Source organism: Peribacillus sp. P4_D6 (assembly GCF_056401795.1).
Genome location: NZ_JBFUIQ010000019.1, coordinates 1 through 56,626, shown reverse-complemented (window position 1 = coordinate 56,626; position 56,626 = coordinate 1). Strand labels below are relative to the sequence as shown.

Genomic DNA, 56,626 nt, shown 5'->3' with positions numbered 1-56,626 from the left:
CGGACGTTATGCCTCCCTCCATTTCAAGCTGACGATGATATGGCAATTTTCTTCTCCTGCTTTAGGATAGAAATCAAAACGGATCCCATCGGGGTTATACGTGATATCAGGTTCGTTCTTAATTCCTATCTTTCGGATCATATCGATCACGACATTTTTTTGCGATGCTTGGGCAGCAGTCATCAACCGGTTCGAGAAAGGCTTGGATGTGGCTATGGTATCCATGACCTTTTTTACATCAAGCATCAAAGATTGCGAGGTATTTGCCGATTTGACTAGCAGATCTGGATTGGTTGCCAAGTAGGGACGCAATGCCCGATTCCTGGCGTGAGGCGGAAATAGGATGGGATCATATAAAAAATAAGGGAAATCCTCCAAAAGGTTTCCTTCCTTTCATTAGGTCTGTCTATAGACACGTTTTCGTTATACGTTAAAATATGTATAAAGGCCAGCCGATATGATAGAGGTTTGTGAATGACCTTTTTCTGCAAAAAAACTTCTTGAAAATTATGATCAAAGACACACTATTATTTGTAAACTGCTTCATTGACAGGTATAGTGTATAGTAATATACTTACTTACCTAAAGTAAGGAGAAGGCACACTATAAATTATAAAATAGGTGATGTTAACATGAAAATAACCCAGGAAACAAAAGACCTTTTAATAGATAAAATGAATATCATCCAAACCCCCGGTAAAGCTGATATATGCCTTGTGGGACCTGTGAACCTGCCGGTTGAACAAGGAGATTTCTCGACGGTTTTCCAATGGTATACATGGCTTCAGCTTGACGGTTCGGATAATGACAAGGATACGGTGCTTGATTCGCTTTCGGAAGCGAACCTCGCTTTTGGACAGCAATCCTCCGTATTGGTTTATGGTGATTTTGAAAAGTCGGAGGATGCACTTGTCCGGATGCATAGCATCTGCCACACAGGTGATATCTTCGGCAGTAAACGCTGTGATTGCGGCTACCAGCTCCACCAATCGATGAAGATGATAGCCGAGCATGGGTGCGGGGCCATTTTTTACCTTGCGGACCATGAAGGAAGAGGGATTGGCCTGTTTTCCAAATCTCTTGCCTATTTGCTACAGCAGGAAGGTTATGACACGGTCGAGGCGAATGAGGCTTTAGGATTCGAAGACGATACGCGATCTTACGAGGGAGCCATTCGCGTGTTGAGGGAACTTCGTAAGGATCCGGTTACTTTAATCACGAACAACCCCAAAAAGCTGGATGCCCTCATGAAGCATGGACTTGCGGCAAAGGACCATATTCCGCTATGGGGCGGTTTGACGGAAGATAATAGTTTCTATCTCGATACAAAGGTCAAGAAGTCTGGACATATACCCACAAAGAAGCCAACTTTGATTGTATAAAGGAGAGCTATAGAATGAATGATGATCAATATTACATGAAGCTGGCACTGGATTTGGCAGCCAGTGCTAAAGGAAAGACGAATCCAAATCCAGTGGTCGGGGCAGTCATAGTGAAAGACGGTGTGATAGCCGGGACAGGGATTCACCGTAAAGCGGGTGAACCGCATGCGGAAGTACATGCTTTTAAAATGGCGGGTGAGTATGCAGAAGGTGCAACGCTTTATGTGACTCTTGAGCCTTGTTCCCATTATGGAAAGACACCTCCTTGTGCAAATTTGGTGAAAGAATCAGGTGTCCGGCGAGTCGTGGTTGCGACTCAAGATCCGAATCCGGAAGTGGCCGGCAGAGGAATATCGATCATAAAGGATGCAGGCATTGAAGTTGAAGTCGGCGTCCTGGAAAAGGAAGCTCAAAGGCTGAATGAGCGTTTTATTCACAATATGCTGACGGATCGTCCATTTGTCATATCGAAGTATGCGATGACGCTCGATGGAAAACTTGCAACCCACACAGGCCATTCAAAGTGGATAACAGGGGAAGAGTCACGTCATTCCGTTCATTTGCTTCGTAATGAGGTGGATGCCATCCTAGTTGGTATCGGGACTGTGTTGGCCGATGATCCATCACTGACGACCAGACTTCCGGAGGGCGGAGGGAAAAATCCGATCCGGATCATTTTAGACAGTGAATTACGGGTTCCATTGGATGCCAAAGTTGTAGAGGTATCAGATGCGAAGACCTTGATCGTAACGCAGGAAAATGCACCTGCGGATAAAATGGACCTTTTACGTGAAAAAGGGATCGAATTCATTTTCGTCCCCAAAAACGAGACGGGACTGAATCTAACGGCATTAATGGAAGAGCTGTATAAAAAGGGGATTACGGATGTCTTGCTGGAAGGCGGAAGCGAAGTGAATGCCTCATTCCTTAGGGAAGGGCTCATCGATAAATACTTGATTTATATAGCCCCTAAACTATTGGGCGGCAGAAACTCACTGACACCGTATACTGGCATGAATGTGGATACGATGGATGAAGCGATGGATGTTTCCTTTTCTGGCGTGGAAACGTTTGGTGAGGACATACGCATCACGGCTTATCCTAAATAAAAATAGACAACAGGTGAAGAGGCATGATGGTTAAATCAGATGTATGCATAGTCGGTTCAGGTCCTGGAGGTGCCCTGCTGGCTTACCTATTGGCCAAGCAGGACATTTCAGTCGTATTGCTTGAAAGGCATTCTGAAGTTTCAAGGGAGTTCAGGGGCGAGTTCTTGAACGATGAAGGAGAGGGCATTCTTAAAAAGCACGGTTTATTCAATAGTGTGGAAAAACTTGGCTTGCTTAGGATGGAACAAATTGAATATTGGCATGACGGCCAAATATTCAAAAGCATTATCCCGGAATGGCCTGTCAATCATGTTGGGATACATGTCCCTCAAAACCATCTGCTTAAAGCCATATTGAATGAAGCCGAAAAGCTGGACTCCTTTCAATTGATGATGAATACGAGGGTTACCGACTTGATGCAGAATGAAATGGGCCGTTTTACGGGTGTCAAGGCCCGTAATGACGGAAATGACCTTGAAGTGCAAAGTCCATTGATAATCGGAGCGGACGGCAGGTTTTCCATCGTTCGAAAAAAAGCGGGAATACCAGTCGAGATTAAAGGTCATGGCTATGATTTACTGTGGGCAAAAATTCCTGCTCCGGAGGGGTGGAAGCCTTCGATCAAGATGGCATTGGTCAATGGCTCCCAGGTTGCCCTCTTCACCCAGGCCGGAGGTTTCATCCAAATTGGATGGAATATAGAGCATGGTTCATTTCCCCATTTGCGAAAACAGCATTTTGAACCATTCATTGAAGATTTGCTTCTTGCCTTTCCTGAATTAAAAAAGGTTGTATGTGAAAATATCCGCTCTTGGCAGGACTTCATTTTATTGGATGTTTACAGCAGCTATTGTGAGACGTGGACAAAGGATGGCGTAGCTTTATTAGGTGATGCAGCCCATACGATGACGCCTACGGGTGCGTTCGGACTCAATTGTGCCATGAAGGATGCCGATATATTGGCCGAGCTTATTTCTGGATGCATCCTGCAGGGGGATACTGGCTTCCTTGGACTTAAAATGGCTGAGCCAAAAAGAAAAGCCGAGATTGAAAGATTACAGGCCATTCAGGTGGACAAGGAGATGTCCTTCGCATCACAGTTTGCTGCCGCTTATGTTTGAATAGGAGTGAAGGATATGAAATTCGGTTTTGATATTGACGATACCCTTATTAACTTGAGGGAGTTCGCGTTCCATCTTTATAATGAAAAGCTTAATACGAACATAGAGTTAACGAAATTCAGGGCTTTAAAGACGTTGGAGATCCATGAAGCTTTCGGGCTTGATAAAGAGGCTGGGGGCAAGATGTGGAACAGCCTGGCCGATGAAGTGTATTATTCATCCTGTCCAGCCTTCGAGGGCGCAGTGGAAACGCTGCAGGAGCTTGAACGCGATGGCCACGAAATCTATTACATCACCGCCAGAAAAGCGGAGCATGGTGAACGGACGAAAAAATGGCTGATCGAAAACGGCTTTCCGGTTAAGGATGACCATTTTTACTGCGGGATGAAGGATCATGAAAAAATTGATACGATCCGCAAATTGGAATTGGATTATTATTTTGATGATAAACCGGCAGTGCTGGAAACGTTATTGGATATTCCAACGAAAGTGTATGCAATGGATAACTCCTATAACAGGGAATTGGATATTCCGAGACTGACAAGCTGGTTTGAATTAAAAGAAATCCTCTCCAAATAATACATTTACATTATTGAAGGATGACTTGATAGACTTGAGTCATCCTTTTTTTGTATACTAATATGAATAACGGTTCATTTTTTTGCTAAAAAAACAAGAGAGTCGGGGGTAATGGGATGGAGAGAAATATTGAAAATTCATTGATAGGCACGCTTGGGATTGAAATGAAAGAAGTGGGCGAGGGGAAAGTCATTGCGACGATGCCTGTGGATGAACGCACTAGGCAGCCGTATGGTTTATTGCATGGGGGAGCGTCCGTTGCGCTTGCGGAATCCGTTGCAAGCTTTGGAGGGATGATGCTGGTAGATAGTACAAAACAAGCTGTCGTCGGCCTTGAAATCAATGCCAATCATGTTAGGGGCGTCCGTTCAGGTGTTGTTACCGCAGAGGGGAACATCATCCATCGCGGGAAGACGACGATGGTGTGGGACGTGAAGATCCGTGATGAAGAGGATCATCTTATCTGCATTTCACGCTGTACATTGGCAGTTATCGACTTACCGAAGTCAAAGTAAATCAAAAGAACAATCGCAATTTGGCGCAATGATTCTATCCGGTTTACGTATAAGATGGCAGTAGACTATTGTATGAAAAGAGGTTTTTCTATGCTGGTGGGTCATATACAAGAAATCACCCGTCATCCTGTAAAATCATTCACTGGTGAACAGGTACAGAAAACGAAGGTGATGGACTATGGACTTTATGGAGATCGCAGCCATGCCTTTAAAGGAAAAAATGGGAAGTTCCTGACCATAACTCAAGTCCCGGAAATGGTCCGATATCAAGCTGCTTTTTCTGGTGAGGAAGCACTTGACCAATATCCGGAAATCCAAGTGAAGACACCTTCTGGAAACGTTTTGACATGGGGAGAGCAAGCCTTTCAGGAGGAAATGGAAAGGTTGTTGAAACAGGAGGCAGCACCAGTTGTTTATCATCCTTCCCATATTCCGTTAGGTGCGATTGAAGAAGAAAACATCCTGCTTGTCAGTGATGCCTCGATTGGCGAATTGACAAAGCTTTGGGGAAAAGAACTGGATGGCAGGAGATTCAGGCAAAATTTAGTGCTATCTCTAGTGAACAAAACGCCCTTTTTAGAAGAGCAATGGTTCGGAAAAAGGATTCTTATTGGAAATGAAGTGGAATTGGAGATCAAAAGGCATTGTGAGCGCTGTATGATCATAACTGTCGATCCGAGCGATTCACATAGAGATCCATCACTGCTTAAAACTGTCGTCAAGGAAAGGGAAAATCATTTTGGCGTATATGCCTCGGTCATGCAAACAGGTGAAATCAGAGTGGGCGATGAGGTATTTTTAAAAGATTGAAACAGAAAAGAGCTGCTCCTGTAACAGGGCAGCTCTTTTTCAATAGCAGGGATCACCGGGTTTTCTTTAAATCATCCTGGACACTCCGATCCCACATTTTTACACCAGAATGATAAGCCGAGCGCATGATTAAATGTCCGGCAACAGGACTGGTCATGAAGATGAAGATAATCGCGAGCACGACCCGGAAATCGAAATGGCTATGTTTATAATAAAAATATAACAAGGTGCCGATCAGGATGAACATGATTCCAAGTGTCGAGCTTTTTGAGGCAGCGTGATTTCTTGTATAGACATCGGGCAGCCGGATGATGCCGAAAGCCGAGACTAAAAAGAGAAAGACTCMCATTAATAGGAATAGGGCCGATAGGGTTTCAACGATTGCGGTCATCTTCGATTATCTCCCCTTTCTCAAGGAATTTGGCGAAAGCGACCGTTCCGATGAAAGATAGGATTCCGAGCAGAAGAATGGCTTCCAGATATGCGCTTGTATCCATGACGATGGAGGCAAGTGCAACGATTGCAATAAGATTGATTCCCATTGCATCGAGTGCGATGACCCGATCCGGTACGGAAGGCCCTTTGATTAAACGGTATAAGAATCCAATCATGGAAAGCGAAACACCGAGCAACGCGATTTTAAGCATTAGATCGAACATTATTTGCCCACCTCCATAATCGCCTTTTCAAATGTATTTTTAATGCTGTCCACAGCCTCTTCCTTGTCGGCAATATCCATCGCGTGGATATAAAGAATCCGATTATCTTCCGATACTTCAACGACAAGTGTTCCTGGTGTAAGTGTAATTAAATTCGATAGTATCGTAATTTCCCAATCCTTGGTCAGCACGGTTTCAAATGCGAATATGCCAGGCTTCATATCCAGGCTCGGTTTAAGCACGGCCTTAAGGACGCTAATGTTGGAAAGTATGAGTTCCCTTGCGAATATGAGCAGCAATAGAACGACGGCATTCACCCTTTTCAAGTAAAAACGATCATTGAAAAAATGACGGAAGACGAACATGATGCCGAGCCCCAATATATATCCGATGATAAAAGTGCTCCCGTTAAACTCATTTTTTAAAAACATCCAGATAAACGCAAGGAACACATTCAGTAAAATTTGGAATGACATCAGGCACTACTCCTTTAAAACCGCTTTGTTATAGATTTCGGGATTCATTAATGAATCTACAGCTTGTGTAATGTATGGGTAAACCGATTCTGTCCCTATTCCGAATAAAATGGAAATGATGACGAGGAGGACTGCCGGAACCAGCATTTTATTGACCTTTCCATTAGTTAAGGCATAATCAGCTTTTGGAGTTCCCCAAAAGCCATTCATGAATATTTTCATGACGGAATAGAGGACCATCAAGCTTGAAATTAAGACAACGGCCATTCCCAAGTAGGCCCCTTTTTCTGCAGCTCCCTGAAGAATAAGGAGCTTGCCGGCAAAACCGCTGAACGGCGGGATTCCCGCCAATGATATGGCCGCTATGAAGAAGGTCCATGCAACGGTCGGGTATTGCTTGATCAAGCCGCCCATGTCCCGTAAATCATCCGATCCGCTGATTTTGATCATGATGCCTACCAGCAGGAAGAGTGCAGCCTTGATCAGCATGTCATGAATGATATATAGAATGGAACCCGATAAGGCCTGTTCATTCATGACGGAGATGCCGAATAGAATAACCCCGACGGCGATGATGATATTGTAAATGATGATTTTTTTTACATCCCAATAAGCTATCGCACCAATGACACCGATGATGATGGTCAAGATTGCAAGTATCGCCAGGAATGTATGGGTGAAATCCTGGTCATGATAAAACATCAGTGTATAGGTCCGGAAAATGGAATAGATCCCGACCTTTGTCAGCAATGCCCCGAATAGAGCCATCACTGGAATGGGCGGAGCATAATAAGAACCAGGCAGCCATTGGAAAAGCGGGAAAATGGCTCCCTTCAAACCGAAGACGATCAGAAAGCCAATCGCTATCACCGARATGATTCCAGGCTGGTTGACCTCCGTTATCCTTTGACTGATGTCCGCCATGTTCAATGTTCCTACGACTGAATAAAGATAAGCCACCATGATGACGAAAAAGGAAGAGGATAGTACATTGACGATGATATACTTCAATGATTCCCTCAGCTGGATTTTCGTCCCTCCGAGTACAAGCAGCACATAGGAAGCCATCAGCATGACTTCGAAGAATACGAATAGATTGAAAAGATCCCCCGTAAGGAAGGCGCCGTTCACCCCGATCAGCAAAAATTGGAATACAGGATAGTAATAATGTCTTTCCCGTTCTTCCCCTATGGAGTAAAACGAGTAAAGCAGTATGGCCAATCCAATGATATTCGTGGTCAGTACGAGCAGCGAAGATAGCATATCTGCGACGATCACGATCCCGAATGGTGCATCCCAGCTGCCGACGCCTAAAGTCAAGATGCCTTGATTATGGACCGTAATCACTAGGTAAAAGGAAATTACAATTCCGATAAGAGAGGAAAAAAGCGATATCCCTCTTTGCAGCTTGATCTTTTTTGCAAAGAATATGAGCAGGATGCCTGTGAAAAGCGGCCATAAAACAGGCATGAAAGTAAGATTATTCATTCGTTTCCGTACCTCTCATTTCTTCCATGTCATCCGTACCGAGTTCCTGGTAGGTCCGATAAGCAAGTACCAGCAGAAATGATGTGACTCCGAAACTGATGACGATTGCCGTCAAGATAAGCGCTTGCGGAAGCGGGTCGACATAGGATGCAGCTTCATCACTCAGCAATGGAACGGAACCGCCTTTCAAACCGCCCATCGTCAAAATCAAAAGGTGGGCGCCGTGACTGAGCAGCCCGGTACCGATTATGATTCTTAAAATGCTTTTGGAAAGCATTAAATAGGTCGCACACATAAATAGTATTCCAATGACAATGGCCATTAAAAGTTCCATTATTCACTCTCCCCTATCGTTTGAATAATGGTCATCGTTACACCAACAACCACAAGATAAACACCCAGATCAAAAAGTACCGCAGTATGAAGCGAGATGTGCCCAAGAAGCGGTAAATCAACGTATTGATATACATGTGTCATGAGGGGCACCCCGAACACCAGCCCACCGGCCACGGTCAGGCTTGATATGAACAGGCCTGAACCGATCATTAACTTATAGTCAATCGGCAAAATGCCGGTGACGGTTTTAATGTCGAAAGCGAGCAACAGCAGGACTATGGCAGCTGAAGTCATTAAACCGCCGACAAACCCGCCGCCTGGCGAATAATGCCCGCCTAAAAAGATGGCTACCGCAAACAGCAAGATAACAAAGGCGGCGACTTTCGTAACCGTTTGGAGAATCAGGTCATTTTGCTTCATGATTTATCTTTCCCCCCTGTCAAACGCAATTTGATCATCGCGAATATTCCGAGCGCAGCGATGGAAAGGACAGTGATTTCAAACATCGTATCAAGTCCGCGGAAGTCAACGAGAATGACATTTACGACGTTTTTCCCGCCTGCCTCCTTATAAGCATTTTCAAGATAGTAACTGGATATGGAATCAAACAGTTTATTGCTATGTGCCGATAAGGCGATCAATGTGACGATGACTCCTACACCAATGGATATCATGGCATTATTCAACTTGAACGTCATCCGTTCTTCCTTTCTGCTTGCCATTAACGGGAGGTGAAAGAAACAGAGCAAAAACAGCGATACCGAAATCGTTTCGATGACTAGTTGAGTCAAGGCTAAATCCGGTGCCCGCAGCAAAACGAAAAATAGGGAAATCGTATAACCGACGGCTCCTAAGATGATAATGGAAGTTAAACGGGATCTTGCAAACAGAATGGCGACCGAGCCAATCACGATGATTCCAGCTAATACCAATTCATATATGCCGATCGGGGCAAAATTCCCTGTATCCAATTTAAATGCATCCTTCCAATAGAGCGTAAAGCCCAAGGAAAATATGAAGAAAAGGAAGATTGAAAGCAGATACGTCCGAATCGAACCTGTCATTAATACTTTCATGACGAAGGAAGCTGAACGTTCGAGCCCTCTTACCACGTTATCATACAAAGCATTCAGGGAGATGCGTTCAGGAATCCACTGAGTGACTTTCTGCCACTTCGGAAGCGTTTTGTATAATAGAATACCAAATGCTATGATGCCGATGGTCATCCATACTTCAGGTTCGAATCCATGCCAGAAGGCGATATGGACTTGGAAATCCGGTCCCGCCAAGCTCGGCTGTATGCCGGCTACAGCAGGTTTAATGATGGATGAAGACAGCAAGTTTGGAAAAATACCGAAAATGATGACCAATGAAGCAAGGATGATCGGGGATATTAGCATCCCGGCCGGTGCCTCGTGGGGCTTCCTTTCCAAAAGTTGTAACTGAAGTTTGCCAGTAAAGGGTTTGAGCACGACAATCATGCTATAAATAAAAGTGAATACACTGGCTACCCATGCAACCACAGGGAACAGGACCCCCCATGTCTCCATATTGAAGATATCCAATTGCAATACATTCACCATGCTGGCCAGGAACATTTCCTTGCTCAAAAAACCATTGAAGGGCGGAAGTCCAGCCATTGAAAAAGCACCTATCAGAGCGACAGTGAAAGTGATCGGCATCAACTGCATCAATCCGCCAAGCTTTCTGATATCACGCGTACCGGTTTCATGATCAATGATGCCTGCAACCATGAATAGGCTCCCTTTAAAGGTCGCATGATTAATCAAGTGGAATACTGCTGCAACCGTGGCTGCCAAGTATATATTTTCCCCCAACGTTTCATAGTGGAGTGCCGCAGCTCCAAGCCCCAAAAGCGACATGATCAATCCGAGCTGACTGATGGTGGAAAAAGCAAGAATCCCCTTCAAATCAGTCTGCTTGATTGCAAAGAATGAGCCCCAGAACAGGGTGATCAATCCGGCGATCGAAACGAGCCAGAACCATAATCCTGATTCTGCAAAAACAGGGCTTAATCGGGCAACCAAATAAATGCCAGCCTTGACCATTGTGGCGGAATGAAGGTAAGCACTGACCGGAGTAGGGGCTTCCATCGCGTCAGGAAGCCAAATATGGAACGGGAACTGTGCGGATTTAGTGAACGCGCCAAGCAGCACAAGCAAAAGTGCAGGAACGAAGAGCGAGTGGTCCATAAGTTCCCCGCTTTGGGCAATCAATTCACGTATGCTGAATGTGTTCCCCATAATGGAAAGGAGAATGATGCCTCCAAGCATGCTTAAGCCTCCAAGTACAGTGATCAGCAGCGATTTCTGCGCCCCGTAACGTGAACGCTCCCTCTCATTCCAATATCCTATCAATAGAAAAGATGATAAACTCGTGAATTCCCAAAACGAATAAAGGATTATTAGATTATCGGAAAGGACGACACCAAGCATCGCCCCCATGAAAAGCAAAAGGAAGACGTAAAATTGGTTAAGCTTTTCTTTCTCCTTCGATAAATAGAAAATTGAATAAAGAACGACGAGTGAACCAATACCTGTAATGAGCAAGGCAAACAAAAGCCCTAGTCCATCGACATAGAAATCAACATCTATTCCGAGAGAAGGAATCCATGTTGCGCTTTCCATAACGATATCCCCTTGTTTGGTCAAGGAAATGAACCTTGAAAAATAGGTGAAAAGGAGAATCGGTAAAATCAATACAAACCAACCTGTATGTATTTGACGAAATAGTTTGTACAATATTGGTACAATAAGTGCTAATAGAAACGGTGATAATACCGCCCAATGAAGTAAAGACATAAACTCCCCCCTTTTTTAAAAAACGAAGTCAGTCGTCTTATTATGCTTTTTTCACGCAATCCTAGACGTTAGGAAATCTTCGTTGAATATGTATTTTTTTATCGAATGCTTGCCTCGCTTAAAAGTATAACGCAATTTATGAGGGTTTGCATGGCTTTAAAAACGGTGAAGGTCAACTAGAATGATGTTTTATATATAGGTAGAAAAGGAGGGGGAACCGTCCTGAAAAATATATTAAAAAAAGTTTTTCAACGGTGAATGAGCAGAGTATCCATTGTGAAATCGTGGATTATCTTGCGTAATATAGGATAAAAGACACATTGATAGAGAAATCATGTAAAACACTTATTTATTTAGCTATTTGCCAATCATCAATCCTGTTATTCAGCCTCTCCTTTGCCATTTATGGGGAAATGCAAATGCTCAAGTTATTTGGAAATTTGGGAATCTATCAAGGGATGCTGGAATTCTTTTCTGAAGCCGGCATCAAGCTGGCGCTGCTGATCGTATTGCTCCTTTTATTCTTCATGGTTTTTGCTGCATTGAAGCTGATCTCCGATACGATATTGGAGCTGTCTTTATTATTCTTTTCCAAGGATTCGGAGGGTAAAGCCCTGAACAGTGTAAGAAAGGGGTCTGTCATTTATATGATTGGCGGTGCCTGTTCATTGTTCAGCGTTCAATTCATCTTCGGGCTTGGGTCGATCTTTATCGCGACGAATGTCGTGGCTAGTGGGATTGGTCTTCTTTCCGATCTTCGTTTGGACGGCATTGATTTCAATAGTCGCTTATGCGGGATTGAAGCTTTATAACAGCGTCATTGCAAGTCTTCCCATATAGCGAAAAAGAAGGTGCCATAGCGGCACCTTCTTTTTTCACTCGGCAGTCTGGCTGATATCTTTCCAAATCAATAGATGGGGTGAATGTGAATAAATGGATTGTAGATTGGGATGGCTTGTCCCTTCCAATCCAAACCCCTGTTGTATAGTTTGCTGTCAGACCGACAAACCACATGTCTTTGACATCATTGGTCGTACCGGTTTTACCGCCGACATAATCTGTAGGAAAGTAGTGTTTTCGGGCTGTCCCGGAAAGCGTTGTTTCATGGAGCAGCTGCCGCATCTTGGCTACGGTGCGTTTGTTCCATATCTCCTTGGAGCGGTCTTTCCATTTATAAAGGACTTTACCTTCTTGGTCGGTGACTTTTGTAATGGCTCGTGCTGGCTGATAGTTTCCGTCATGGAAAGAAGTATAAGCATTTGTGAGTTCAAGGGGACTCATGCCATATTCGAATCCGCCTATGGCCGAACACGTATGGTGGTCTTTTTTGCTGACTTTTCTAAAGCCAAAAGCATCCAGGTACTTGAAACTCGTTTCCACCCCCATCTTTTCAAAGAGTCTTATGGCGGGTGTGTTATACGACTGAGCAAAGGCAGTTCTTAGTGTGACCATCCCATAGCTGTCTCCGCTATAATTTTTTGGCCAATAGCTATTGCTGCAATAGCTTGCTCCGCTAACGAGCTGATTAATGTCAGCATCCGTTTCTTCTAAATAGGGAGCATAATCAAGAAGCGGCTTAATCGCAGACCCTGGCTGCCTATAGCTTTGGTATGCCTGATTGAAAGAATTTTTTTTTTAATCTTTTCCCCCAATCAAAGAGACAAGCTCGTGCGTATGATGCTGTATAACCACTAAAGCTCCCTCGATATCATTGACACCGATTTTTGATTGTACAGCAGTCTTTGATTGTGTTTGCAGTTTAGTATCGAGTGCGGTATGGATGGTTACACCGGAATTCAAAAGCTTTTTGACCTTTTTATCCAACTCGGCTTCCGCGTTCTTACGTATAGTGACATCAGTGCTTTGCAGAGATTTGTCGAGACCCTCGGAGGATGCCACCAGGTTTTTCAATTCCTGATGAACATATGTCACGTAATCGGGATATAAGTCGACCGGGATGGACAAGTCTAATTTAATCGTACTTTTAATTAAGACTTTCATACTCGGCCTGTTCTAATGCACCATTGGCAACCATTTGTTCCAGCATTCTCTCCTGACGCTTTTTCGTCGCATCGAAATGTTCAAGGGGATTATAGTATTCCGGATTATTAGGGATTGCGGCAAGGAAGGCAAGTTCCGCCTTGGTTAACTCTCCAGTCGGTTTACTTTAAATAATATTGGGAAGCAGCTTCGATTCCATAAGCTCCATTACTGAAATAGATGGCATTCAAATATAGCTCCATGATTTCCGGTTTTGCTTTTTTTCGCTCTATCTGATAGGCATAAATGAGTTCACATAGTTTTCGGTTATATGTCCTATCATGTGATAGATAAACATTCCTGGCCAGTTGCTGGGTAATGGTACTGCCGCCTTGTTCGATTGTTTTATTTTGTGAATTGATAAGAAGCGCCCTGCTTATGCCGGAGAGGTCGACTCCTGCATGATCATGAAATTTCTGGTCCTCTGTAACGATGAACAGATTTTCCAGGAAAAGGGGGATGTCTTCAAGTTTTAAGTAAGTCCGTTTCTCACCAGTGGAAATTTCACTGATGACCTTTCCATTTGTTGCCTTCATGTAACTATTCTGAGCCAGTTCTATCGATTCAACAGGAATTCGCTCGTCGTGTACATGATAGGGAGATTGCGCTAAGGACCACTCCTGATGGGAAAGGAAAATGAAAAGGATCAATACCGGAACTAAGAGGGAAATCGTGATATAGCCAGATACGTGCGCATAGTTCAACTTCCTAACTAATATATTTTTAGTATGTCCTTGGAATGAAGGAATGAAAAAACGGTACTTTTGGTTCATTCATCCATCGTGATCCAAAAAAGGTAGACAATAAAGGGTTTTGGGTAAATTAGGTAATGACGGCGAGCGCGGTATCCGAATGGCAAAGAAATAACTTTCTAAATCTTCTGTTATAATAATCTCGTGAGAAAAAACCATGTTTGTTTATATGTTGATGTCAGGAATATGAAGGGGGTCATAAAAATGGAGGAACAACAGCAATATGTATTCATAGATTTTGAATTTACGATGCCGGAAGGAAAAGCCAATCCAACGGGGTTTTATCCGGAAATCATTGAGGTTGGTTTAGTCACCGTCATTAATGAGACCATTGAGGAACAATTCTCATCTTTTGTTAACCCATTGAAATTTCCAGTTTTAACGGGAAGATGCAAGAAGTTCTTGAACATTACCCAGGATCAGGTGGACCGGGGGATTTCATTTGAAGAGCTGGTTGCGTTATTGAAGAAAATAGATGAACAGCACCCGACGACGATTGTTACTTGGGGAAATATGGACATGAAGGTGCTTCGCCAGAATTGTCAGAAGGCAGGATTGGATTTCCCTTTTTCAGGGAAGGAAAATGATCTATGCCTGGAGTATAAACGCTTTTTCGGGGATCAAAATCAAACCGGACTTTGGAAAGCTGTACAGGCCTATGGCAAAGAGGGGACAGGCAAGCATCATAGGGCGCTGGATGATGCGATTACGACATATAATATCTTTAAGTTAGTGGAGAAAGATAAAAGTTATATGAAAAATCATGAACCGACGACAATTGGCGACCGCATTGATTTATCAAAGGTATTGAATCATTTAGCGTTATAAAAGCCAAATCATATACTACTGATTTGGCTTTTAAGCTTTATTTGAAATAATCCGCCGCTAGATCTTCAAGCAACTGTAAGCTTTTATCATTCCACTCTGTTTGGGCTTCGCTTAAAGTGCCTTTCATTTTATCAACAGCTTCTCTTAAGGATTCCTTATACTCCGGAATCTCCTCATCGAAAGTCCTTACCATATTCTTTGGTACATTGGTTTGTTCCCGGAATGCAAGAGCACGCCGCTGATGGAACATGGACACTTCCGTTTGCTTCGGGTTATGAAGATCTCCCTGCATGGGATGCTTCAAAACAGCCAACACTCTAACAAGATATGCAGCAGGTCTGATATCGGTGACTTCCCCGATGTATTTTCCAGTTTTATATATGGCGGTAACCTTATCGCCGATTTTAAAATCCTGTTCTGACATTTCCCTACCACCTTTCTTTTAACTTCCTTCATGATACATAAGAACAACGATTTTTCACAGCGAATTTGTTCAATTTCGTAAAGATGCTTTTTTTTTGAAAATCGTGTAAAGTGTACAAATGAAGATGAAAAATGGTGTTTCATGCCATTTTATTTTAAAAAGAAAGAGGTTATGTACAATGACAAACTTTCCGCAATTAACAAGTGAAGTTTTGGAAAATGAAAAAGCGGTCATCATGCAAACGACGATGGGCGATATTAAAATTAAACTATTCCCTGAACTGGCTCCAAAGACAGTGGAGAATTTCTTGACACATGCTGAAAACGGTTATTATGAAGGAATCATCTTCCACCGTGTCATCAAGGATTTCATGCTTCAAGGCGGAGATCCGACAGGGACTGGAATGGGTGGAGAAAGTATTTGGGGAGCTCCATTTGAGGACGAGTTTTCCATGCAATTATTCAATTTGCGCGGAGCTCTTTCCATGGCTAATGCAGGCCCGGGAACAAACGGCAGCCAATTCTTCGTCGTACAAGCCCAGCATGTGGACAGCAGGATGGGTGAGCAAATGAAGCAAGCCGGTTATCCGGAAGAAATCATCAGTGCTTATATGGAACAAGGAGGCACACCTTGGCTGGATCATAAACACTCTGTTTTTGGACAAGTGGTCGAAGGCATGGACGTTGTTGATACGATTGCTAACGTAGAGACAGTTACGGGAGACAAGCCAGCAGTTGACGTTGTCATTAAAGGGATCACCATTCTATAAATAAAGGCTGTTTTCACATACTTTGTTGCTATTTACCAGGTAGTGAGTTGTGGTTGATTTCCCCTCCAGATGCTCGCTTTCCGCAGGGCGGGMGGTGAGCCTCCTCGGCGTAAACGCTTGTCGGGTCTCGCACTTCCGCTCCAATCACCCTTAAATCGTTTCGTTTTAAAAACAACAATCTTTACGAAAAGAGCCTAAATAGAAGATAAGCGAGGGGCTCAGTGCCTCTCGTTTTTTATGTTTTAGTGGATTAGGCCCACTAGTGGATTGTTCTGGTAATTGATATAATGAGAGAATGCAGTTTAATTCCCTATCAGGAAGGATGTAACGGATGGACTTTCTCAATCATGCTTTACTAGGTTTGTTTCTTTACTTTCCGGAAGACAAGACTGAATATATCTCGGCTGGTATAACTTGCTTCATTTTTTTAGTGGCGGCGGTTTTTACGATGAGGGCAATTATAAGATATTCAAAGAAGGAAGAATTGAAAACGAAGCAATTCGAAGATGAGGTCACCAGAAGGAACCAGCGTATAAAGGATGATACCATTTCCTGATCCCGGAAGATGCCTGCATCTCGAGCCCCTTTTTTTTGATATTGATTATCTGAATATGAATGGTATTATGTTTTGTTAGAAGGTCGTAAAGAATTAAATGTTCCCTTCTCAGCATAAGCATTTTATACTATAAGCATAGAGATAGAAATTTTGGGGGCGTAATTGGTTATGCAAATCGTAGCTAAAAGAATGATTGCGGCAGATACGGTCAAGGATTTTTTCATTCAGCACTGGGAGACGACTCAAGTCGTTTTTTCAAGAGGCTTGTTTCATTATGCGGAACTTGAGGGTGTTGGGGTGATGGACGAGAATGGAAAAATCACAGGGTTGGGAACATACAAACTATCCGACCATGTATGTCAGATCATCTCTTTGAACAGTGAGCATGAGAATCAAGGTGTGGGCTCATCATTGCTTTATGTGATGGAAAATATCGCTAAGGAAAAAAATTGCCATACTATTAAAGCGATTACAACGAACGATAATCTACAGGCGTTGAAGTTTTTTCAAAAGCGTGGTTATGTCATTTCGGAAATCGTTAAAAATGCCGTGGAAGAATCACGGAAAATCAAGCCGGAAATACCATTCTACAGTTTTGATGGAATTCCGATCCGAGACGAGATCATACTGGAGAAATGCTTATAATAAGGTGAAATTCACCTGGATATTGATAGGGGGAATGGTTATGTTTAAGAAAATGGCGGCTGATGCCCTTGGTCTTAGTGATATTGGAAGTGTGATTAGTCCTGCAGATTATGACAAGGTGGATGCAGATGATTATATCATGCATGAAGATGGGGAAAAAATTTATTTCCTGATTAAATCGAAAACCGATGAGTACTGTTTCACGAATCAAGCGTTCATACATTTGGATGGCACAAGTGCAATCAGCAAAAAGCGAACACTTACGAGATATAGCTACAGCCAGTATACGATTTCCAATGCCACGCTTGAAACCGCAGGGACAGTGGATTTGGATGCGGAAATTAAATTTTCGATCGGTGCAAAGACTTTCTCCATTGATGTCCATAAGAAATTCATTGAAGAATTAAAGGACTTGTTCAAATCACTCGTGAAAATATCGGAAATTAGCCATGAGAATGAGTTTGCCCTTCAATATGCCCAGCAAAGCGTAAACCTTGCTTCTTCCACTTTGAACCAGGTTCGCACTGATGGAAGCCAAATGGCGGCAAGTTTCAAGGAAATTAATTCGGCCGCTTTCGATTGGTTGATGGACAGCCGGAAAAAGTACCATGTGAAAGATTTTGGCTTTGTTTTTGAGAAATATATCAATAATTAAAAAAGAAGGCGAACACAGAATAATGTGTCCGCCTTCTTTTTTAATTATTCAAATCACTCAATCCCGGGCTATGTTCATTTGGCATATCCGGCATTTCAGGCACAGGGAATCCTTTTGGCGGCTCGGTAACAGCAAGGTTTCCGCCATTTCGGCTCGGTGTCTCCCCTTGGAAAATCTCGCTGATCCGTGTTTGATCCATCCTGAAATTGAATTGGGCATTATGGTAGCCTAAATCCACATATTTGCGGCATTCAGGATATTTGTTCAAATCATAATTAGGTACAGGGAAGATTTTCCCCCAGTCGACGCCAAGCGTTTCCAATGCCTTGGCAAATGCATTTTGGTGGGCATTGTCGCGAACCATTAAAAATGCCAATGTTTCGCGCATTGATTTATTGGAACTCATTTCATAAATCCTGGACTTTTGCAGGACTCCCGTAGATTCAAGCATGACATTATTCAAAAGGTTCGCCACGAGAGTACCGTGATCATAAACCCATGATCCGTTCCATGGATTGCCGCCAGCATCGACGGGCAGGGATGCTTTCGCACCGATGATGAAATGGTGAGGGTTCGCGCCGCCTTTGATGACTTCATCCAATGGAGCGCCATCGGTACCGGAATCTCCAGGCATATCCCCGCCAGCACCATTCAGCAGCTGATTGATGGTAGATTGGACAAGTTCAACGTGGCTCAGTTCCTCCAAGAAAACTCCGCGAATTAAATCACGATATTGTTTAGCCTTGCCGCGAAAGTTGGCGCTTTGGAAAGAATATTGCATCATCGTCCGCATTTCACCGAATTGCCCACCAAGCGTTTCCTGGAGCACTTTTGCTGCATTTGGATCAGGCTTATCGGGAACGATCATATTGATTAAGTCTTCTTTATAGAAGTACAAATGGAAGCCCTCCTTAAAATAAATATTTCTAAGTTAGCTTCTGTTATCTGAATTAATTTATTCCTAAGGTAAAAAGTACCTTTATGGAATGACGGGAAGAGAGAAATACTAGAGGGAAGAACGATTTTGAAAGGATGTTGCACATGCTATCCAATCAGCAGCTAAAAGAATTTCAACAGCAATTGCAGCAAACGAAGCAAGAGTTGGAAGAACGATTAAGTGATTCAGGCAACTACGATTTAAGAAGAAGCATGGAGGATTCGACTGGTGAGTTATCGAGTTACGATAATCATCCCGGAGATGAAGGAACCGAGTTATATGAACGGGAAAAGGATTTGGCACTTACCGAGCATGATCAGGATGAAATAAGGGATATTGAACGAGCGCTTTCTGCCATCGAGGCAGGTGAGTATGGAAAATGCGAGGTTTGTTCAAAGGAAATACCTCTTGAACGTTTGAAAGCGATCCCTACTACGACTTATTGCGTTGAGCATACCCCCTCACAGGAAACTTCGGACAATCGGCCGGTGGAAGAGGAAGTGCTCGGACCCCCATTTGGGAGGTTTGATTATGATGACCGGCATGAATCGGTTGCGTACGATGCGGAAGATTCTTGGCAGGATGTTGCCAGTTATGGAACATCTGAATCGCCTTCCGATTTCGTAAATCCGCCAAACGATTACGAAGATATGTATGTCGAGTCCGAAGAAAATGTCGGCTATGTCGAAAATTATGAAAATTTCGTTGGTGTGGATATATACGGTAAAGAGGTAACGGTTTATCCGAACTCCCAATATGAAGAATTGAAGGAAGAACTTTTTGAAGAAAATATTCAAACCCCGTTTGGGGATTTGCCCCGATATGAGCATGATCCATATGTGGATGAAGAAAAAGATTGAAAAAGAAGAACCAGGATGCTAGGCCTGGTTCTTTTTTTAAGTAAAAGCCAATTTCAACCGGTTTAGCCCATCCATCATGACGCTGCGTGAACAACCGAGATTCATTCGTACGAAACCTTCTCCGCCAGGTCCGTATTTAGAACCAGGCTCCAATGCGAGCTTCCCTTGATGGATCAGTCGATCCTTTATTTCCTTGTCGGTCAATCCAAGGTCACGGCAGTCAATCCATAAAAGATAAGATGCTTCCGGATGCATGACATGCAGTGAAGGGATTTCGGCTGCAATGAATTCCTCAGCCACTTTTATATTCTCCTCAATGTAGCCAATCATGTCTTCAAGCCATTCCAAGCCCTCCCGATACGCGGCTTCCATTGCTGTTAAGGCAAAGATGTTAAGGCCATGGAAGGCTAGTTTCGTTTGCGCCATTTGCAGTTTCTTCTGCAATCTTTCACTACTGGTGATCAGGAAAGAAGCCTGAAGGCCGGCAATATTGAATGTTTTGCTTGGCGCCATCAATGTAACGGTCCTATCCGCTAATTTTCCTGAAAGGGAGCCGATCGGGTAATGCTTGGATGTTGTATGGAATAAGTCAGCATGTATCTCATCACTGACGATGACTACATCATATTTTTCACATAGCTCCCCGATCCGTAGGAGTTCATCCTTTGTCCAAACGCGTCCGCCAGGGTTATGGGGACTGCAAAAAAGGAATAGTTTCACTCCGCTTTTCAGCTTGTCCTCAAAATCGTTGAAATCAATCTCGAAGCGGTCCTTTTCTATGATAAGGGGACTGTTGACCACCTCCCGGTCATTATTTTTGATCATATCAAAAAATGGGGTATAGACGGGAGATTGTAACAGTATTTTATCGCCCGGGTTCGTGAATGCCTGGATTGTTGTACCGATTGCGGAAACGACGCCGGAGCTGAATGAAATCCACTTCTTATCGATTTGCCAGGAGTGCCGGTCTTTAAGCCAGCTTTGAATTTCAGTGAAAACCGTTTCAGAAGGGACGGTATAGCCGAAAATCGGATGATTCAAGCGTTCCATCAATGCCTTTTGAATGCCCTCAGGAGATGGGAAGTCCATATCGGCAACCCACATTGGCAGAATATCCTCGCGCCCATATAAGGATGTGAGGGAGTTTTTATCCCATTTTGCAGACCCTGAATTTTCCCTGTTGATTTGTTCTTCAAATATTGATTTATTCAAAATATCCACCACCGAATAAAAATTTGTCGTCTTCGCGAAAAGCCTGTTGTTATGATACTATGATATCATGTTCTTTGAAAATATTGAGCAGGTGATAAATTAGATGGATACACAGCAAATGAATTTAGCATTGGTTGCCGTTTTACAAGAATGGGACCCTTTCAAGATAGGTTGGGATCTATATGAGCCGGAAATTGCAGATACGGTCGTAGCAATCCGGGATATAGATGACCCGAAGGAACTGGCGGAAAAAATAAAATCCATTTACGAGTTCGCATTCGATGAATCCATTCAGATGGAAAAGTGCCTGGACGTTRCACGAAAGCTGCTCATCATAAAAAATGATGCCAGCTGTTCGATATAAAGGTGAAAAAGGTGTACCCGGAAATCAGGGGCACCCTTTTTTACGTTGTTTTTTTGCTCTATACCCATAGTTTGTTCAGTTAACTGATGGTTTGTGCAGTATACTCGTGAATTTCAGTGATTTACCCGTGAGTTTCGGCGATTTATTGGTGAATTGTGCTTTTACTCGTGAGTTTGTGCAGTATACTCGTGAGTTTTGGCTATTTACTCGTGAATTACAGCCATTTACTCGTGAATTACAGCGATTTACTCGTGAATTTACGTTGGGGTGGCTACTCCAATAAACCCCTTAATTAGTTGATACACTTCTTCAGGTTTTTCCTCTGGAAGAAGGTGCCCGGAATCCTCAATGACAACAAGCTCGGAATTAGGCAGGTCTTCATGGAGCCTTTCGCCGATACTCAATGGCACCACTCGATCATGTCTTCCCCAAATAAGCAGGCATGGTGTATGTATATCACTAAGGTCCTCCTTCAGCAAATCGATTTCCTTATCTCGAAGCATCCTTCCCAATGCCCGGAAAATATCATGCTTCTTTATGAATGGCCCTAGATATCCCTGCCGCATTTCATCGTCAATCATCGCCGGGTCATGGACGACATTTTTCAAGTTCTTTTCGATACCTGATTTTTGCAGATACCGTTTTATCCCGTATGAAAAGAAAGGCAGGTAACTGACCATCTTCATTTTTTCCGAATAGCCGGGCTGATAGCCTGAGCCGGCAAGTAGAATGGCATGGTCGACAAGATCAGGATATGACTTGATGAGCTGCAGGGAAATCTGCCCGCCCATGGAATGGCCGATGATACTGAATTTCCTGATTCCTTTTCCCTCCAGGAACATAACGACGGATTTAGCAATGTTTCGGAATGAATATGTATATCGATAATCTTTTCCGCTTTGCCCGAATGGCGGGAGGTCTATGGAGATCACATTGTATTCCTTGATTAAATGGGGGACTAATTTACGGAAACTGAAGCTCGATGACAAAAATCCGTGAAGCAGGACAAGGGTGGGGAGAGAATCATCGATTCGGTCATATTCAAAATAGATTTCGATATTCCCTACCCGTTCGAGACCTTTGATTGTATGACTTTCCATATAAACTCCTCCTCCGTTATTGTTCCATGATAAAAACCTATGTTACCCTGAATATTCCAAAAAAGGTCCTATAATACTGTTGCATAACAGTAATTGTAATAATAACGATGAAAAAAGACAATTACTATAACAGGTCACCAGCCAATTTTGATATAATAGTGTAAGTTTATCCTGACAGCATAGGACTTATTAAATTATATTGTCATATAGGTTTTTAAAAAAGTCTAATAAGGTAATTCGTGAGACTATCTGCCAGCCAAACCATCACAGCTAAATTAGTGAATTCCAAAAGGGGGGTTTTCCAATGCACTTGAATGAAGAGGAATTGGAAGTCTTGAGAATCATTGAAAATAACAGCCGGATTGATCTGAAGGATTTGGCTAAAATGACCGATCAATCAGATTCGGACATTGAAATAACATTGAAGAAATTGGAAGATATGCGGGTCATTGTACGTTACTTAACAGTCATTAACTGGGCTAAAGTGGATGAATACCATGGTGTCACAGCGATGATCGATGTAAAGGTCACTCCAAAACGCGGCGTGGGTTTCGATGATGTTGCAAAAAGGATTTACAAGTTCAAAGAAGTCGAGTCCGTTTATTTAATGTCTGGGGCATATGATCTTTCAGTCATTGTCGAAGGGCGTTCGATGAACGAAGTGGCAAGCTTCGTTTCGGAAAAACTTTCGACACTGGATTCCGTCATTTCTACGACGACTCACTTCATAATGAAAAAATACAAGCATGATGGCACCATTTTTGATCAAACTGAAGAAGATAAGCGGATAGTGGTGTCACCATGATTAAAACGAGTTATGTTTCAAAAACGATTGCAGAGCTTAAGCCATCAGGCATCCGCCGCTTTTTCGACTTGGCAGCCAATTTGGAAGGGGTCGTCTCGCTTGGTGTAGGTGAACCGGATTTCGTTACATCTTGGGCGGTAAGGGAAGCGGCGATCAACTCCCTGGAGGAAGGATATACCTCATATACGGCCAATGCCGGATTATTTGAATTAAGGTCGGAAATCAGCCGGTATATGGAGAAGCAGTTCCATGTTTCGTATAGACCGGATGATCAAATCATTGTCACGGTCGGAGCAAGCCAGGCCCTCGATATTGCCCTGAGGACCATCTTGAATCCAGGTGAAGAAGTCATTGTCGTCGAACCTTGTTTCGTCGCCTATGCACCGCTTGTGACCATGGCAGGGGGAATACCGGTCACGGTCCAAACATCCAAGGAAGAAGACTTTAAGTTGACTCCCCAACAACTCGAAGCGGCGATCACGCCTAAAACGAAGGCCGTTTTAATCTGTTCACCGAATAACCCGACGGGAACCCAGCTTGGGCAGGAAGAATTAGTGATGCTTGCTGACATCGTTAAAAAGCATGACTTGCTGGTGATTTCCGATGAAATCTATGCTGAACTTGCTTATGATGAGGAATTCACTTCTTTTGCTGCCGTTGACGGCATGCTTGAGCGGACGATTGTCATCAATGGGTTTTCGAAAGGGTTTGCGATGACAGGGTGGCGTCTTGGGTTCGTTTGTGCACCTAAGGAAATTTCCGAAGCGATGCTTAAGCTTCACCAATATGCGATGATGTGCGCGCCGACCGTTGCGCAGCATGCTGCATTGGAAGCTTTAAAGAACGGAATGCAGGATGTGGAAGAAATGCGTCGGAGTTATCGGAGAAGACGAAATTATATCGTGAAATCATTTAACGATATGGGGCTGGATTGCCATAATCCCGGCGGGGCTTTTTATGCTTTTCCATCAATCGAGAGAACGGGGATGACTTCGATGGAATTTGCTGAAAAACTTCTGACGGAAGAACTTGTTGCGGTTGTACCGGGAGATGTGTTCGGGGAAAGCGGTGAAGGCCATATCCGCTGTTCTTATGCATCCTCCATGGAACAGCTTCAGGAGGCGCTCAGAAGAATGGAACGTTTCATGAAGAATCATTGCCAATAAAAGCAAAAAAATAGGGATCCGGCCATTAGCAGCCGGATCCCTTTCCATAGGGGGAATTAGAAAAAAGAGTTAATCTAATGGATTAACATAGAAAGTGTTAATCATAGTATATCCAGTACCCAGAAAAAAAATACACATACTACGACCCATTTTTTGAATTAAGCTTGTGTTTTATATAAAGTATGCATAACTTTCAGAATTTTTTCTTCGCTAAAGTCCTTGGCTGTCCTTAGAATGAGCTCAGCTTTTTTGGTTCCGATTTCTTCAATCAATTTTTTTAAGTCCTCGTCGATACCAGCAGCGTTACCGGTCTGGGCATCCTTCAGGAATTCTGAAGCCGGAATGTCAAGAACGGTGGAAAGACGTGAAATGGTTTGCGTATCAGGAACGGATTCACCCGATTCATACTTTTCGATTTTCTTTGTGCCGATTCGTAATTTCAAAGCCAGTTCCTGTTGAGTTAGGTTGTGATCTTCTCGGTATTGACGGATATTCTTCGCGATATTTGACATGGTCAGACACTCCTTTTTCAGGAAATATATTTTTATTATGTAATTATTTTACCATATTATTACTTAAGTGAAGGGACGGAATATGTAGGTTTTGTGAAAAAAATGCCGCATCGAGAAATATCGAAACGGCATGTTGAATGTTAAATGAGATTAGTTGACTTAAGGAATACGAGTATGATCATGATCGGCACGATGTAGCGAATCAGGAAGTACCAAAGTTTAAAAAGTGATCGGCCGGGATCAGCGCCAGTTTCGAACTCCTTTTGTACCTCGATCCTTTTCATTTGATAACCGATGAAAAGGGATATGAACAAGGCGCCGACTGGCAGCGCGATATTGCTTGTCAGATAATCAGCGAAATCGAATATGGATAAATTGAAAATCTTCACATCCGAAAGCACCCCAAAGGACAATGCGCTAGGAATCCCAATCAGGAAAACGGTGATACCAGCTATCCAAGAGGCCTTCTTCCGTTTTGCGGAATCCCCCTTGATCATGGCTGCAACGACGATTTCGAGAATGGAGAATGCCGTCGTAAGGGTGGCAAATAATAATAATATGAAGAAAATGAACATGAAGATTCCGCCAAGCGCCATTTCATTGAAGACGGCAGGCAACACGACAAATACCAGTCCAGGCCCGCTTGAAGGGCTGAAACCCAGTGCGAAAACAGCCGGGAAGATGACCAAACCTGCCAGCAAGGAAATGAAGATATTCAGTCCAACTACCGAAAAGGCCGATTTTGTAATATCTTCTTTTTTACTTAAATAGGATGCGTAGGTTACCATCACGGAAACACCGACACTTAGTGCAAAGAAGGATTGGCCGAGTGCCAATAGGATCGTTTCCCCTGTTAATGCGGAAAAGTCCGGTTTCAAGAAGAATTTAACACCTTCCATTGCTCCATCCAGAGTCAAGGATCGGATAAGAAGGATGATGAAAAGAATGAACAATGAAGGCATCATATATTTATTAGCCTTTTCAATTCCCTTGGAAACGCCGCCTTGCACGACCCAAATGGTAAAGACCATGAATAATAACTGAGCGATGACCGTTTCATAAGGATTACTGATTATCGTATTGAAAAAGTTCCCATATTCCTCTTGCGTCAAGTTTGAGAGGGAACCTGTAAAGCTCCTTGCTAAATAGGAGATGATCCAGCCTCCAACAACACTGAAGAAGGAAAGAAGGATGATTGAAGCGACGACACCGCCATATCCAATCAATGCCCAAGGCTTTCCAGGGGCGATATGTTTATATGCGCTAATGGCATCTTTCTGTGCATTGCGGCCAATCGTGAATTCCGCTATTAATATCGGTGCCCCGATAAGCAGGGTGAATATAATGAAGAGCAGGAAAAAGACCCCACCGCCATTTTCCCCAGTCATATACGGGAGCTTCCAGATGGCGCCCAATCCAATAGCGGATCCCGCGGCTGCCAGGATGAACCCAAGTTTTGAAGTCCATTGATCTTGTTTTGACATGATGGAAAAACTCCTTTAGATGTAAAGAATATCTAGCTGTATATTATTTTTTTTAAAACATTTTCTCATCTTACTATGATTAGGGGCAATTGGATAGGTTTAATATTACAATCTTTAGAAAAATGAGTAAATATCTTAAGGGAAATAGGGGTTATTTGCAAATTTTTAGGTTAAGTTATATACAAAGATCTTATAATATTTATTATTTCCAAAAAACAAACATTTTTAATGAGTAAAATCCCAAAAAGTATGGTATACTTAACTTTGATTATTTTCCAATTATGTGATATAATTTTTTATTGCGTGAAAAGACGAAAAAATATATATAAAATAGGAGTGTTACCATGTCTGAAAAATTCGAAATTGGTGCGGTAGTTGCTGGTAAAGTTACTGGTATTCAACCATACGGTGCATTTGTTGCTTTAGATGAATCAACTCAAGGTTTAGTTCATATTTCTGAAATCACTCACGGCTTCGTTAAAGATATTAACGAACATTTAAAAGTGGGCGATGAAGTGAAAGTTAAAGTTCTTTCCATCGATTCAGCTGCTGGAAAAATCGGCTTATCGATCCGCGCTACAGAAGAAGCTCCTGAGCGTACTGAAGCTCCGAAAAAAGCTCCGAAAAAACGCCAAGCATCTGTTAAAGCGACATCTCACATCGAATCTACTGAAGGTTTCAACACATTGAAAGACAAACTTCAAGAGTGGATTGAACAATCTCAACGCGAAGACTTAATCAAAAAATAATTTTTTAGAACCGGCAGATCCTCGATCAGCCGGTTTTTTTTGTCCTGGTGCACATGAATGAAATAAAGCCGGGTCATGTGTTTATCCATGGTCCGGCTTTATTTTATAGAACATAACATTGTCGATGATCAAGATCTCAGCGAGTCGGTTTGGTTTCAGGCTCCCTGGAAATTTCAGGACTTGGTTTAAAGAGAAGACCAAGATTAATGAGACCGGCAATTCCAACCAATCCATAAACGATACGGGCCATTCCAGCATCTTGCCCCCCGAAAATCGAAGCGACCAAGTCAAATTGGAAAAACCCTATTAATCCCCAGTTGATTGCCCCGATTATAGTAAGAACAAGTGCAATTCTTTGTATTCCACTCATTGTGCAGCCTCCTTTTTTTGAAAAAATCAGTTCTTTACTTATCATGCATTTTCAGCATGTAAATATACATCCACTCAAAAGTTACGGGCGGATGTTTTGTATTTAAATGGAACATTGGTCATAATAAATAAAAAGAAAAACTAGCCTTGGCCCTGTCGTTCATTCGAAAACGGAGTCAATGTGGCATTAAAGGAGAGATACCATTGGAGAATTTCACATATAAAAATCCTACAAAAGTAATTTTCGGAAAAGGTCAGCTTGAAAGCTTAAAAACTGAAATTCCCGCCTATGGCGATAGAATTTTACTTGTATATGGCGGGGGAAGCATAAAGAAAAATGGCTTATATGAAAAAGTGATCAATGCCTTGAAAGAGATCGATGCAGAGGTGCACGAACTTTCCGGAGTTGAACCGAATCCACGCATCTCAACAGTCCGGAAGGGTGTTGACCTTTGTAAAGAACATGGGATTGACTTTGTCCTTGCGGTTGGAGGGGGAAGCGTTATAGACGCTACAAAGGCCATCGTTGCAGGTGCTAAATATGAGGGTGATCCATGGGATCTTGTCATTAAGAAGGCACCAGTCGAAGAGGCCCTTCCATTCGGAACGGTGCTGACTTTAGCTGCAACAGGCTCTGAGGCGAATTCCGGATCTGTCATAACAAACTGGGAAACGAAAGAGAAATATGGATGGGGAAGTCCATTGGTATTTCCGCAATTCTCCATTTTGGACCCTGAAAATACTTTTTCAGTACCAAAAGACCAGACGGTATACGGAATGGTCGATATGATGTCACATGTATTCGAAACGTACTTCCACCCGGAAACGCATGCACCGCTGCAAGATCGTTTTTGTGAATCGCTGTTAACGACGGTGATTGAAACGGCACCTAAACTATTGGAAGACCTGGAGGATTATGAGCATCGGGCCACTATCCTGTATGCCGGAAACCTAGCCTTGAATGGGTCGCTTGGGGTTGGTTACAGCGGTGATTGGGCAACGCATAACATTGAACATGCCGTTTCAGCTGTTTATGACATCCCGCATGCAGGAGGATTGGCCATCTTATTCCCGAATTGGATGAAGCATGTGCTCCATGAAAATGTCGCACGCTTTAAACAAGTTGCAGTCCGTGTTTTCCATGTAGATCCGGAAGGTAAAACGGATGAGGAAGCTGCCCTTGAAGGCATTGAAAGACTTAGGTCATTTTGGAGCAGCTTAGGGGCGCCGACCAATCTTTCGGATTATGGCATCGATGACTCACAATTGGAAGTCATGGCTGATAAAGCGATGAGCAGAGGGGAATTTGGACGATTCAAAGTCCTGAACCGTGAAGATGTCCTTGCCATTTTACGGGCTTCCTTATAAACAAGTGATATGATCCGATCTCCCTCCTTGCCAGGTGGGAGATTGCTTTATATGCATAATTCGTTATTTACTTGATCGATTTCTTGATTATGAGAATTACATCAGATAAAGTGAAAGGGAAACTAAAGAATTCAAGGAGGAATTTGAATGGCCCATATTCGTTTCGATTATTCAAAAGCCCTGCCGTTTTTCGGGGAGCATGAAATTACCTATCTACAGGATGCTGTAAAAGTGGCACACCATTCCCTGCATGAGCAGACAGGGGCAGGCAATGAATATCTTGGCTGGCTTGATTTACCCGCCAATTATGATAAAGAAGAATTCTCAAGAATCAAAAAAGCGGCCGCGAAAATAAAAGAAGATTCAGAAGTGCTGCTGGTTATCGGAATCGGTGGATCATATCTGGGAGCACGGGCAGCAGTTGAGATGCTTCAACATAGTTTTTATAACATTCTACCTTCGGATAAAAGGAAAGCACCGCAAATTTTATTTGTCGGTAATAATATAAGCTCTACATATATGCAGGACGTGATGGACCTATTGGAAAATAGGGATTTCTCGATCAACGTCATCTCTAAATCCGGTACGACCACGGAGCCTGCACTGGCCTTCAGGATTTTCAGGAAACTGCTTGAACAAAAATACGGCGTTGAAGAAGCTAAGAGCCGCATTTATGCTACGACTGATAAAGAGAAGGGCGCATTAAAAACGGTAGCAACGGAGGAAGGTTTCCAAACATTCGTCATTCCTGATGATGTTGGCGGACGTTACTCGGTCTTAACGGCTGTAGGGCTGCTTCCGATTGCTGTCAGCGGGGCGGATATCGATCAAATCATGGAGGGAGCCGAGCGTGCCAGGGCCGACTTCAGTTCTTCCGAGCTAGGGGAGAATCAGGCATACCAATATGCGGCGGTTCGGAATATCCTTTACAATAAAGGGAAAACGATTGAAATGCTGATAAACTATGAGCCTGGACTTCAATACTTCTCTGAGTGGTGGAAACAGTTATTTGGAGAAAGTGAAGGAAAGGATCAAAAAGGGATATTCCCTTCATCGGCTAACTTCTCGACCGACCTGCATTCATTAGGGCAGTATGTCCAGGAAGGACGGCGTGATCTTTTTGAAACGGTCATCAAAGTCGATAAGGCCCGTCATGAAATCGTGATTGAAGAAGCGGCCAATGACTTGGACGGCCTGAATTACCTAGCAGGTGAAACGGTGCAATTCGTGAATAATAAAGCATTTGAGGGTACGCTGTTAGCCCATACGGACGGTGGCGTTCCCAACCTGATCGTAACGGTTCCTCAGCTCGATGCTTATACTTTTGGCTACCTTGTATATTTCTTCGAGAAAGCTTGTGCAATGAGCGGTTACTTACTGGGAGTAAATCCATTTGATCAGCCTGGAGTGGAAGCCTATAAGGTGAACATGTTTGCTCTTTTAGGCAAGCCGGGTTATGAAAAGAAAAAAGCGGAGCTTGAACAGCGCTTATAATATAAAAGGCAACAAGCCGGAATAACATCCGGCTTGTTGCCTTTTTTTTGGTTCAACGCCAAAGGGTAAGAATAAACATATTCGATACTGGTATCGAAAATGAAAGTGGGGGGGTAATTAGTATCGAGGAGCTAGAGAAACTGAGAACGGTTCCCCGGTCCGCAAGAAGCCTGCCTGCCGGATGGAAAGAAGATGTAAGATGTTAAAACAAGAGAAAATCAAAACTGGAATCATATTGGGAGACTTAAATATTTTTATATCTTTTGGTGCTGGGGTTTTATCCTTTATCTCTCCTTGCTGTTTGCCCTTATATCCTGCTTTTTTATCTTATATTACAGGATTATCAGTTAACAAATTAAATAGCAGGCCAATTTTATTTACGATCTCTTTTATGAATACATTGATTTAATTAGACAAGTAGGTGCTATTTTGATAATTGTTTTTGGTTTAATGATTATTGGGGTTTTTCAACCAAAATTCTTAATGATGGAAAAGAAAATAACTTTTAAAAATCGCCCATCCGTTAGATAGGTTCTATTTTAATTGGGATAGGATATGCTGCTGGTTGGACTCCTTGCATAGGACCCATATTAGGGGCCGTTGTAACCCTTGGTTTGTCTACAGGTCAGATGTTAATAATACAAAAAGTGAACCTGACTAAAAAAGAAGGCAAAGAATTATTTAAAAAAATCCTAGTTCATTCAGAGAAAAAAGGAATTCCCACTTTTCCCAAAAAGAAAAAAGCCTAAAGCGGTTTTTCTGCTCAGGCTCTTTTTTTAGCTTTTGGTCTTCATATAAATTTGAAACAAAGTTTGATCAAAACACGCAATAAATATATTTAGTTTAGCATTGAACTAAAGAATTTAATACCAACGAGTATACAAATATCCCCACAAATGACCACGACCATATACACCTTGAAAGAGAACATTAGCAGTAGCGCGTGCAAAATTTAGTGAAAATAGATTTAAAATGACCTAAGATACTTGACTGCAGTCTCAGCATATATCTCGGCAGATTCTACTAAGTTCTCCACTGAAACCCGCTCATCGTACCCATGGATAGTGTGTTCCAGCCCAGGACCGTAAAGGACGGTTTCAATGCCATGGCGCCGGAAGTGACTGGCATCACTTGAACCAAGCAAAAGTACGCTGAAGACGGGTTCCTCCATTCCAAGGACACGCTGGATTCCCAGTTCTATGGCCCTCACAATTGGACGATCCTCTAAGGTCCAGTTCGGGTTAGTACAGGGTACCATTGGCTCTACAACCGCACCTGGCGCTACAGCACTAACAAGATTCCTAGCGATATCAAGTACAAACTCGGGCTTCATACCGAATGGAACCCGGGTATCCACTTTAATGATACACTTGTCTGCGACGACGTTCACATTTGTTCCTCCCTGGATTATACCTGGATTGTAAGAGGGACGATAAAGTAACTGTGACAGTAAGGGATTTCCTAGACTCTGAGATAGGAGCCACTCAGTATTGTACAAAAGTTGACAAGGCTCTGGCGGAGGCGTTGCCTTGAGCTCCCATAGCTTGGTTAGTGCTTCGACCGCGGCTGCCCCTCTTCGTACGGCGGAGATTCCATAAAGCGGTTGTAGGCTGCCATGATCTGTCTGACCTGGTATGATCACCTGCATCCATGCCTTGCCCTTTTCACCGGCATTCGGATGGTAGCGGTCCGTTGGTTCACCAATCAGACAAGCATCACCCTTAATCAATCCTTGATCCAGGAGCGAGGCCACCTCAATGCCGCCAGTCTCTTCATCCGGAGAGGCAATAACTCCTAGGCTACCTTTCAAATTAAGAGTGGGGGCGAACTCCTGAAGTAGTCCAGCCACAAAAATCAGTGATGCCAAGCCTCCTTTCATATCGGAGGCTCCCCTACCCAAAAGCATACCTGCTCTGACTTCTCCTGAGAAAGGATCGAAGGTCCAATGTGAACAATCGCCTGCAGGTACGACATCTGTATGTCCACAAAATAGGAGCCGTGGACCAGGTACCCTGGTTAAGGGAGCATCACAGGCCACGGTAACCAGCGCATTTTCGCTACGGCGGTGCTCGGTAATCAAGAACCCTTTTGCTGCTAGGTATCGGCTAATATGGCGTCCCATTTCTGCTGACCGCTTCTTAAACTCGGGCGATGGATTTTCAGATGGAATTCGAATAAATGAAGCAGCAAGTTCGACTAATTCCTGTTGCCTTGACCTTATCAGTTGCCGGATCATTCTGGTACTCATATAAATACATCCCCTCCATGTCCAGCATTAGCCGCAAGTATTTCTATACTATTCTATGGGCTGTTCCTAGTTCATATTTCTGAGGTTAAAAGTGGGGAATTTAAAGTCTCGTTCAATGCTATAGTTAAACTTAATGAGCCAAAGAGCCAAAGTAATATATGGGCAGCGTCAGGAAAATTGTGCTTAACGTTGTAAAACCGCATTTTTCCTGACGCTACCAGCAGAAGATCCAGTAATTACGAATGGAGGAGGAGGAGGGAGCGACGAAGCTGAAATAAAAGCGTAAGGAAAGCTTGGAAATCAGTGAGGAAGCCAATCTTCCTTTATGCCTGATCAAGGGGACAATAGAGTCATTCCAGGTTTTTTTTAGGCGCTTTGGTTAAGCTAATAGAAAATTAGCGAAAGAGGTTTTATACAATGATTAAAATTTCTTCTCAGTTGGAAGGGAAAACATTCGGGTTGTTCGATTTGGAGACAAAATTAAAACCGGAAGGATATGCGATAGGCGGAGGATGGGATTATGACCACGGGTCTTTTGATTATAAGATTGATGACAGTGATGGCTACCAATTCTTGCGGGTCCCTTTCAAGGCTGTTGATGGTTCACTCGATCAGGACGGGGTAATGGTCGAACTCTTACAACCGTTCTTGTTATCTCATAAGTACGAGGACGGGAATGACGATGAAGGAAATATCGGAAACCTTTCCGCCTCCTTCAATCAGTTTGCCGAGCCTGAAAATCCGGATGCCGAATTTCCGGAAAACTATATCTCTTTAGGAAAAGCGCTTGTCCGTAATCTGGAAAAGCTTTTATTACATTAATCATCAATGATGATTAGAGTGTCATCACGATGGATGATTACATCTCCGGGGGGCTTGATTAAGGTCTTGCCTCCTGAAATGATGCCAACCAATAAAATGTTTTGATCGAATAGCTTAACGTTCAGCTGTTTGAACGTCAATTCCGCCCAGTCATCCTGGATGGGCAGCTGTTTGAGGCTCAATCCATCCAGCTCATTTTGTTCTCTGGCTTCCGTTATGATCCCCTTCGATAAGCAATCCTGCATATATTCACTCGCGAATTTATTCGTTTCGACTATACCGTCCGCCCCAGCCCGTAAAGCATTTTCCTTTTGTTCATGCGTCAATATTTCCACAAGACAATATACATGCGGATTCAGCCCTTTGACGGCCAGTAACGTTAAAATCGAGAACATATCCGTTTGCAGTTCGTCTTGTTTAAGGTCAGCCGTGATCAGGACGCGTATGGCTTGTTTAATATTGGCTTTCTGCAAAATGGAATCCAATGTAGCTTTTCCTTGGATAAAGTGGATATTCGTTCGTGGAAGCGGGTGCTTTTGCAGTGTATCATCGATAAGGACAATGGATTGATGGTGCTTGCGATCATGGATGTTTTGGATGATTCTCTTGGAACGGCCATTCCAGCCCACAATGATAATATGTCCGCCGCCGCCGAATACTTTCTTTCCTGTTAGAAATTGCTGTTCATTTGAAATGGAAATTTTTGCAATGTACGCAAAGTAAGAGGTAATCAGGCCGGCGCCTGACAAAATGAGGACCATCCCAATGATTTTGCCAAGATTGGTCACGGGAGTGAAATCTCCATAACCCACCGTTGACATCGTCACGATTGCCCACCAGATGCCATCAAGTAAGGTGGGGAATCTCTTCGGCTCCACAATGTGGATCAAGACCCCGAATGAAAGTAAAAATAATGCGATGATGGAAAGCAATCTGATGAAACGCGGAAATCTGGGAACGGTGCTGATGAATGGACCGAATCGAATCATTATTTTCACACCCTTTGAGCTGATCCTTATAGTATGGTCAAAAAAGGCATGGCTCATAAGGGTCCGGACAGACAAACTTTGAATGATGAATATCGGCATATTGCCTGATCGAATTACGGTAAATGATAAAAGCCCTCCGGAAGATGTCGGAAGGCTTTTAGTGCTGAGTCACGTATCCTGAATGGACTTCATGCTCGATGGTTGATTATATGCCCATTTCAGCTTCGGTATTCCTAAATCTTTTGTTAAACCCTTCTCCGGACGTTAAAGTTATCACTGATGAGCAGCCAGTTTTGAGGGAAGGCTAAGCCGAGCTTCCAATAACTCATTCCCCTTAGATTCAGTTCTTTGATTAAATCGAATTTTGCCTGAATCGATCTGGCATCTTCAAACCACACCTCATGCTGCCTATCCTCTATATCGGTATAGTTGAAGTGCGGGGCCTGTGCGGTTTCATCATACTCGATGGCAACATTATTGGCCGCCGCAATCTGGATGGCCTGCTGCGGACTCACAGCCTTGGCAGTGGATCCCTGTACAAAAGGCAGGGTCCAATCATAGCCATATAGGTTTTGCCCCATCAGGATCTTGTTGGAAGGAATATCGGTGACGGCATATTCGAGAACTTCCCGAACAGGTCCAATAGGAGACACAGCCATTGCCGGTCCGCCGCTATATCCCCATTCATAAGTCATGATGATGACGAAGTCGACGATTTCACCATGTGCTTTATAGTCATGTGCCTCATACCAACGGCCTTTTTGCTCAGCACTTGTTTTAGGGGCCAGTGCCGTGGAAATGAACCATCCTTCCTTCTTGAAGCGATCCCTTGCTTTTCGGAGAAATTGATTATAGGCTTCTCTATCGGCCGGCCGTAAATACTCAAAGTCAAAGTGGATATCCCGGAAACCGTATTTCTTTGCCGTTGTAACGATATTGTTCAGGAACTTATTCTGAACGGAAGTATTCGTTAAGATGATTCGCCCGAGCTCATCGCTGAACTGGTCATTCTCCTGATTTGTAATCACCATCATCAGGACATTTTTATTTTCCCTGGCGATGGCAGGGAAGTCATCGAGCAATGGCTCTTTTAAGGAGCCGTCTCGCAGCGCCTGGAAGCTGAAAGGGGCTAAGTAGGTTAAATATGGCCCAGCTTCCCTGGCGGCCGTCTCAAGGGCCGGTGCAACCGTCGTACCCCTCGGCTCGACATAGCCGTTGAATTCGGCGGTCCTTTTCCTCCGTGCCGGAATATAAAGCCGGTATCCAACGGATAGGATTTGATTTTCGGAAATGCCATTTATATTTGCCAATTCTTGAACAGGGACATCAACCCTTTGGGAAATGGAATAAAGACTATCACCCGGTTGAACGAAATAATAACTGCCGACGATTGGAATGACAAGGGCCTGCCCCGAAACAAGATTATTTGGGTTAGGGATCTTATTTGATTCAACGAGCCTGTCAACGGTTACGCTGTACGTCTGGGCGATGCCATATAACGTCTGGCCTGGCCTAACCACATGTATTTGCAATTCTTTTCCCTCCTACTGAAAGTTTCCTAACAGTTTATGAGCATAAAAAGAAATTCATGATAAAGAGCTCAGGATTGGGAGAAACGCAAACGAAAAAAATTCAATAAATTGGCAATAATAATTTAAGCTTAAAATGCTAATTAATATTAGTAGGAGGTGAAAAACACATGGCAAACAACAATAACAGCAATCAACTTTTAGTATCTGGTGCAGAACAAGCCCTACAACAAATGAAGAATGAAATCGCTAGTGAATTTGGTGTAAACCTAGGTGCTGACACTACTTCTCGCGCTAACGGATCTGTTGGTGGGGAAATCACAAAACGTTTGGTTCAAATGGCTGAACAACAACTAGGCGGTTCAAACTTCTCTCGTTAATTAATTGAATAAATATGGATTTGAAAGAGAAGGAGCATCGCTCCTTCTCTTTCGCATGGTTCAGCCATGTGACTGCCAAGCTTTTAAAATCTTGATTGCCCTTTCAGGGAAATCGGTCATGATGACGTCGACTCCCAACTCTGCCAGCCTGACGATGTCGGCTTCATCATTGGCGACCCAAGGCCGGATTTTATATCCGAGTTTTTTCGCTTTTTCTTTAACCGCTGGAGTCAGGCTGTTTTTATCTGGATGAAAACCCGATTCCTTTTTATCACGTAAGATTTCTTCGAAGTTTTCAGGAAGTCCCTCGAACAATAATGCCCGTTCAAGATCTGGGGCAAGCATCTTCACTTTTTCAATGGATTGATGGTTGAAGGAAGAGAGGATCACCCGGTTTTCCATTCCATATTGACGAATTGAATCAATGATCTTCTGTTCGATTCCTTCATAAACGAGTTTATCCGTCTTGATTTCGACATTCATCAATAAAGCATTTCCCTTAGCCCAGTCGAAAACGTCCTTTAAAAAAGGAATCCGCTCCCCAAGGAATTCATTGGAAAATTTGCTCCCGGCATCAGCCGTTTTCAGTTTTTGTGCCGAATGATCTTTTACATGACCAGTAAGGGTGGTCGTTCGATCAAGTGTTTCGTCATGGATGATGACCAATTCCCCGTCAGAACTGAGGTGGACATCGAACTCGATCCCCTCGGCCCCGATTTCTGCCGCCTTTTGAAAGGCTGCCATGGTATTTTCAGGATGCGTCCCCTTGGACCCTCTATGGGCGAAAATCAGTATGTTTTGCAAAATCATCACTTCCCCTTTAAACTTTATCTTGAACMCTATCATACATGTACGCTTGAATTGTTTCAGCAATGTTTAATAGACAATATTTTAAACAACGAGTAAAATACATATGGTATTTCCATAAATAGGTGTTCGAAACATGAGGTGAATAAAATGAATATGTGGGAAATTTTTGTTGCAGTTATCCTTGGTCTTGTAGAAGGATTAACTGAGTTTGCTCCTGTATCGTCAACAGGGCATATGATTATCGTCGATGATTTATGGCTGAATTCGAAAGAGCTTTTCGGGAGTGAAGTGGCTAATGCCTTTAAGGTGGTCATCCAGCTTGGTTCGATACTCGCCGTTGTGGTGCTCTTCTGGGGGCGATTCATGGACTTGCTTGGTTTAAGGAAGCTGAAAGGCACATCCGCTGGGAACGGCCAAAAGCTTAACCTATTGCAGATCATTGTCGGATTGTTGCCGGCAGGCGTTTTAGGTCTATTATTCGAAGATTACATTGATGATCATCTATTTACGATGAAGACGGTTATCGTCGGATTGTTCCTAGGCGCATTTTTGATGATTGCTGCGGATAAATTCCGTCCAAAGCTGACTGCAGAGACGGTTGACCAAATCACTTATAAACAAGCCTTAGGTGTAGGATTAATTCAATGTTTGTCACTATGGCCGGGATTTTCCCGTTCAGGTTCAACGATATCAGGCGGTGTGCTATTAGGGATGAGCTATCGGGCTGCTTCCGATTTCACGTTCATCATGGCAGTGCCGATCATGGCTGGTGCCAGTCTCTTGAAAATCGTGAAATACTGGGATAGCTTCACGCCTGAAGTCCTGCCATTCTTTATTGCAGGTTTCATCAGTGCATTTATCTTTGCATTATTCTGTATCCGCTTTTTCTTGATTTTAATCAATAAAGTTAAATTGACTCCTTTTGCCATTTACCGGATCGTCTTGGCGGTTGTGCTTCTATTCATTATTTGGTAATACGAAATGAAGCTTGAAAGAGGAGAGGAACCACCCCGTTGATTCGGGGTGGTTTTTTGTGCGTCCGAAAATGAGCAGGATTCCTATGAAATTAATAACGAATGATAATTTAGTTTTTAAGTTTTTAATTCGTCATTATTGAGTAAAAACTCAATAAATCTTTTTATAATAAAAAAATATTCGGTTTTCAGTGCAGTTTCAGTCATAATTAGTAAAAAAATATAAATAAAATAAAACTGCCTGAGCGTAATGATACCAACGTGTTTGAGTATTTTCCGGAATATTCAAATGATTACATAAACTATTTCCATATAATTTATATGATATAATTTTAGTATAAATAAAGTACATGTGTACACCTGGGGAGGACAACATGAGAAATGACCAATTGAAGAAAACGATTGGCTTTTGGGTTGGAACATCTATTGTAGTTGGTACAGTTATCGGTTCTGGTATTTTCATGAGACCTGGTGACGTGCTTGAATTGAGCGGTAATTCAACCATGGCCTTGTTAGCTTGGCTGATAGGCGGTCTGATTACCCTTGCAAGCGGGTTGACGATTGCGGAAGTGAGTACACGGATTCCTAAAACGGGCGGCTTATATGTCTATATGGAAGAAGTGTACGGTAAAGCATGGGGATTCCTATGCGGCTGGGTTCAGACATTGGTATACGGACCTGCAGTCATGGGCGCACTCAGTTTATACTTCGGGTTATTAGTTGCAGGAATATTTAAGATCGCTTCAAGCTACTCTTTGGCGATAGGGATTCTTACGATTGTATTCATAGCAGGCATGAACTTGCTGGGGACAAAATACGGCGGTATCATCCAAACCTTATCGACCGTTGCTAAATTGATCCCGATCATTTTCATAGCGGTATTCGGGATCGCACAAGGTGATATGCCTGTATTCAATATCGATAGCGAAAGTTCAATGAAAATCAGTATGGCCGGTGCGATTTTGGCAACGCTCTGGGCGTATGATGGCTGGATGAATGTCGGCTTCATGGCAGGGGAAATGAAAAACCCGCAGAAAACGTTGCCGCGGGCAATCATAACGGGATTGGTCGTGGTCATGGTCGCTTACTTGGGTGTGAATCTTGCCATGCTTCATGTATTGGGGGCGGAGGGAGTCATAGCCCATGGTACGAATGCAGCGAATGTTGCAGCAACGCTTCTATTCGGTGAATTGGGCGGGAAATTGATATCGATCGGAATTGCGATTTCAATCTTCGGTTGCTTGAACGGAAAGCTTTTGACCTTCCCGCGCATTACCTTGGCGATGGCGACTGATAAAATGATGCCAGGCCATAAACAAATCGGAAAAATATCGCCCAAGTTCAAAACGCCTATAAATGCCACGGTATTGCAAGTGTTCATTGCAATCATCATGATGGTAGCAACAGACCCTGACAAACTTACCAATATGGCTGTTTTCTCTGTCTTCTGTTTTTATGGATTAGCCTTCTTTGCGGTCTTCATCTTACGCAGAAAAGATCCGGATGCAAAAACGTATAAAGTGCCGTTTTACCCATTCATCCCCATCGTGGCGATTGCTGGTGCAATATACATCGTTTTAAGCACGTTAATCCAAACACCTTTAAATGCCCTGTACTCAGTGATCATCCTCATTATCGGTATGCCAGTGTACTGGCTCCTTAAGAAAAGCGAGCGGGATGGTAAACGTTCAAATTAATGAAAAAACCTTCACTGCATGCAGTGAAGGTTTTTTTAGTTGCTGGAATGAAATTTTCCCGTTGGATAGAGTGGTGAAATAGACAACTCGGGAAGTTCGTATTAACATAGGGGGAAAGTTAAATAGTGAAGGGTCTGAACAAAAGTGAATTATATCGAGCCTGCTGGTAAATCATTCAGGAAAACGATCTTGGCTTTATTTCTCGGTAGCTTTGTAACGTTTGCGGATCTGTATAGTACCCAACCGGTCATTCCGGTTTTCGCAAAGCAATTTGGAGTCTCTCCTGCAATTGCAAGCCTTACATTATCTTTCGCGACTGGAACGCTTGCACTCTGTTTATTGCTCGTTTCTTTTTTCTCAGAAAATATCGATAGGAAAAAAATAATGGGGACGGCGCTCACTCTGTCTGCATTGTTATCCATATGTGTCAGCTTCATCCAGGATGATCTATACATCCTGATCGCAATTCGGGCGATTCAAGGAGCGGTGCTTGCAGGTTTCCCGGCCATTGCTATGGCCTATATCAATGAAGAATTTCATCCGAAAAGCCTTGGCTATGTGATGGGGATCTATGTGAGCGGCTCGAGTATCGGCGGATTGGCTGGCAGGCTGATTGTCGGGGTGCTGACCGACCATTTCTCATGGAACATAGCGATTGGAAGCCTTGGAGCTCTAAGTTTGATCATCAGTCTGGCTTTTTGGTGGATGCTACCGCCTTCGCAGCATGCTGTCCGCGTACGGGTCTCATTATCGAGAATCAAAACCTCCCTTATCAATAACTTAAGGAATAACAGACTAGTACTCTTATTCGGCATGGCCTTCCTATTAATGGGCTCGTTCGTTACCGTTTATAACTTTGTGGGTATACCTTTAATGGGACCGCCATATCATTTATCACAGACATTGATTGGCTTCATATTCATAATCTATCTTGTGGGGACGTTTAGTTCAACATGGATGGGGAAGCTTGCCGATCAATATGGTCGGAGTGTCGTACTTCTTATCGGAATCGCAATCATGCTGATGGGCGCCCTGTTAACTTTATTGGACCCGCTTTTGCTGAAAATAATGGGGCTTGCCCTGTTTACATTTGGCTTTTTTGGAGCTCATTCCATTGCGAGCAGCTGGGTCGGCAGTTTGGCAGATAAGAGTGAAAAGGCACAAGCATCCGCATTATATCTCCTGTTTTACTATGCAGGATCAAGTATAGTTGGGGCATCAGGCGGTTTATTCCTGATGAAGTTCGGCTGGGGAGGGGTCATCTCGGCTGTATCCATTCTGATCCTCCTTGCTGCCGCTTGTGCGATGATGGTGGAAAAAGTGAAAATCGTTAAATAAAATGATCTTTTCTATCATGTTTTTCCGGAATCCTGAATATAATCTAGTGAAAATGGATATTGAATAATAGATTGATAAGAGAAGAGGGTATTAGATAGAGTGAAACGAAAAGCAGTAATTCTCATTGGGTTAATAGCCGTTTTAATTATATTATTCGTTGTATACTTAACAAGTCCGGGCAGATTGCATAAGGTGCAGATTGTTGAAAAATACTATCCGCATTTCTCCGATGGCAAGGCAGTCGGTTTTAAGACGAACGAAGTCATTGATGTGACGGAAACCGAAGAGGGATCCAATTGCGCAATGAAATTCGACAATGGGAAAACGTTTGAAATTGATTGTGACCGTTATTTAACATACAAAATTGATGAAACAGTCTATATTACTACTGAAGGGAACCATGTGGAAGAGATCCGGAGAAAAAGGTAGTAGCTTTTCGATTTTTAATGACGAAAGAGCTGGGCTTGCCTAATAAACAACTCAGCTCTTTTATTTTTATCCCATTCAAAAAACCCAGGCCAATTTGGACTGGGCTTTTTCATTTTTTATCTTTGCCTTTACTTTTATCCTTTTTATTACGCCGAAGTACATCCAAGATTCTGCGGCTGTTATTTTTACTGTTTATGAGCTCGACTAAATCGCTCATGTTTTCAGATTCGAAGTCTTGTTGATCTTTTTTCATGTTCATCCCTCCAAGTCATATATCATAATACCCTTATCAAGAAAAGGGTAAACGTCTATTAGCATATTGGTAATAGAAGGATTTTATATCCTTACCCCTCGTTTATTTGCTAAAATATGATAAAAGCCCTGTATGGGAGGTCCATATGGAAGAATTAAGAATGATCGGCGAAAAAATTGAAAAATTTAAATATATCTTAGTGGAGCATATCGAGTTGTTTGAAGAAGAGGAACCGCTCTATGATTTAGAAACGAGTAAAGAGGTACGGTCAAAACTTATTCAAATTCATGCAGATGCCTTGATTCATGGAAAGGCACAAGCGATGGAAAGCATGAAAATAACGGGTATGGAAATAGGTAAGCGCATCGTGGATATGGGCATTCCTTTAGATAAGAATATTGAGGAAGCTCAAGCGATACGTAACCTTTTCTGGAGTTTCATTGAAGAAGAGGTGAGCAACCGATATTACTCCATTGAAATTCTGTTAAAGGCAAGCTCGATAATTGATGCAATCCTGGACCAGTTCATACACTGTGTGAGTATCAGTTACGTGAATCATTATAAAGAAATGGCGAAAATGGCAAACGATTCGTTGCAGAAGATAAAAGAAAACCAAGAAGTTATGGAAGAATTGTCCACCCCGATTGTTCAGACCGTATTAAAGGATGTGCTGCTCTTACCGTTGATCGGACGCATTGACGATTGGAGAATGGAGTCGATTCAATCGACGGTGCTGCAAAAATGTGCAGATCTGCATGCGGAAGTATTGATCATGGATTTCTCGGGAATTATCTTTACGAAGGAAAGTGATATGCTCTCCCTGCTGGATCAATTAGTGGGGGCATTGGCCTTGATGGGAACGGAAACGATGTTTGTCGGTTTTACCCCTGATGTCGTGAAAGAGATCGTCAATCTTGATTTTGCAAATCAGGTAAAAGCCTTTCTATCGTTCAGGCAGGCCCTGGAATATCTGTTTAACCAAAGAGGGCTGGCTCTTCAGCCAGTTTGATGGAGGTATCCTTTTTAGGGTATCTTTTTTTCTATGTCAGGCTAACATTCCTGCTGCTCCCATATTTAATCGCCCATTGATATTTCTCCATGTTATAGTGAAGTGACGTGGACGGACATGTTTTTTTTGATTTAAATTAAATTAAATAGGACATGTAAAGCGTGTAAGGAAGGTGGTTGAATAGTGTTTTTTAAGAAAAATGAAGAACCTGAACATTACGAAAAATGGTATTGTGTAGGAATCATGACGGATAATGGGCTGGAGGATGAAGAATATGATGTTTTGTCCAAACGCATCCTCGACTCGGTTCAAAATGTCTCGGTCATATCGGACTTGGTAAGGGTGGAATGGGATCGGGACAAATTGCAAGCCTTGAATGAACGTTTTGGGAACCCCTCATTTTCCGACCCATGGTTTATCATTAATGAATTCATACCAGAGGATATAAAAAAGGAAAGAAAACTTCTGGAGAAAACTCATAAATGGAAGAGGATCTTTGGTCTCCTTTCCCCGATTGAATATATGGAAGCCGAGACGAAGGCTGCCCATGACTTTGATAAAGCTCTCTTTTATACAGACGATGCTGATAAAGTGATTGAATACATTATTGCAAATAGCTAGCATTCCCTGCCACATCGATACATTGTATCGGTGTTTTTATATTTGATTTACTGTTTATCGGAGTAATTTCACGGTGAAAATTCGACCTTGAGCGAGTTGATTCGACCTTGTGTGTAATAATTCGACGTTGCTCGGAATAATCCGTACTTGCACCTTGAAATAAAAAGAGACAATGTGGGGAGGGTGGTAGGAAAGATGGAGTTAAACGCGGAATATCTTAAATAGAAAGAAAGAGAGTTTTAAGGGGAGAGGAAGATGAATCGATGGAAGTTGCCGTACCTCAGCAAAAGCCAAAACGGAAGTGGAGAAAGCGGGCGCTATGGAGTTTTGGAATCCTGATCATACTTTTGCTGTCTGTCTTGATTGCCGCAAATGTATTCCTTTCAAGGTCCTTGCCGGAAACAAAGGGGGAAATATCGCTTCCAGGTCTTTTGGAACCGGTTACGGTGGTGAGGGATTCAAGTGGGGTCCCGCATATCAACGCAGCGAGTGAACATGATTTGTATTTAGCACAAGGATATATCCAAGCACAGGACCGTTTATTTCAAATGGATTTAAGCAGGCGTCAGGCGTCAGGTAGATTAAGTGAAGTGATTGGTGAGAAAACCGTCAAAAATGATAAGTATTTCCGCACACTTGGTTTGAGGCGGGCGGCCGAAGCTTCTTATGCTGCATATTCAAGTGACGGAAAAGAAGCCTTGGATATGTTTGCCGAGGGGGTAAATCTTTATATCGATGAATTGAGGGAGAATGGGAAATGGCCGGTGGAGTTCACTCTGCTTGGATACGAACCGGAGTCTTGGACACCCGTCGATTCGCTGACCATCGGTAAATATATGGCCTTTGATTTAGGCGGGAACTGGGAAGATCAGGCGTTTAGGCAGTATTTACTGCAAACGTTCCCCAAGGAAAAGGCATATGATTTATTTCCTGATTATCCAAAGAACGCCCCATATATCATCAGCAAGGATGAACTGGATATTGAAAAAAGTTTTGCAGCGGCCGTTATTCCTTATGAATTCAACGGCAGCAATAACTGGGTCGTTTCAGGCAAGAAAACGAAATCCGGTCAGCCGTTATTGGCGGATGATCCCCACCTGGGATTGGCTACACCGTCGGTTTGGTATCAAATGCATTTGGAGGCCCCGTCAGTCAATGTGAGCGGTGTCATTTTTGCCGGGATTCCAGGAATCATATTAGGCCATAACGAAGAGGTCGCTTGGGGTGTGACCAATACCGGTCCGGATGTTCAGGATCTGTATATTGAGAGGAGAAACCCGGAAAACGAGAAAGAATTCTCCTACAAAGGTAAATGGGAAAAAGCTGAAATCTTGGACGAACCCATCAAGGTGAAGGATGGGGAAACACTTGACTATCAAGTGACGGTTACCCGCCACGGACCCGTTGTCTCCGAGTTTGCCGGGAAAAGCGGAAAAGATACCGTGCTTGCCTTAAGGTGGACGGCACTTGATCCATCTGCCGAGCTTGAAGCGGTACTGAATATGAATAAGGCGGGAAGCTGGAAAGAATTCGAAAAGGCCCTTTTGAAATTCGAAACGCCGGCACAGAATTTCGTCTTTGCTTCAGCCGATGGGACCATTGCCTATAAGGCGAATGGGAAAATCCCAATCCGGAAAAAAGGTGATAGTATGCTGCCTGTACCTGGCTGGACGGATGAATTTGAGTGGAAAGGCTATATTCCCTTTGATCAACTTCCAAAAACGGTGAATCCAAAAGAGGGATTCATTTCGACAGCGAATAATAAAGTCATCTCGGATGATTACCCTTACCATATCAGCAATAACTGGGCACAGCCATACCGCCAGATGAGGATACAGGAGTTTTTAAAGGCGAATAAAAAGCTTACGGCCGAGGATATGCAAAGCCTGCAGATGGATAAAGTGAATTTGCAAGCTAAGGAGTTTGTTCCTCGATTCGTGGAGGTATTGAAGGGTCCATCTGGGAAACAGGAAGCCCAGGCACTGACGATTCTGAAGAAATGGAATCATATCGATTCCGCTGATGAAGCGGCACCTATGATTTTTAATGTCTGGATGCGAAATATAGGGGATGTCCTGCTTAAAGAAGAAATACCGGAGGAAACCCTCAACCTTTTTAATGGAAGGCGTTCGGCCATTGATGAACTGCTAAGGCGGGCACTGGACGGTAAGCCGGGCCCTTGGATTGAAGATGCAGGCGGACTTGAGCAGGTGCTTGCCAAGTCGTTACAGGTGACGTTAACGGAACTGGCAGAATCACAAGGTGACGATATAGCTGATTGGGAATGGGGAGACTATCATCATGTCAGGTTTAACCACCCGCTATCAAGTGTCGCCCCGTTACATTATTTATTTAACGGCGGCGGCGGCATTCCGGTAGGCGGCAGCAGTGTCACCGTACAGGCGGCGGCATTTTTAGATGATGGAACCGTTAATCACGGTGGCTCCTGGAGATTCGTCATCGACCTAGCCGACATGAAACAAGGATATCACCTTGTTGGACCGGGTCAATCAGGTAACGTGAAAAGTGAGTGGTACCACGATCAGCTTGATGATTGGGCAGAAGGTACTTATCACAAAACCACAATGGACGATCCAAAAGGTGATAAGCTGATTTTGAAACCATCAAACTGAGATTCAAAAAAAGTACCAAGTCCAGCAGCTTTCTCTGGACTTGGTACTTTTTCATTGTTTTTGCTTAGTCAGGAATTCTGCAAGGAACTCCTCAAAATTAGGGGCTTCGATTGCTGCGATTTTTTCATATGATTCAATGATCTTGAGTTTAATTTCTTGCTCCAAATCATTCCGGTCTTGATAGTTCGTGTTTCTTAACGATTTTTTTATTTTAGGATTCAAAGAGTCTATGAGATCCAACAATTCTTCTTTTGACAGTTTTTTATCCACAATGGCTTTTCTCCTTTCTAACATATACCTCATCCATATAGTGCTTTCGAAGTTTTTTTAGAGCTTGTTTACGGATGCTTGAGATATTCTGTGGCGACTCATGGAAATAGGCAGCAATTTCCTTGTTGGATAGGCCGTAGGAAAAGATCATGGTCAATACCAGGCTTTGTTTGGCTGTTAACTTCTTCAAGGCTTTTATCATCTCTTCATCACTTATGTGTGAAGCGAGTTCATTCGTTTCCCCCATCTTTTCAAGTTGAACGTCCAAGGTGCCGATTAGATCGATCAATCCGCCAGTATCCCTTGGTGTCGCATCAAGTACCATTCGATAGCGTTCCCGCTGCTTCCGTGCCCTTTTATCAAAATCAACAGAGAAAAAGTAAATTAAGGAGCACATGTATTTGTATACTTTAGCCCGGTAATAGAAAATTTTGAAAGTCTCGTTGAGATGATCAATGTTGTGGGAAGAAGGGGAATCAAGAGTTTCAGTGAAAATCTTTAAATGCTCTGGGTTCTGTAAGAATAATTGAATGATCGGTTGTGCAAAGAAAGATGAGTACTGTTGCTGCAGAAACTCCAATGAATGAGAAAAAAAATGAGAAGTAAATTGGTTCATTGTTATCCCTCCTTTTATTAATAAAGTGATGGACAAGGGGAATAAATCAATTATATAGGAACATTCGTTCCTTTTTCCATAAATCAATAGTGCTAGATTGATTTTTTTTGACAAGTTTCACTTTAGATATCAGATACAAGAAAAGGGGTGAAGAGGATGATGATTGAGGATGCTAGTGTGTGGGTTTCATTAGTTAGCGAATTTGGCTATCCATTCGTCGTTTCTATGTTTTTGCTCTTCCGCTTCGGTAAACAATTAAAAGAACTGACAACGGACGTAGAGAACTTAAAAAAGTCCGCTCATAAAACGAAAAAACGATAACCTCAGGACGTAAGTGCCAGGTGATAAACACCGAATTTCGGATTCTATACTAAAAAGGGTCCGGAATTCGGGTATAAAGAAATGGGTACTAACTGATTCAAGCTTTTGTTAAATCCCTCCCTTAACCTAAAATAAAATAATGATAAACCATTATTTGGAATATAGCACAAAATAGGTAAAAAATAATCGTCATTTGGAATCATTTTACTGCTATAATTCATCCGTCAATGGAATTAGATAGGAAATCCTCCCCTCGTAGGATTTTAGTTTTATGGATTAAAGTGAAAATACTTTTAAAAAAACAACATTCATCAATAAACTTCTGAATAGTATGCGGCACCCAAGTAAAAGGGTGCTGCTTTTCTTATTTTTTGGTAATAAACTGATAATATGGAAAAGGGGTGGCAAATTTGAAAAATGAACAGCTGGAAGATATTCGGATCCTGCAGCAAGAATGTGAACGGGAAGGTTTTACGTTAAAACTGAATTGGGAAACGCTTCGCAGTCGAAATGGTGTTCATAAGAATGATTTTCTCCACTATGATGGATTGAAGCTTGTTGGTTTTCTTGGTCTTTACGATTTTGGAAACAAAGCGGAGATGTGCGGGATGGTGCACCCCGACTACCGGAGGCAAGGCATTTTTACTAAGCTGCTGGAAGAGGCGATAATGAGTGCCGTGGAGCGCAACTATAAGGTGATTCTCTTGAACTCACCTGCTCAATCACATTCTGGGACAGAATTTTTGAAACAGCTCCCATGTGAGTTTGCTTTTTCAGAGTTTCAAATGAAGTGGTCCGAAACGGAGCTTGATGATTATGATGATGCAGTCGTTCGCCCTTCACGGAGAGATGATGAGGAAACGGAAATTCAGCTGGATATTCAATGTTTCCGATTTACGGAACGAGAGGCGAAGGATTATTATCGGCGCATCCTATATGAGGATACTCTGAAAACCATGATGATTGAAAAGGGCGGCCGTGCAGTCGGTAAGATCCGTGTTGATCACTCAGGCGGGGAAGCGTGGATTTATGGATTTTCCATTTTGCCAAAATACCAGGGAAAAGGACTTGGAAGAAAGGCATTGAAAAAGGTTGTAGCCGAACAATGCCAGCTGGGATATGATATTTTTCTCGAGGTCGAGGCGACTAATGAGCATGCGTTAAGACTCTATGAATCTTGTGGCTTCAAAACGATTCAAAGACAGGATTATTATCAATACAAAGGCTGAAGGGAATTTGACGACAAAGAATGTTAGGGGGGCTGGGAAGGATGTTGACATTATTCCATTATAACTGGCAGGTGAGAAGGGAATGGTTCAAGTGGTGCCGATCCTTACCGAATGAGGAGCTGAAACGGCAGCGTACGGGAGGGATGGGCAATATATTGCGGACACTTGCCCATATTATCGATGTCGAATGCAGCTGGATCAGGGCCATACAAGGGAGGCCTGATGTCGCGATCGATTTGGACGCTTATGATACGATCGGAAAAGTGGAGGATTTATCTAACCAATATCACTCAGAGATCATGGACTATTTGAACTCGGATGCAATTGAAGAAGGGCATGGAATGGTTCAGCCATCCTGGATGGAGGGGACATATGAAAAAGGCAGGATATTGCGCCATCTCATAGCGCACGAAATTCACCATATAGGCCAGCTGTCCATCTGGTCGAGGGAGATGGGCATCGAACCGGTATCCGCCAGTTTAATAGATCGGGATTTATAGGTTTGCCGTTTCAAAGGGTTTCCCTGAAAAAAGAGCGTAAGGAACATATTTGAAAACCATACGATGTTAGCAGGCTGGTTCATTTTCATGGGCCAGCTTTCTCTATCAGGGGAGATTCTCCCTAAGGATACAAAGGGTTTCTATGATGATTTATATACATGATTGAAGGTATATCGAGCTAGGCGCTCTGGATGAAAATGAGTAAAAAGTACCGTTTATTCAAAATTCATAATATTATGGTAAGTTTTGGCGATAATTCGACAAAATCATGATATATTATTCTAGCATTTTACAAAACTAGAAGGGTTGTGAAGTATGTCGTACAAGTTGCATGTTAAGAAGATGCTCGCACCGATTCTTGCTGTAAGTTTAATTACAGCGCCATTTACCGTACCGGGGGAGGCATCCGCCAAAGAGTCTAATAAGAAACCTGCCACGACTGAACCATTTATCATTTCAGCTCCTACTGTTCATTACTCAAAATGCACCAAAGCGACTGTAACGGTCACACCGAAAAAGGGGAACAAAGGAAATGAAACCGTTGTCTTTCAATTAATGAATGGGACGAAGGTCATTTCACAATCAGCCGTTGAGGCGGATATTAAATCGGCCCAAAAGTTCTCGGCGTACTTCAACTCGTACAAATCGGGTTATTGGGTTAACGTATCGGTTGTCTCCAATTATAACGGCCATACGAGTGACTTCGGCAAAAGCCTGGCAGCCTCCGTTTCGGATGCACCATTTGAACTAAGGGTCATGGAAACGACTGATATACACACCAATCTGGTGAGCTATGATTATTATAAGGATGCCGTATCGGACTCCGTCGGCTTTTCCCGCACCGCATCTTTAATCAAACAGGCTCGAAAAGAAGTGAAAAATAGCGTTTTAGTGGATAACGGCGACCTTATTCAAGGGACTCCCCTTGGTACGTACAAAGCGAAAATAGCGCCATTGAAGAAGGGGGAAGTCCATCCTGTTTATAAAGCGATGAACTTGCTTGATTATGATGTGGCCACATTCGGCAATCATGAATTCAATTATGGTTTATCTTATTTGGACGAGGCCATCAACGATGCGAACTTCCCTTACGTCAATGCCAATGTTTATAAAAAGGATAAAGACAATAATCCAAAGAATGATAAAAATAAATATGCTCCTTATAAAATCGTCACGAAGAAAGTGAAGGACATCAATGGAAAGGAAAAAATAGTAAAAATAGGATACATTGGATTTGCCCCTCCGCAAATCATGGATTGGGATAAAGCGAATCTAGACGGGAAGGTCATGACAAAGGAAATCGTCACGACCGCAAAAAAATATGTACCTGAAATGAAGAAAAAAGGCGCGGATGTCATCGTGGCCCTCACACATTCCGGGTTTAATGGCGATACCAAGAATACCGAGGATGTCATCTATTCATTAAGCAAGGTTTCCGGCATCGATGCCATCACGTTCTCCCACACGCATAAAGTCTTCCCGGCACAAGATGAGGCTTCTTTAGACAGCCTATTCAAAGATAGCCAAGGAAAGGTCCTTGAAGGCGTGGATAATAAAAAGGGTACCATCAATGGTGTACCATCCGTTCAAGCAGGATATGGCGGCAGTCATCTCGGGATCATCGATCTTGATATCCAAAATATCAAGGGAAAATGGAAAGTCGTCAATTCCGATTCATCAACACGGGCAATCAACGACAAAATAACAGGAAAAAAAGCGGCTGAAGATGCAGCTGTCGTCAAAGCCGTGAAGAAGGATCACGAAGGAACGATCAAGTATGTTAACACGCCAATCGGAACGACTACAGCTCCAATTCATAGTTATTTCGCCCTTGTGCAAGACGATCCTTCCGTACAGGTCGTGACGAGCGCACAGAAATGGTATGTAGAAAAATACATCCAAAGCAACCGCCCTGAATACAAAGACTTGCCCATCCTCTCTGTAGGAGCACCATTCAAAGCGGGTCGCAATGGCGTAGAGGAATTCACGGAAATCAAGGAAGGTGGACTGACCATCCGCAGCGCCGGTGATTTATATTTATACGATAATACCTTAAAGGCAATCAAGATCAAAGGGTCAGTGGTTAAAGAGTGGCTTGAGATGTCTGCCGGGAAATATAATACGATCGATCCTGCCAAGTCTGAGGAACAGGAGCTGCTTAATGGAAAGTTCGCCGTCTATAATTTTGATGTGATTGACGGTGTCACGTACCAAATCGATGTCACCAAGGCTCCGCGCTATGATGAAAAAGGGATAAAAGTGTCGGATTCAAGCAGGATTGCAGATTTGAAATATAATGGTGAACCAGTGGACCCGAATCAAGATTTCATCGTCGTGACGAATAATTACCGTGCTTCGGGCGGGGGGAACTTCCCGGGAGTCAAGGGCAGCGAATATGTGGTTGACTCTGCGGATGAAAATCGCCAGATCCTGATGGATTACATCACACAAGAGGGGAAGATCAATCCAACCGCTGATAATAACTGGTCGATAGCACCGATTTCAGGCAAGGTGAACGTTACTTTCACCTCATCGCCAAAAGGTGCGGAATATTTAAAGGAAGACAGCCCGATTTCCTATACAGGCAAAAAGGATGATAAAGGCTTTGGCATTTACAAATACAATTTGGGAAAAGAAAACGTTAAGGTGCAACTGCTCGGGATCAATGATCTTCACGGCCAGCTTGATACGACCTCCGATTTTGGCGGCATCAAACAAGGGCGTGCCAATTATTTAGCCGCTCACTTGAAGCAGCGTAAGGCTGAAAACCCTGAAAATACACTTTTACTTTCGGCAGGGGATGCCGTTGGGGCAAGTGCACCCGTTTCTTCTTTGATCCAGGATAAACCGACGCTTCAGTTTTTGAATGATATGAAATTCGATGTCGGAACTGTCGGGAACCATGAGTTCGACAAAGGGGTAGAAACCTTGATGGCTCAAATCAATGGCGGAAAGTCGCCAACATCCGAAGTGGTATTCGATAAATTGAACTTTCCATATGTAGTGGCCAATGTCGTATATAAAGACACGAAAAAACCGATTTTGGACCCTTACGTCATAAAAAAGGTCGGCGGGGTTGATATTGGGTTCATAGGTGTAGTCACGAATGCCACACCTCAAAAAGTAAGTCCGGATGGCATTAAGAATGTGGAATTCATAGAACAGGCACCTGCCGTAAATAAGGCGGTTAGTGAGTTAAAAGGTAAAGGCGTCAAATCGATCGTGATCATCTCACATGACCCAGGCACGGAAAAGGAAGGGGTCATCACAGGCGAAGTGGCTGATCTTGCCAATGCTGTGGATGATGAAGTGGATGTGATCTTAGCCGGAGATAATCATGCAAAGGTCAATAACTATGTCGATAATAAATTGATCGTACAAGCTTACTCTTATGGAACGGCTTTTGAAGATGTGGATTTGGAAATCGATCCAAGCACAAAGGATATTGTCAAAAAGTCAGCTGAGATTGTTACGGTTACACAAGATGGCATCACACCGGATGCCGGGACGACGAAATTCATCAACGACTACCTGGACATGTTCCCCGAGCTGAAAGCTCCRCTTGGGACAACGGACGAGAAAATTTTAAGAACCAATGCCTATACGCAGGAAACGGGCCTTGGAAATTTAATTGCCGATTCAATGAAGGGCGATTTGAACTCCGATTTTGCCTTCATGAATCCAGGCGGAATCCGTGCAGATATTCCAAAGGGGGAAGTCACTTTTTCCGATTTAGCGAAAATCCAGCCGTTCGGAAATGTATTGGTTAAGCTGGAACTGACTGGAGCGGAAGTGAAAACGCTGCTTCAACAGCAATGGATCGTGGAAGGATCTCCGAAAACTTTGCAAATTTCTGGACTGAGCTATACAGCCGACTTCAGTAAACCTGTCACGGAGCGTGTCACCTTATTGAAGAAAGCGGACGGAACACCGATCAAGGATACCGAAACATACACGGTGGCCGTCAATGATTTCATGGCAAGCGGCGGTGATAACTATACCGTCCTGAAAGGAAAAGAGCGTGTGTTTGGACATGCAGACCTGGAAGCATTCGTTAACTATGTGAAAGAAACCTTTAAAGGCGGAAAGATCACGGCAGGAATTGAAGGCAGAATTACGAATATCAATAATTAGTTGAGGTTTACTCGTGAAAATAGCACATTTACTCGTGAAACTCTAAAGGGAGCGCTCCTTAATATAAGGGGCGCTCTTTTTTGTGATTAATAGTTTCTGAAAATGGAGAAGTTCAATCTAAATAGCAAGGTGACCCATGCTATATAGGGAATCATTGCTAAAACTGATATACGGTCTATTTTATAAAACTCGAATGCCGTCAATGTTATCAAGGTCAGCTGTCCCATAATCGTATAAAGGCTGGTCCAAGCAATGGGGAAAGTCCAGGAAGGAGGAGCAAAAGCAGGTTTCTTGAGTTTGTCATAAATTTCTTTTGAATTCCTTGTGGCGAATATCCCTACAAGTGATCTTTCGACGACAGGTACCAATACACTTTTAGCCAATTTTCCGTAGTTCATAATGCAATCCATTTCTTTCTTCATTTCTTATACCTTTACTTTCGCACCTGAAAATAAAACATCCCCTTTAATCAAGAAGTGTAACTTTCTTCCAAATTTTACGTCGGTACTATTAAGAAAAGGGGGGAATACCGATGAACCGTAAAACAATGATGCTAATGTTCAGTTTGTTCCTTTTACTTGCTGGATGCAGCAGTAACGAAAAAGATGATTCAGCATCGGAATCACAGGATGAAAAGGCGGAAAGTAAAATGGACGCTTCCATTTCCGGGAATAAGGTGCAGGAAGAAGCAGCGGAAAAGGAAGGGATGACGGATGAAAGAAAGGTCATCCATCAGGCCCAGCTTGAGTTGAAGGTGAAGAACCTTGAAAAGGCACAAATGAAGATTGAGAATAAGGCGGCTGGATATGGCGGATATGTTGTTGAGTCCAATGTATACAGGGAAGATGAAGAACTGATGGAAGGAACGATCACTGTTCGGGTCCCTGAAGCCCATTTTCAGGATTTTCTAACCGATAGCGAGGGCGAGGCTTCAGAAGTGGTCGGAAGGAATGTGACAGGACAGGATGTAACTGAGCAATATGTGGATTTAAAAGCAAGGTTGAAGTCAAAGAGGGCAGTGGAGGAAAGGTTACTTGCATTCATGAAGGATGCTGAGAAGACGGAAGATTTGCTGAAAATATCATCCGATCTTGCCGTGGTGCAAGAAGAAATAGAGCAGCTGACCGGGCAAATGAAGTATCTTGAAAACCAGACCTCATATTCGACGGTCACCATCACGTTATCACAGGACAGGATAGTTGTGCCGGGCATTGATAATAAGGAATTGAATACATGGGAGAGGACAAAGAAACAACTTGCAACGAGTGCGAATCTATTACTTAAAGCGGGTTCAGGAATCATTGTTTTTATAATCGGAAACTTGCCGATCCTCATTATTTTAGGCGGAGCTGGTGCGGTGGTCCATTGGGTGATCAAAAGAAGGGGTAAAAGGTGAAGGAATGAAATAGAGGGTGCCAATTAGATTTGGCACCCTCTGGCATTTATTTTTTCCGTTTATGCAAGCCGGTCACATAATACAGGACTACCAACAGTAAGATCCAAATCGGACCAACGATTAGAGCGATTCTTGTATCTGCTGAAAAACCGAGTACGATCATAACGAATACTAAAAAGGCTAAAGTGAAATAAGAAGTCAATGGGAAAAGAGGCATCTTATAGGATAAGCCTTGTTTTTCTCCCTGACTCATTTTTCGTCTAGACATAATCTGTGTGACAAGTATCGTTCCCCATGTCCAGAGGGCGCCGAATGTAGCGACACTTGTGACGTAAGTGAAAACTTTATCGGCTTCCATGTAGTTAAGGTAAACGCCGAAAAGAAGTACGATAGCCGAAACGATAATGGCAACGCCAGGAACGCCTGACTTTGTTGTACGTTCGAAACTTTTTGGTGATTCACCTTGCTGTGCCAGGTTGAATAACATTCTTCCTGTACTGAAGATCCCGCTGTTACAAGATGAAAGGGCTGCTGTCAGTACGACAAACTGAATGATTCCTGCTGCGCCTGGTATACCGATTTTATCAAACATCATAACGAATGGACTGTTTTCTCCATTCATTTCATCCCATGGAGTGATTGATAAAATGACCGTCAGAGCTAAAACGTAAAAAAGTAAAATCCGATAAAAAACGGTATCGATGGCTCTTTTTAAAGATTTTTCAGGGTTTTTAACTTCACCTGCGGTTACACCGAGCATTTCAATTCCCAAATAGGCGAACATGACCATTTGGAACGAGAGGATGACTCCAGAAATCCCATTAGGGAAAAATCCGCCATTTTCAACAAGGTTGCCGAAACCGACCGCGATTCCGCCGTTCCCCAAACCAAAGATGATCATTCCGAAGCCAAGGACAATCATCAGGATGATCGTTACGATTTTAATGAGGGCGAACCAAAACTCCAATTCACCGTAAGCTTTTACAGCAAGAAAGTTAATCGTTGTCATGATGGCAAGTGCGGCTAACGCCCAAGCCCATTGCGGAGTATCAGGGAACCAAAATTGCATGTAGATTCCGACTGCCGTAATTTCAGCCATACAGGTGGCGATCCAAACGAACCAGTAATTCCATCCGGTAATATATCCGGCAAGAGGACCGACAAATTCGCTTGCGTAGCGGCTGAAGGAGCCTGCGACTGGATTTTTTATTGCCATTTCACCTAGTGCACGCATGATAAGATAGATCATAAGTCCGCCAATGGCATAAGAAATGATGATTGCTGGACCGGCTAATTTAATCGCAGATGCCGAGCCGAGAAATAAACCGACTCCAATGGCTGCGCCAAGAGACATTAATGCGATATGTCTTTCTTCCAAACCTCTATGTAGTTGAGATTCTTTGGAGTTTTGCATAATTTTCCCCTTTTCTATGTTGGAGTTTAATTTTCTCTATCTAGCATTTTATCACTAGTAGAGGAGAATACATATTATTTATTGATTTTTCACATAATATTACAACTAAATAATATATTTTAATAGGATGAATGTAAAGCAAAAAATGAAAACGCTTACCACAGGAGTGTTCCCATGTTTTTTCTCGTATAATAATTATTCGAAACTATTTATAATGCTATACAAACAAAATATAATTATGTGATTTTTCAAAAAATTTAGACATTTAAAAGTGAAAAAGCTGTCCCAAAGATAAGGAACAGCTTCGTTTAGTTTCATCATTGCCAGCCGTTGCTAGTGATGGAGTAATGAAAAGAGAGGGAATAAAGAAAGCGAGCGCGAGTAATATGGACTGGGCAAATCTTGATTCATGTTTTGTGAACATGTGATTCCTCTATAATTCTATTCATACCCATTTCCAGAGAAATTGGCATGTATATGTAAGTTATGGATATTAGCCGCTTTTTCCTTCTGGATTGTCAAAAATGAGAGAAAACAGCTAGTGATGCTTAGCGGAATTTAGTGAAATAGCCCGGGAAATATCGAAGTCTGTCATGGAAATGACACGAAAAACCGTCAGCATGCTACT

The 56,626-nt window shown here is 42.9% G+C and carries 60 protein-coding genes and 2 pseudogenes; 34 read left to right on the top strand and 28 right to left on the bottom strand.

Features of this window, described 5'->3' with window-relative positions; genetic code table 11:
* Positions 1–6: 6 nt before the first annotated feature.
* Entirely contained in the window at positions 7–378 is a 372-nt protein-coding gene (locus AC1DVB_RS09205; protein ID WP_057278042.1) for a YuzC family spore coat inner layer protein, read from the bottom strand.
* Between the two features lie 254 nt (positions 379–632).
* On the opposite strand from AC1DVB_RS09205, the gene AC1DVB_RS09200 reads away from it, so the two are divergent.
* From AC1DVB_RS09200 to AC1DVB_RS09175, 6 genes are all read left to right on the top strand, one after another.
* Entirely contained in the window at positions 633–1,382 is a 750-nt protein-coding gene (locus AC1DVB_RS09200; protein ID WP_095679242.1) for a GTP cyclohydrolase II, read from the top strand.
* Between the two features lie 14 nt (positions 1,383–1,396).
* On the top strand, positions 1,397–2,491 hold the full coding sequence (ribD, locus tag AC1DVB_RS09195) for a bifunctional diaminohydroxyphosphoribosylaminopyrimidine deaminase/5-amino-6-(5-phosphoribosylamino)uracil reductase RibD (RefSeq protein WP_377331258.1): 1,095 nt from the start codon (positions 1,397–1,399) through the stop codon (positions 2,489–2,491).
* 23 nt (positions 2,492–2,514) lie between these two features.
* On the top strand, positions 2,515–3,612 hold the full coding sequence (locus AC1DVB_RS09190; RefSeq protein ID WP_057278039.1) for an FAD-dependent monooxygenase: 1,098 nt from the start codon (positions 2,515–2,517) through the stop codon (positions 3,610–3,612).
* 15 nt (positions 3,613–3,627) lie between these two features.
* Entirely contained in the window at positions 3,628–4,191 is a 564-nt protein-coding gene (locus AC1DVB_RS09185; protein WP_034310235.1) for a 5' nucleotidase, NT5C type, read from the top strand.
* Between the two features lie 116 nt (positions 4,192–4,307).
* A complete protein-coding gene (locus tag AC1DVB_RS09180; RefSeq protein WP_034310237.1) occupies positions 4,308–4,706 on the top strand; it encodes a hotdog fold thioesterase in 399 nt (132 codons plus the stop codon).
* 90 nt (positions 4,707–4,796) lie between these two features.
* Positions 4,797–5,516 carry an MOSC domain-containing protein gene (locus tag AC1DVB_RS09175; RefSeq protein ID WP_057278038.1) on the top strand — a complete coding sequence of 240 codons (720 nt, stop codon included), beginning with the start codon at positions 4,797–4,799 and terminating at the stop codon, positions 5,514–5,516.
* 52 nt (positions 5,517–5,568) lie between these two features.
* On the opposite strand, the gene mnhG is transcribed toward AC1DVB_RS09175, so the two are convergent.
* Genes mnhG through AC1DVB_RS09140 form a run of 7 tightly spaced genes read right to left on the bottom strand, consistent with a single transcriptional unit; the run spans position 5,569 to position 11,297 of the window.
* Positions 5,569–5,907 carry a monovalent cation/H(+) antiporter subunit G gene (gene mnhG, locus AC1DVB_RS09170; protein WP_477589013.1) on the bottom strand — a complete coding sequence of 113 codons (339 nt, stop codon included), beginning with the start codon at positions 5,905–5,907 and terminating at the stop codon, positions 5,569–5,571.
* Positions 5,891–6,163, bottom strand: a complete 273-nt coding sequence (locus AC1DVB_RS09165) for a Na(+)/H(+) antiporter subunit F1 (RefSeq protein WP_370023645.1) — start codon at positions 6,161–6,163, stop codon at positions 5,891–5,893. The genes mnhG and AC1DVB_RS09165 overlap by 17 nt, the downstream gene beginning before the upstream one ends.
* Positions 6,164–6,174: 11 nt before the next feature.
* On the bottom strand, positions 6,175–6,651 hold the full coding sequence (locus AC1DVB_RS09160) for a Na+/H+ antiporter subunit E (RefSeq protein WP_057278036.1): 477 nt from the start codon (positions 6,649–6,651) through the stop codon (positions 6,175–6,177).
* Between the two features lie 6 nt (positions 6,652–6,657).
* Positions 6,658–8,139 carry a Na+/H+ antiporter subunit D gene (locus tag AC1DVB_RS09155; RefSeq protein WP_057278035.1) on the bottom strand — a complete coding sequence of 494 codons (1,482 nt, stop codon included), beginning with the start codon at positions 8,137–8,139 and terminating at the stop codon, positions 6,658–6,660.
* Positions 8,132–8,473, bottom strand: a complete 342-nt coding sequence (locus tag AC1DVB_RS09150; RefSeq protein ID WP_054398868.1) for a Na(+)/H(+) antiporter subunit C — start codon at positions 8,471–8,473, stop codon at positions 8,132–8,134. The genes AC1DVB_RS09155 and AC1DVB_RS09150 overlap by 8 nt, the downstream gene beginning before the upstream one ends.
* Complete coding sequence (locus AC1DVB_RS09145) at positions 8,473–8,895, bottom strand: Na(+)/H(+) antiporter subunit B (protein ID WP_034310256.1); 423 nt, start codon at positions 8,893–8,895, stop codon at positions 8,473–8,475. The genes AC1DVB_RS09150 and AC1DVB_RS09145 overlap by 1 nt, the downstream gene beginning before the upstream one ends.
* A complete protein-coding gene (locus AC1DVB_RS09140) occupies positions 8,892–11,297 on the bottom strand; it encodes a Na+/H+ antiporter subunit A (RefSeq protein WP_377331262.1) in 2,406 nt (801 codons plus the stop codon). The genes AC1DVB_RS09145 and AC1DVB_RS09140 overlap by 4 nt, the downstream gene beginning before the upstream one ends.
* 413 nt (positions 11,298–11,710) lie before the next feature.
* On the opposite strand from AC1DVB_RS09140, the pseudogene AC1DVB_RS09135 reads away from it, so the two are divergent.
* A pseudogene (locus tag AC1DVB_RS09135) lies at positions 11,711–12,137 on the top strand (DUF5366 family protein).
* On the opposite strand, the gene AC1DVB_RS09130 reads toward AC1DVB_RS09135, so the two are convergent.
* Genes AC1DVB_RS09130 through AC1DVB_RS09115 form a run of 4 tightly spaced genes read right to left on the bottom strand, consistent with a single transcriptional unit; the run spans position 12,075 to position 14,110 of the window.
* A complete protein-coding gene (locus AC1DVB_RS09130; protein ID WP_230135099.1) occupies positions 12,075–12,878 on the bottom strand; it encodes a penicillin-binding transpeptidase domain-containing protein in 804 nt (267 codons plus the stop codon). The pseudogene AC1DVB_RS09135 and the gene AC1DVB_RS09130 overlap by 63 nt on opposite strands.
* A 54-nt stretch (positions 12,879–12,932) precedes the next feature.
* Positions 12,933–13,298, bottom strand: a complete 366-nt coding sequence (locus AC1DVB_RS09125) for a hypothetical protein (RefSeq protein ID WP_222620014.1) — start codon at positions 13,296–13,298, stop codon at positions 12,933–12,935.
* Positions 13,282–13,413 carry a hypothetical protein gene (locus tag AC1DVB_RS09120; protein ID WP_082609402.1) on the bottom strand — a complete coding sequence of 44 codons (132 nt, stop codon included), beginning with the start codon at positions 13,411–13,413 and terminating at the stop codon, positions 13,282–13,284. Before AC1DVB_RS09120 ends, AC1DVB_RS09125 begins: the two co-directional genes overlap by 17 nt.
* Before the next feature lie 46 nt (positions 13,414–13,459).
* Positions 13,460–14,110, bottom strand: coding sequence for a transglycosylase domain-containing protein (locus tag AC1DVB_RS09115; protein ID WP_477589009.1), 651 nt, complete (start codon positions 14,108–14,110; stop codon positions 13,460–13,462).
* 183 nt (positions 14,111–14,293) lie between these two features.
* On the opposite strand from AC1DVB_RS09115, the gene kapD reads away from it, so the two are divergent.
* The gene (gene kapD / locus AC1DVB_RS09110) at positions 14,294–14,917 is read left to right on the top strand and encodes a 3'-5' exonuclease KapD (protein WP_034310264.1); all 624 of its coding nucleotides are present in this window, start codon (positions 14,294–14,296) and stop codon (positions 14,915–14,917) included.
* A 37-nt stretch (positions 14,918–14,954) separates the two neighbouring features.
* Here the strand turns inward: kapD and kapB are convergent, their stop codons facing one another.
* Positions 14,955–15,341 carry a kinase-associated lipoprotein KapB gene (gene kapB / locus AC1DVB_RS09105; RefSeq protein WP_057278031.1) on the bottom strand — a complete coding sequence of 129 codons (387 nt, stop codon included), beginning with the start codon at positions 15,339–15,341 and terminating at the stop codon, positions 14,955–14,957.
* Positions 15,342–15,519: 178 nt separating this feature from the next.
* On the opposite strand from kapB, the gene AC1DVB_RS09100 reads away from it, so the two are divergent.
* From AC1DVB_RS09100 to AC1DVB_RS09085, 4 genes are all read left to right on the top strand, one after another.
* Entirely contained in the window at positions 15,520–16,110 is a 591-nt protein-coding gene (locus AC1DVB_RS09100) for a peptidylprolyl isomerase (RefSeq protein ID WP_053536724.1), read from the top strand.
* Positions 16,111–16,441: 331 nt separating this feature from the next.
* A complete protein-coding gene (locus AC1DVB_RS09095; protein WP_034310272.1) occupies positions 16,442–16,666 on the top strand; it encodes a hypothetical protein in 225 nt (74 codons plus the stop codon).
* Positions 16,667–16,834: 168 nt separating this feature from the next.
* Positions 16,835–17,311, top strand: coding sequence for a GNAT family N-acetyltransferase (locus AC1DVB_RS09090; RefSeq protein ID WP_034310275.1), 477 nt, complete (start codon positions 16,835–16,837; stop codon positions 17,309–17,311).
* A gap of 40 nt (positions 17,312–17,351) precedes the next feature.
* Entirely contained in the window at positions 17,352–17,966 is a 615-nt protein-coding gene (locus tag AC1DVB_RS09085; protein WP_477589004.1) for a PH domain-containing protein, read from the top strand.
* A gap of 40 nt (positions 17,967–18,006) precedes the next feature.
* Here AC1DVB_RS09085 and AC1DVB_RS09080 read toward each other — a convergent pair whose 3' ends face one another.
* Positions 18,007–18,864 (bottom strand): manganese catalase family protein, encoded by an 858-nt coding sequence (locus tag AC1DVB_RS09080; RefSeq protein ID WP_477589002.1) that lies wholly within the window; start codon positions 18,862–18,864, stop codon positions 18,007–18,009.
* Between the two features lie 143 nt (positions 18,865–19,007).
* Between AC1DVB_RS09080 and AC1DVB_RS09075 the strand changes: the two genes are divergently transcribed.
* Positions 19,008–19,763, top strand: coding sequence for a TraR/DksA C4-type zinc finger protein (locus AC1DVB_RS09075; protein ID WP_477589000.1), 756 nt, complete (start codon positions 19,008–19,010; stop codon positions 19,761–19,763).
* Between the two features lie 36 nt (positions 19,764–19,799).
* On the opposite strand, the gene AC1DVB_RS09070 is transcribed toward AC1DVB_RS09075, so the two are convergent.
* Positions 19,800–20,984: a MalY/PatB family protein gene (locus AC1DVB_RS09070; RefSeq protein ID WP_477589018.1), complete on the bottom strand. Its 1,185-nt coding sequence runs from the start codon at positions 20,982–20,984 to the stop codon at positions 19,800–19,802.
* A gap of 94 nt (positions 20,985–21,078) precedes the next feature.
* Here AC1DVB_RS09070 and AC1DVB_RS09065 point away from each other — a divergent pair, with 94 nt between their 5' ends.
* Positions 21,079–21,339, top strand: a complete 261-nt coding sequence (locus AC1DVB_RS09065; RefSeq protein WP_477588998.1) for a DUF1871 family protein — start codon at positions 21,079–21,081, stop codon at positions 21,337–21,339.
* 257 nt (positions 21,340–21,596) lie between these two features.
* On the opposite strand, the gene AC1DVB_RS09060 is transcribed toward AC1DVB_RS09065, so the two are convergent.
* A complete protein-coding gene (locus tag AC1DVB_RS09060; RefSeq protein WP_063574779.1) occupies positions 21,597–22,439 on the bottom strand; it encodes an alpha/beta fold hydrolase in 843 nt (280 codons plus the stop codon).
* A 304-nt stretch (positions 22,440–22,743) separates the two neighbouring features.
* Between AC1DVB_RS09060 and AC1DVB_RS09055 the strand changes: the two genes are divergently transcribed.
* Both AC1DVB_RS09055 and AC1DVB_RS09050 read left to right on the top strand, forming a co-directional pair.
* Complete coding sequence (locus tag AC1DVB_RS09055; RefSeq protein WP_034310292.1) at positions 22,744–23,244, top strand: Lrp/AsnC family transcriptional regulator; 501 nt, start codon at positions 22,744–22,746, stop codon at positions 23,242–23,244.
* Complete coding sequence (locus tag AC1DVB_RS09050) at positions 23,241–24,410, top strand: aminotransferase (protein WP_034310296.1); 1,170 nt, start codon at positions 23,241–23,243, stop codon at positions 24,408–24,410. The genes AC1DVB_RS09055 and AC1DVB_RS09050 overlap by 4 nt, the downstream gene beginning before the upstream one ends.
* 158 nt (positions 24,411–24,568) lie before the next feature.
* Here the strand turns inward: AC1DVB_RS09050 and AC1DVB_RS09045 are convergent, their stop codons facing one another.
* Together AC1DVB_RS09045 and AC1DVB_RS09040 are read right to left on the bottom strand one after the other, a co-directional pair.
* Positions 24,569–24,922, bottom strand: coding sequence for a helix-turn-helix domain-containing protein (locus AC1DVB_RS09045; protein ID WP_477588996.1), 354 nt, complete (start codon positions 24,920–24,922; stop codon positions 24,569–24,571).
* A 140-nt stretch (positions 24,923–25,062) separates the two neighbouring features.
* Complete coding sequence (locus tag AC1DVB_RS09040) at positions 25,063–26,406, bottom strand: sodium-dependent transporter (RefSeq protein ID WP_053536716.1); 1,344 nt, start codon at positions 26,404–26,406, stop codon at positions 25,063–25,065.
* A 344-nt stretch (positions 26,407–26,750) separates the two neighbouring features.
* On the opposite strand from AC1DVB_RS09040, the gene yugI reads away from it, so the two are divergent.
* On the top strand, positions 26,751–27,155 hold the full coding sequence (yugI, locus tag AC1DVB_RS09035) for a S1 domain-containing post-transcriptional regulator GSP13 (protein ID WP_034310304.1): 405 nt from the start codon (positions 26,751–26,753) through the stop codon (positions 27,153–27,155).
* Positions 27,156–27,291: 136 nt separating this feature from the next.
* On the opposite strand, the gene AC1DVB_RS09030 is transcribed toward yugI, so the two are convergent.
* On the bottom strand, positions 27,292–27,525 hold the full coding sequence (locus AC1DVB_RS09030) for a DUF378 domain-containing protein (protein WP_034310308.1): 234 nt from the start codon (positions 27,523–27,525) through the stop codon (positions 27,292–27,294).
* Positions 27,526–27,728: 203 nt separating this feature from the next.
* On the opposite strand from AC1DVB_RS09030, the gene AC1DVB_RS09025 reads away from it, so the two are divergent.
* The 3 genes and pseudogenes from AC1DVB_RS09025 to AC1DVB_RS09015 form a co-directional block, all read left to right on the top strand.
* Positions 27,729–28,892: an iron-containing alcohol dehydrogenase gene (locus AC1DVB_RS09025; RefSeq protein ID WP_477588993.1), complete on the top strand. Its 1,164-nt coding sequence runs from the start codon at positions 27,729–27,731 to the stop codon at positions 28,890–28,892.
* 147 nt (positions 28,893–29,039) lie between these two features.
* On the top strand, positions 29,040–30,386 hold the full coding sequence (locus AC1DVB_RS09020; protein WP_048678018.1) for a glucose-6-phosphate isomerase: 1,347 nt from the start codon (positions 29,040–29,042) through the stop codon (positions 30,384–30,386).
* Between the two features lie 235 nt (positions 30,387–30,621).
* Positions 30,622–31,009: pseudogene (locus tag AC1DVB_RS09015) on the top strand (cytochrome c biogenesis CcdA family protein); the annotation flags it as partial.
* Positions 31,010–31,353: 344 nt separating this feature from the next.
* Here AC1DVB_RS09015 and AC1DVB_RS09010 read toward each other — a convergent pair.
* The gene (locus tag AC1DVB_RS09010; RefSeq protein WP_477588991.1) at positions 31,354–32,634 is read right to left on the bottom strand and encodes a M20 family metallopeptidase; all 1,281 of its coding nucleotides are present in this window, start codon (positions 32,632–32,634) and stop codon (positions 31,354–31,356) included.
* Between the two features lie 417 nt (positions 32,635–33,051).
* Between AC1DVB_RS09010 and AC1DVB_RS09005 the strand changes: the two genes are divergently transcribed.
* Positions 33,052–33,456: a YugN-like family protein gene (locus AC1DVB_RS09005; RefSeq protein WP_057278022.1), complete on the top strand. Its 405-nt coding sequence runs from the start codon at positions 33,052–33,054 to the stop codon at positions 33,454–33,456.
* Here AC1DVB_RS09005 and AC1DVB_RS09000 read toward each other — a convergent pair.
* Positions 33,453–34,445: a potassium channel family protein gene (locus tag AC1DVB_RS09000; protein ID WP_477588989.1), complete on the bottom strand. Its 993-nt coding sequence runs from the start codon at positions 34,443–34,445 to the stop codon at positions 33,453–33,455. The genes AC1DVB_RS09005 and AC1DVB_RS09000 overlap by 4 nt on opposite strands.
* A gap of 245 nt (positions 34,446–34,690) precedes the next feature.
* Positions 34,691–35,977 (bottom strand): glycoside hydrolase family 18 protein, encoded by a 1,287-nt coding sequence (locus AC1DVB_RS08995; RefSeq protein ID WP_239859673.1) that lies wholly within the window; start codon positions 35,975–35,977, stop codon positions 34,691–34,693.
* A 167-nt stretch (positions 35,978–36,144) separates the two neighbouring features.
* Between AC1DVB_RS08995 and AC1DVB_RS08990 the strand changes: the two genes are divergently transcribed.
* Complete coding sequence (locus AC1DVB_RS08990) at positions 36,145–36,354, top strand: alpha/beta-type small acid-soluble spore protein (protein ID WP_034310322.1); 210 nt, start codon at positions 36,145–36,147, stop codon at positions 36,352–36,354.
* A gap of 60 nt (positions 36,355–36,414) precedes the next feature.
* Here the strand turns inward: AC1DVB_RS08990 and AC1DVB_RS08985 are convergent, their stop codons facing one another.
* Positions 36,415–37,158 (bottom strand): glycerophosphodiester phosphodiesterase, encoded by a 744-nt coding sequence (locus AC1DVB_RS08985; protein ID WP_377331274.1) that lies wholly within the window; start codon positions 37,156–37,158, stop codon positions 36,415–36,417.
* A 153-nt stretch (positions 37,159–37,311) separates the two neighbouring features.
* Between AC1DVB_RS08985 and AC1DVB_RS08980 the strand changes: the two genes are divergently transcribed.
* The 4 genes from AC1DVB_RS08980 to AC1DVB_RS08965 all read left to right on the top strand — a co-directional run bounded on the left by AC1DVB_RS08980 (position 37,312) and on the right by AC1DVB_RS08965 (position 41,602).
* Entirely contained in the window at positions 37,312–38,139 is an 828-nt protein-coding gene (locus tag AC1DVB_RS08980) for an undecaprenyl-diphosphate phosphatase (RefSeq protein ID WP_063574787.1), read from the top strand.
* Positions 38,140–38,512: 373 nt separating this feature from the next.
* Positions 38,513–39,835: an APC family permease gene (locus tag AC1DVB_RS08975; protein WP_063574788.1), complete on the top strand. Its 1,323-nt coding sequence runs from the start codon at positions 38,513–38,515 to the stop codon at positions 39,833–39,835.
* A gap of 144 nt (positions 39,836–39,979) precedes the next feature.
* The gene (locus tag AC1DVB_RS08970; RefSeq protein ID WP_328097358.1) at positions 39,980–41,173 is read left to right on the top strand and encodes an MFS transporter; all 1,194 of its coding nucleotides are present in this window, start codon (positions 39,980–39,982) and stop codon (positions 41,171–41,173) included.
* A 99-nt stretch (positions 41,174–41,272) separates the two neighbouring features.
* On the top strand, positions 41,273–41,602 hold the full coding sequence (locus AC1DVB_RS08965) for a hypothetical protein (protein ID WP_034310337.1): 330 nt from the start codon (positions 41,273–41,275) through the stop codon (positions 41,600–41,602).
* A 109-nt stretch (positions 41,603–41,711) separates the two neighbouring features.
* Here the strand turns inward: AC1DVB_RS08965 and AC1DVB_RS08960 are convergent, their stop codons facing one another.
* Positions 41,712–41,855: a hypothetical protein gene (locus AC1DVB_RS08960; RefSeq protein WP_158226130.1), complete on the bottom strand. Its 144-nt coding sequence runs from the start codon at positions 41,853–41,855 to the stop codon at positions 41,712–41,714.
* 145 nt (positions 41,856–42,000) lie between these two features.
* Here AC1DVB_RS08960 and AC1DVB_RS08955 point away from each other — a divergent pair, with 145 nt between their 5' ends.
* The 3 genes from AC1DVB_RS08955 (at position 42,001) to AC1DVB_RS08945 (ending at position 46,118) form a co-directional block, all read left to right on the top strand.
* Positions 42,001–42,864 (top strand): STAS domain-containing protein, encoded by an 864-nt coding sequence (locus tag AC1DVB_RS08955; RefSeq protein WP_477588983.1) that lies wholly within the window; start codon positions 42,001–42,003, stop codon positions 42,862–42,864.
* A gap of 183 nt (positions 42,865–43,047) precedes the next feature.
* Entirely contained in the window at positions 43,048–43,485 is a 438-nt protein-coding gene (locus AC1DVB_RS08950; protein ID WP_057278013.1) for a hypothetical protein, read from the top strand.
* 263 nt (positions 43,486–43,748) lie between these two features.
* Positions 43,749–46,118, top strand: coding sequence for a penicillin acylase family protein (locus tag AC1DVB_RS08945; RefSeq protein WP_477588981.1), 2,370 nt, complete (start codon positions 43,749–43,751; stop codon positions 46,116–46,118).
* Positions 46,119–46,169: 51 nt separating this feature from the next.
* Here AC1DVB_RS08945 and AC1DVB_RS08940 read toward each other — a convergent pair whose 3' ends face one another.
* Positions 46,170–46,388, bottom strand: coding sequence for a hypothetical protein (locus AC1DVB_RS08940; RefSeq protein WP_057278011.1), 219 nt, complete (start codon positions 46,386–46,388; stop codon positions 46,170–46,172).
* A complete protein-coding gene (locus tag AC1DVB_RS08935; protein WP_057278010.1) occupies positions 46,381–47,004 on the bottom strand; it encodes a sigma-70 family RNA polymerase sigma factor in 624 nt (207 codons plus the stop codon). Before AC1DVB_RS08935 ends, AC1DVB_RS08940 begins: the two co-directional genes overlap by 8 nt.
* Before the next feature lie 156 nt (positions 47,005–47,160).
* Between AC1DVB_RS08935 and AC1DVB_RS08930 the strand changes: the two genes are divergently transcribed.
* The 4 genes from AC1DVB_RS08930 (at position 47,161) to AC1DVB_RS08915 (ending at position 53,188) form a co-directional block, all read left to right on the top strand.
* On the top strand, positions 47,161–47,325 hold the full coding sequence (locus tag AC1DVB_RS08930; RefSeq protein WP_082609383.1) for a YvrJ family protein: 165 nt from the start codon (positions 47,161–47,163) through the stop codon (positions 47,323–47,325).
* A gap of 410 nt (positions 47,326–47,735) precedes the next feature.
* On the top strand, positions 47,736–48,554 hold the full coding sequence (locus tag AC1DVB_RS08925) for a GNAT family N-acetyltransferase (RefSeq protein ID WP_239859665.1): 819 nt from the start codon (positions 47,736–47,738) through the stop codon (positions 48,552–48,554).
* A gap of 41 nt (positions 48,555–48,595) precedes the next feature.
* Positions 48,596–49,054, top strand: coding sequence for a DinB family protein (locus tag AC1DVB_RS08920; RefSeq protein ID WP_477588977.1), 459 nt, complete (start codon positions 48,596–48,598; stop codon positions 49,052–49,054).
* Between the two features lie 315 nt (positions 49,055–49,369).
* Positions 49,370–53,188, top strand: coding sequence for a bifunctional 2',3'-cyclic-nucleotide 2'-phosphodiesterase/3'-nucleotidase (locus AC1DVB_RS08915; protein WP_477588975.1), 3,819 nt, complete (start codon positions 49,370–49,372; stop codon positions 53,186–53,188).
* 86 nt (positions 53,189–53,274) lie between these two features.
* On the opposite strand, the gene AC1DVB_RS08910 is transcribed toward AC1DVB_RS08915, so the two are convergent.
* Positions 53,275–53,610 (bottom strand): TspO/MBR family protein, encoded by a 336-nt coding sequence (locus AC1DVB_RS08910; protein WP_230134657.1) that lies wholly within the window; start codon positions 53,608–53,610, stop codon positions 53,275–53,277.
* Positions 53,611–53,720: 110 nt separating this feature from the next.
* On the opposite strand from AC1DVB_RS08910, the gene AC1DVB_RS08905 reads away from it, so the two are divergent.
* Positions 53,721–54,584 (top strand): DUF4349 domain-containing protein, encoded by an 864-nt coding sequence (locus AC1DVB_RS08905; protein WP_477588973.1) that lies wholly within the window; start codon positions 53,721–53,723, stop codon positions 54,582–54,584.
* A gap of 46 nt (positions 54,585–54,630) precedes the next feature.
* Here the strand turns inward: AC1DVB_RS08905 and AC1DVB_RS08900 are convergent, their stop codons facing one another.
* A complete protein-coding gene (locus tag AC1DVB_RS08900) occupies positions 54,631–55,998 on the bottom strand; it encodes an amino acid permease (protein ID WP_230134659.1) in 1,368 nt (455 codons plus the stop codon).
* Positions 55,999–56,626 lie beyond the last annotated feature (628 nt).

Excerpts from the sequence above, each read along its gene's own strand:
- AC1DVB_RS09150 (WP_054398868.1), bottom strand. The coding sequence starts at position 8,473 with ATGGAACTTTTAATGGCCATTGTCATTGGAATACTATTTATGTGTGCG.
- AC1DVB_RS09050 (WP_034310296.1), top strand. The coding sequence starts at position 23,241 with ATGATTAAAACGAGTTATGTTTCAAAAACGATTGCAGAGCTTAAGCCA.
- AC1DVB_RS09095 (WP_034310272.1), top strand. The coding sequence starts at position 16,442 with ATGGACTTTCTCAATCATGCTTTACTAGGTTTGTTTCTTTACTTTCCG.
- AC1DVB_RS08930 (WP_082609383.1), top strand. The coding sequence starts at position 47,161 with ATGATGATTGAGGATGCTAGTGTGTGGGTTTCATTAGTTAGCGAATTT.
- AC1DVB_RS08955 (WP_477588983.1), top strand. The coding sequence starts at position 42,001 with ATGGAAGAATTAAGAATGATCGGCGAAAAAATTGAAAAATTTAAATAT.
- AC1DVB_RS08945 (WP_477588981.1), top strand. The coding sequence starts at position 43,749 with ATGGAAGTTGCCGTACCTCAGCAAAAGCCAAAACGGAAGTGGAGAAAG.
- AC1DVB_RS09175 (WP_057278038.1), top strand. The coding sequence starts at position 4,797 with ATGCTGGTGGGTCATATACAAGAAATCACCCGTCATCCTGTAAAATCA.
- AC1DVB_RS09185 (WP_034310235.1), top strand. The coding sequence starts at position 3,628 with ATGAAATTCGGTTTTGATATTGACGATACCCTTATTAACTTGAGGGAG.
- kapD (WP_034310264.1), top strand. The coding sequence starts at position 14,294 with ATGGAGGAACAACAGCAATATGTATTCATAGATTTTGAATTTACGATG.
- AC1DVB_RS09010 (WP_477588991.1), bottom strand. The coding sequence starts at position 32,634 with ATGAGTACCAGAATGATCCGGCAACTGATAAGGTCAAGGCAACAGGAA.
- yugI (WP_034310304.1), top strand. The coding sequence starts at position 26,751 with ATGTCTGAAAAATTCGAAATTGGTGCGGTAGTTGCTGGTAAAGTTACT.
- AC1DVB_RS09090 (WP_034310275.1), top strand. The coding sequence starts at position 16,835 with ATGCAAATCGTAGCTAAAAGAATGATTGCGGCAGATACGGTCAAGGAT.
- AC1DVB_RS09125 (WP_222620014.1), bottom strand. The coding sequence starts at position 13,298 with ATGAAAGTCTTAATTAAAAGTACGATTAAATTAGACTTGTCCATCCCG.
- AC1DVB_RS09100 (WP_053536724.1), top strand. The coding sequence starts at position 15,520 with ATGACAAACTTTCCGCAATTAACAAGTGAAGTTTTGGAAAATGAAAAA.
- AC1DVB_RS09115 (WP_477589009.1), bottom strand. The coding sequence starts at position 14,110 with ATGAACCAAAAGTACCGTTTTTTCATTCCTTCATTCCAAGGACATACT.
- AC1DVB_RS09020 (WP_048678018.1), top strand. The coding sequence starts at position 29,040 with ATGGCCCATATTCGTTTCGATTATTCAAAAGCCCTGCCGTTTTTCGGG.
- AC1DVB_RS08935 (WP_057278010.1), bottom strand. The coding sequence starts at position 47,004 with ATGAACCAATTTACTTCTCATTTTTTTTCTCATTCATTGGAGTTTCTG.
- kapB (WP_057278031.1), bottom strand. The coding sequence starts at position 15,341 with ATGTCAGAACAGGATTTTAAAATCGGCGATAAGGTTACCGCCATATAT.
- AC1DVB_RS08980 (WP_063574787.1), top strand. The coding sequence starts at position 37,312 with ATGAATATGTGGGAAATTTTTGTTGCAGTTATCCTTGGTCTTGTAGAA.
- AC1DVB_RS08975 (WP_063574788.1), top strand. The coding sequence starts at position 38,513 with ATGAGAAATGACCAATTGAAGAAAACGATTGGCTTTTGGGTTGGAACA.
- AC1DVB_RS09000 (WP_477588989.1), bottom strand. The coding sequence starts at position 34,445 with ATGATTCGATTCGGTCCATTCATCAGCACCGTTCCCAGATTTCCGCGT.
- AC1DVB_RS09030 (WP_034310308.1), bottom strand. The coding sequence starts at position 27,525 with ATGAGTGGAATACAAAGAATTGCACTTGTTCTTACTATAATCGGGGCA.
- AC1DVB_RS09140 (WP_377331262.1), bottom strand. The coding sequence starts at position 11,297 with ATGTCTTTACTTCATTGGGCGGTATTATCACCGTTTCTATTAGCACTT.
- AC1DVB_RS08910 (WP_230134657.1), bottom strand. The coding sequence starts at position 53,610 with ATGAAGAAAGAAATGGATTGCATTATGAACTACGGAAAATTGGCTAAA.
- AC1DVB_RS09075 (WP_477589000.1), top strand. The coding sequence starts at position 19,008 with ATGCTATCCAATCAGCAGCTAAAAGAATTTCAACAGCAATTGCAGCAA.
- AC1DVB_RS09190 (WP_057278039.1), top strand. The coding sequence starts at position 2,515 with ATGATGGTTAAATCAGATGTATGCATAGTCGGTTCAGGTCCTGGAGGT.
- AC1DVB_RS09180 (WP_034310237.1), top strand. The coding sequence starts at position 4,308 with ATGGAGAGAAATATTGAAAATTCATTGATAGGCACGCTTGGGATTGAA.
- AC1DVB_RS09005 (WP_057278022.1), top strand. The coding sequence starts at position 33,052 with ATGATTAAAATTTCTTCTCAGTTGGAAGGGAAAACATTCGGGTTGTTC.
- AC1DVB_RS09045 (WP_477588996.1), bottom strand. The coding sequence starts at position 24,922 with ATGTCAAATATCGCGAAGAATATCCGTCAATACCGAGAAGATCACAAC.
- AC1DVB_RS09160 (WP_057278036.1), bottom strand. The coding sequence starts at position 6,651 with ATGTCATTCCAAATTTTACTGAATGTGTTCCTTGCGTTTATCTGGATG.
- AC1DVB_RS08960 (WP_158226130.1), bottom strand. The coding sequence starts at position 41,855 with ATGAAAAAAGATCAACAAGACTTCGAATCTGAAAACATGAGCGATTTA.
- AC1DVB_RS08920 (WP_477588977.1), top strand. The coding sequence starts at position 48,596 with ATGTTGACATTATTCCATTATAACTGGCAGGTGAGAAGGGAATGGTTC.
- AC1DVB_RS09145 (WP_034310256.1), bottom strand. The coding sequence starts at position 8,895 with ATGAAGCAAAATGACCTGATTCTCCAAACGGTTACGAAAGTCGCCGCC.
- AC1DVB_RS09165 (WP_370023645.1), bottom strand. The coding sequence starts at position 6,163 with ATGCTTAAAATCGCGTTGCTCGGTGTTTCGCTTTCCATGATTGGATTC.
- AC1DVB_RS09040 (WP_053536716.1), bottom strand. The coding sequence starts at position 26,406 with ATGTCAAAACAAGATCAATGGACTTCAAAACTTGGGTTCATCCTGGCA.
- AC1DVB_RS09055 (WP_034310292.1), top strand. The coding sequence starts at position 22,744 with ATGCACTTGAATGAAGAGGAATTGGAAGTCTTGAGAATCATTGAAAAT.
- AC1DVB_RS09200 (WP_095679242.1), top strand. The coding sequence starts at position 633 with ATGAAAATAACCCAGGAAACAAAAGACCTTTTAATAGATAAAATGAAT.
- AC1DVB_RS09085 (WP_477589004.1), top strand. The coding sequence starts at position 17,352 with ATGTTTAAGAAAATGGCGGCTGATGCCCTTGGTCTTAGTGATATTGGA.
- AC1DVB_RS08905 (WP_477588973.1), top strand. The coding sequence starts at position 53,721 with ATGAACCGTAAAACAATGATGCTAATGTTCAGTTTGTTCCTTTTACTT.
- AC1DVB_RS08900 (WP_230134659.1), bottom strand. The coding sequence starts at position 55,998 with ATGCAAAACTCCAAAGAATCTCAACTACATAGAGGTTTGGAAGAAAGA.
- ribD (WP_377331258.1), top strand. The coding sequence starts at position 1,397 with ATGAATGATGATCAATATTACATGAAGCTGGCACTGGATTTGGCAGCC.
- AC1DVB_RS09060 (WP_063574779.1), bottom strand. The coding sequence starts at position 22,439 with ATGGAAAGTCATACAATCAAAGGTCTCGAACGGGTAGGGAATATCGAA.
- AC1DVB_RS08990 (WP_034310322.1), top strand. The coding sequence starts at position 36,145 with ATGGCAAACAACAATAACAGCAATCAACTTTTAGTATCTGGTGCAGAA.